Origin of the sequence: Pseudomonas sp. IT-P4 (assembly GCF_949767755.1) — a bacterium.
In the GTDB taxonomy this organism is placed as follows: domain Bacteria; phylum Pseudomonadota; class Gammaproteobacteria; order Pseudomonadales; family Pseudomonadaceae; genus Aquipseudomonas; species Aquipseudomonas monachiensis.
Window position 1 is genome coordinate 114,598 of record NZ_CATKPX010000089.1, and the last position, 55,505, is coordinate 170,102.

General features: G+C 59.7%; 55 protein-coding genes, 1 other RNA gene and 1 riboswitch (2 of these 57 only partly in view). Of the genes, 17 read left to right on the forward strand and 39 right to left on the reverse strand.

Going from position 1 to position 55,505, the window contains the following annotated elements:
• The 7 genes from ACM6IT_RS26370 to rsmI all read right to left on the reverse strand — a co-directional run.
• Nucleotides 1-1,041, reverse strand: partial view of a UDP-N-acetylmuramoyl-L-alanyl-D-glutamate--2,6-diaminopimelate ligase gene (locus tag ACM6IT_RS26370; RefSeq protein ID WP_056726223.1) — the 5' portion only. The gene continues 423 nt to the left of window position 1, outside the view; only the first 1,041 of its 1,464 coding nucleotides appear in the window; its start codon is at nt 1,039-1,041; its stop codon lies off the left edge, out of view.
• Nucleotides 1,041-2,780 (reverse strand): peptidoglycan D,D-transpeptidase FtsI family protein, encoded by a 1,740-nt coding sequence (locus tag ACM6IT_RS26375; RefSeq protein ID WP_173900782.1) that lies wholly within the window; start codon nt 2,778-2,780, stop codon nt 1,041-1,043. Before ACM6IT_RS26375 ends, ACM6IT_RS26370 begins: the two co-directional genes overlap by 1 nt.
• A complete protein-coding gene (gene ftsL, locus ACM6IT_RS26380) occupies nt 2,780-3,073 on the reverse strand; it encodes a cell division protein FtsL (protein ID WP_056726225.1) in 294 nt (97 codons plus the stop codon). The genes ACM6IT_RS26375 and ftsL overlap by 1 nt, the downstream gene beginning before the upstream one ends.
• The gene (rsmH, locus tag ACM6IT_RS26385; protein ID WP_414918992.1) at nt 3,070-4,017 is read right to left on the reverse strand and encodes a 16S rRNA (cytosine(1402)-N(4))-methyltransferase RsmH; all 948 of its coding nucleotides are present in this window, start codon (nt 4,015-4,017) and stop codon (nt 3,070-3,072) included. The genes ftsL and rsmH overlap by 4 nt, the downstream gene beginning before the upstream one ends.
• The gene (mraZ, locus tag ACM6IT_RS26390) at nt 4,014-4,469 is read right to left on the reverse strand and encodes a division/cell wall cluster transcriptional repressor MraZ (RefSeq protein WP_007917012.1); all 456 of its coding nucleotides are present in this window, start codon (nt 4,467-4,469) and stop codon (nt 4,014-4,016) included. The genes rsmH and mraZ overlap by 4 nt, the downstream gene beginning before the upstream one ends.
• Nucleotides 4,470-4,825: 356 nt before the next feature.
• Nucleotides 4,826-5,179, reverse strand: an RNA gene (rnpB, locus tag ACM6IT_RS26395) — RNase P RNA component class A.
• A 75-nt stretch (nt 5,180-5,254) separates the two neighbouring features.
• Complete coding sequence (gene rsmI, locus ACM6IT_RS26400) at nt 5,255-6,160, reverse strand: 16S rRNA (cytidine(1402)-2'-O)-methyltransferase (RefSeq protein ID WP_177336479.1); 906 nt, start codon at nt 6,158-6,160, stop codon at nt 5,255-5,257.
• A gap of 176 nt (nt 6,161-6,336) precedes the next feature.
• On the opposite strand from rsmI, the gene ACM6IT_RS26405 reads away from it, so the two are divergent.
• From ACM6IT_RS26405 to ACM6IT_RS26420, 4 genes are all read left to right on the forward strand, one after another.
• The gene (locus tag ACM6IT_RS26405; protein WP_056726228.1) at nt 6,337-8,148 is read left to right on the forward strand and encodes a penicillin-binding protein activator; all 1,812 of its coding nucleotides are present in this window, start codon (nt 6,337-6,339) and stop codon (nt 8,146-8,148) included.
• The gene (locus tag ACM6IT_RS26410; protein ID WP_008045939.1) at nt 8,148-8,510 is read left to right on the forward strand and encodes a YraN family protein; all 363 of its coding nucleotides are present in this window, start codon (nt 8,148-8,150) and stop codon (nt 8,508-8,510) included. Before ACM6IT_RS26405 ends, ACM6IT_RS26410 begins: the two co-directional genes overlap by 1 nt.
• 104 nt (nt 8,511-8,614) lie before the next feature.
• Nucleotides 8,615-9,208, forward strand: a complete 594-nt coding sequence (locus ACM6IT_RS26415) for a phosphoheptose isomerase (protein ID WP_007972584.1) — start codon at nt 8,615-8,617, stop codon at nt 9,206-9,208.
• Nucleotides 9,205-9,783: a BON domain-containing protein gene (locus ACM6IT_RS26420; protein WP_056726229.1), complete on the forward strand. Its 579-nt coding sequence runs from the start codon at nt 9,205-9,207 to the stop codon at nt 9,781-9,783. The genes ACM6IT_RS26415 and ACM6IT_RS26420 overlap by 4 nt, the downstream gene beginning before the upstream one ends.
• A 51-nt stretch (nt 9,784-9,834) precedes the next feature.
• Here the strand turns inward: ACM6IT_RS26420 and ACM6IT_RS26425 are convergent, their stop codons facing one another.
• The 7 genes from ACM6IT_RS26425 to rplM all read right to left on the reverse strand — a co-directional run bounded on the left by ACM6IT_RS26425 (nt 9,835) and on the right by rplM (nt 14,723).
• Nucleotides 9,835-10,248, reverse strand: coding sequence for a ClpXP protease specificity-enhancing factor (locus tag ACM6IT_RS26425; RefSeq protein WP_007998247.1), 414 nt, complete (start codon nt 10,246-10,248; stop codon nt 9,835-9,837).
• A 16-nt stretch (nt 10,249-10,264) separates the two neighbouring features.
• Nucleotides 10,265-10,882, reverse strand: coding sequence for a glutathione S-transferase N-terminal domain-containing protein (locus ACM6IT_RS26430; RefSeq protein ID WP_007972581.1), 618 nt, complete (start codon nt 10,880-10,882; stop codon nt 10,265-10,267).
• A gap of 150 nt (nt 10,883-11,032) precedes the next feature.
• Nucleotides 11,033-11,815, reverse strand: coding sequence for a cytochrome c1 (locus ACM6IT_RS26435; protein ID WP_056726230.1), 783 nt, complete (start codon nt 11,813-11,815; stop codon nt 11,033-11,035).
• The gene (locus ACM6IT_RS26440) at nt 11,815-13,026 is read right to left on the reverse strand and encodes a cytochrome b (RefSeq protein ID WP_008045954.1); all 1,212 of its coding nucleotides are present in this window, start codon (nt 13,024-13,026) and stop codon (nt 11,815-11,817) included. Before ACM6IT_RS26440 ends, ACM6IT_RS26435 begins: the two co-directional genes overlap by 1 nt.
• Nucleotides 13,026-13,619 carry a ubiquinol-cytochrome c reductase iron-sulfur subunit gene (gene petA / locus ACM6IT_RS26445; RefSeq protein ID WP_046041913.1) on the reverse strand — a complete coding sequence of 198 codons (594 nt, stop codon included), beginning with the start codon at nt 13,617-13,619 and terminating at the stop codon, nt 13,026-13,028. The genes ACM6IT_RS26440 and petA overlap by 1 nt, the downstream gene beginning before the upstream one ends.
• A gap of 268 nt (nt 13,620-13,887) precedes the next feature.
• Complete coding sequence (rpsI, locus tag ACM6IT_RS26450) at nt 13,888-14,280, reverse strand: 30S ribosomal protein S9 (protein ID WP_003228056.1); 393 nt, start codon at nt 14,278-14,280, stop codon at nt 13,888-13,890.
• Nucleotides 14,281-14,294: 14 nt separating this feature from the next.
• Nucleotides 14,295-14,723 (reverse strand): 50S ribosomal protein L13, encoded by a 429-nt coding sequence (gene rplM, locus ACM6IT_RS26455; protein ID WP_007917032.1) that lies wholly within the window; start codon nt 14,721-14,723, stop codon nt 14,295-14,297.
• A gap of 245 nt (nt 14,724-14,968) precedes the next feature.
• On the opposite strand from rplM, the gene ACM6IT_RS26460 reads away from it, so the two are divergent.
• A complete protein-coding gene (locus ACM6IT_RS26460; RefSeq protein ID WP_414918993.1) occupies nt 14,969-16,009 on the forward strand; it encodes an NADP(H)-dependent aldo-keto reductase in 1,041 nt (346 codons plus the stop codon).
• A 125-nt stretch (nt 16,010-16,134) separates the two neighbouring features.
• Here the strand turns inward: ACM6IT_RS26460 and ACM6IT_RS26465 are convergent, their stop codons facing one another.
• A complete protein-coding gene (locus ACM6IT_RS26465; RefSeq protein WP_046041911.1) occupies nt 16,135-17,271 on the reverse strand; it encodes an acyl-CoA dehydrogenase family protein in 1,137 nt (378 codons plus the stop codon).
• A gap of 221 nt (nt 17,272-17,492) precedes the next feature.
• Between ACM6IT_RS26465 and ACM6IT_RS26470 the strand changes: the two genes are divergently transcribed.
• Nucleotides 17,493-18,413: a GlxA family transcriptional regulator gene (locus tag ACM6IT_RS26470; RefSeq protein WP_177336483.1), complete on the forward strand. Its 921-nt coding sequence runs from the start codon at nt 17,493-17,495 to the stop codon at nt 18,411-18,413.
• Between the two features lie 171 nt (nt 18,414-18,584).
• On the opposite strand, the gene zapE is transcribed toward ACM6IT_RS26470, so the two are convergent.
• The 3 genes from zapE to ACM6IT_RS26485 form a co-directional block, all read right to left on the reverse strand.
• Nucleotides 18,585-19,679, reverse strand: a complete 1,095-nt coding sequence (zapE, locus tag ACM6IT_RS26475; protein WP_414918994.1) for a cell division protein ZapE — start codon at nt 19,677-19,679, stop codon at nt 18,585-18,587.
• A gap of 90 nt (nt 19,680-19,769) precedes the next feature.
• Complete coding sequence (locus ACM6IT_RS26480; protein WP_056726237.1) at nt 19,770-21,125, reverse strand: tryptophan--tRNA ligase; 1,356 nt, start codon at nt 21,123-21,125, stop codon at nt 19,770-19,772.
• A 24-nt stretch (nt 21,126-21,149) separates the two neighbouring features.
• A complete protein-coding gene (locus ACM6IT_RS26485) occupies nt 21,150-21,779 on the reverse strand; it encodes an alpha/beta hydrolase (RefSeq protein WP_414918995.1) in 630 nt (209 codons plus the stop codon).
• A 144-nt stretch (nt 21,780-21,923) separates the two neighbouring features.
• Between ACM6IT_RS26485 and ACM6IT_RS26490 the strand changes: the two genes are divergently transcribed.
• Nucleotides 21,924-22,358, forward strand: coding sequence for a YhcB family protein (locus ACM6IT_RS26490; protein WP_056726239.1), 435 nt, complete (start codon nt 21,924-21,926; stop codon nt 22,356-22,358).
• A gap of 186 nt (nt 22,359-22,544) precedes the next feature.
• Here the strand turns inward: ACM6IT_RS26490 and ACM6IT_RS26495 are convergent, their stop codons facing one another.
• The 8 genes from ACM6IT_RS26495 to ACM6IT_RS26530 all read right to left on the reverse strand — a co-directional run bounded on the left by ACM6IT_RS26495 (nt 22,545) and on the right by ACM6IT_RS26530 (nt 31,931).
• On the reverse strand, nt 22,545-23,930 hold the full coding sequence (locus ACM6IT_RS26495) for an aspartate aminotransferase family protein (RefSeq protein WP_414914562.1): 1,386 nt from the start codon (nt 23,928-23,930) through the stop codon (nt 22,545-22,547).
• Between the two features lie 11 nt (nt 23,931-23,941).
• The gene (locus ACM6IT_RS26500) at nt 23,942-25,414 is read right to left on the reverse strand and encodes an NAD-dependent succinate-semialdehyde dehydrogenase (RefSeq protein ID WP_414914561.1); all 1,473 of its coding nucleotides are present in this window, start codon (nt 25,412-25,414) and stop codon (nt 23,942-23,944) included.
• Between the two features lie 228 nt (nt 25,415-25,642).
• Nucleotides 25,643-26,122 (reverse strand): Lrp/AsnC family transcriptional regulator, encoded by a 480-nt coding sequence (locus ACM6IT_RS26505; RefSeq protein WP_095059942.1) that lies wholly within the window; start codon nt 26,120-26,122, stop codon nt 25,643-25,645.
• Between the two features lie 70 nt (nt 26,123-26,192).
• A complete protein-coding gene (gene doeB, locus ACM6IT_RS26510) occupies nt 26,193-27,194 on the reverse strand; it encodes a N(2)-acetyl-L-2,4-diaminobutanoate deacetylase DoeB (protein WP_414918996.1) in 1,002 nt (333 codons plus the stop codon).
• Nucleotides 27,195-27,197: 3 nt separating this feature from the next.
• A complete protein-coding gene (gene doeA, locus ACM6IT_RS26515; protein ID WP_414914559.1) occupies nt 27,198-28,388 on the reverse strand; it encodes an ectoine hydrolase DoeA in 1,191 nt (396 codons plus the stop codon).
• Between the two features lie 42 nt (nt 28,389-28,430).
• Entirely contained in the window at nt 28,431-29,423 is a 993-nt protein-coding gene (gene eutC, locus ACM6IT_RS26520) for an ectoine utilization protein EutC (RefSeq protein WP_414914558.1), read from the reverse strand.
• Between the two features lie 34 nt (nt 29,424-29,457).
• Nucleotides 29,458-30,429, reverse strand: coding sequence for a hydroxyectoine utilization dehydratase EutB (gene eutB / locus ACM6IT_RS26525; RefSeq protein ID WP_414914557.1), 972 nt, complete (start codon nt 30,427-30,429; stop codon nt 29,458-29,460).
• 107 nt (nt 30,430-30,536) lie between these two features.
• Nucleotides 30,537-31,931 carry a PLP-dependent aminotransferase family protein gene (locus tag ACM6IT_RS26530; RefSeq protein WP_414914556.1) on the reverse strand — a complete coding sequence of 465 codons (1,395 nt, stop codon included), beginning with the start codon at nt 31,929-31,931 and terminating at the stop codon, nt 30,537-30,539.
• Nucleotides 31,932-32,223: 292 nt separating this feature from the next.
• On the opposite strand from ACM6IT_RS26530, the gene ehuB reads away from it, so the two are divergent.
• From ehuB to ehuA, 4 genes are all read left to right on the forward strand, one after another.
• Nucleotides 32,224-33,078, forward strand: a complete 855-nt coding sequence (gene ehuB / locus ACM6IT_RS26535; protein WP_414918997.1) for an ectoine/hydroxyectoine ABC transporter substrate-binding protein EhuB — start codon at nt 32,224-32,226, stop codon at nt 33,076-33,078.
• 77 nt (nt 33,079-33,155) lie between these two features.
• On the forward strand, nt 33,156-33,815 hold the full coding sequence (gene ehuC / locus ACM6IT_RS26540; RefSeq protein WP_414914554.1) for an ectoine/hydroxyectoine ABC transporter permease subunit EhuC: 660 nt from the start codon (nt 33,156-33,158) through the stop codon (nt 33,813-33,815).
• The gene (gene ehuD, locus ACM6IT_RS26545) at nt 33,812-34,468 is read left to right on the forward strand and encodes an ectoine/hydroxyectoine ABC transporter permease subunit EhuD (protein WP_414914553.1); all 657 of its coding nucleotides are present in this window, start codon (nt 33,812-33,814) and stop codon (nt 34,466-34,468) included. The genes ehuC and ehuD overlap by 4 nt, the downstream gene beginning before the upstream one ends.
• Before the next feature lie 80 nt (nt 34,469-34,548).
• The gene (gene ehuA, locus ACM6IT_RS26550; RefSeq protein ID WP_414914653.1) at nt 34,549-35,343 is read left to right on the forward strand and encodes an ectoine/hydroxyectoine ABC transporter ATP-binding protein EhuA; all 795 of its coding nucleotides are present in this window, start codon (nt 34,549-34,551) and stop codon (nt 35,341-35,343) included.
• A 50-nt stretch (nt 35,344-35,393) separates the two neighbouring features.
• Here the strand turns inward: ehuA and ACM6IT_RS26555 are convergent, their stop codons facing one another.
• Nucleotides 35,394-36,137: an OmpA family protein gene (locus ACM6IT_RS26555; protein ID WP_414914552.1), complete on the reverse strand. Its 744-nt coding sequence runs from the start codon at nt 36,135-36,137 to the stop codon at nt 35,394-35,396.
• Between the two features lie 104 nt (nt 36,138-36,241).
• Nucleotides 36,242-36,886: an MBL fold metallo-hydrolase gene (locus ACM6IT_RS26560; RefSeq protein WP_414914551.1), complete on the reverse strand. Its 645-nt coding sequence runs from the start codon at nt 36,884-36,886 to the stop codon at nt 36,242-36,244.
• Nucleotides 36,887-37,500: 614 nt separating this feature from the next.
• Between ACM6IT_RS26560 and ACM6IT_RS26565 the strand changes: the two genes are divergently transcribed.
• Complete coding sequence (locus ACM6IT_RS26565; RefSeq protein ID WP_414918998.1) at nt 37,501-38,145, forward strand: polymorphic toxin type 44 domain-containing protein; 645 nt, start codon at nt 37,501-37,503, stop codon at nt 38,143-38,145.
• A 483-nt stretch (nt 38,146-38,628) separates the two neighbouring features.
• Here ACM6IT_RS26565 and ACM6IT_RS26570 read toward each other — a convergent pair whose 3' ends face one another.
• The 5 genes from ACM6IT_RS26570 to ACM6IT_RS26590 all read right to left on the reverse strand — a co-directional run bounded on the left by ACM6IT_RS26570 (nt 38,629) and on the right by ACM6IT_RS26590 (nt 47,737).
• Nucleotides 38,629-41,367 carry a LuxR C-terminal-related transcriptional regulator gene (locus ACM6IT_RS26570; RefSeq protein WP_223540967.1) on the reverse strand — a complete coding sequence of 913 codons (2,739 nt, stop codon included), beginning with the start codon at nt 41,365-41,367 and terminating at the stop codon, nt 38,629-38,631.
• 176 nt (nt 41,368-41,543) lie between these two features.
• Nucleotides 41,544-42,908, reverse strand: coding sequence for a DUF1329 domain-containing protein (locus tag ACM6IT_RS26575; protein ID WP_056726243.1), 1,365 nt, complete (start codon nt 42,906-42,908; stop codon nt 41,544-41,546).
• A gap of 28 nt (nt 42,909-42,936) precedes the next feature.
• Nucleotides 42,937-44,838, reverse strand: coding sequence for a DUF1302 domain-containing protein (locus ACM6IT_RS26580; RefSeq protein WP_414918999.1), 1,902 nt, complete (start codon nt 44,836-44,838; stop codon nt 42,937-42,939).
• A 338-nt stretch (nt 44,839-45,176) separates the two neighbouring features.
• Nucleotides 45,177-46,859, reverse strand: a complete 1,683-nt coding sequence (locus tag ACM6IT_RS26585; RefSeq protein ID WP_056726245.1) for a fatty acid--CoA ligase — start codon at nt 46,857-46,859, stop codon at nt 45,177-45,179.
• Between the two features lie 248 nt (nt 46,860-47,107).
• Entirely contained in the window at nt 47,108-47,737 is a 630-nt protein-coding gene (locus tag ACM6IT_RS26590) for a LysE family translocator (RefSeq protein WP_056726246.1), read from the reverse strand.
• 91 nt (nt 47,738-47,828) lie between these two features.
• Here ACM6IT_RS26590 and ACM6IT_RS26595 point away from each other — a divergent pair, with 91 nt between their 5' ends.
• The 3 genes from ACM6IT_RS26595 (at nt 47,829) to ACM6IT_RS26605 (ending at nt 50,675) form a co-directional block, all read left to right on the forward strand.
• Nucleotides 47,829-48,797: a 2-hydroxyacid dehydrogenase gene (locus tag ACM6IT_RS26595; RefSeq protein WP_414919000.1), complete on the forward strand. Its 969-nt coding sequence runs from the start codon at nt 47,829-47,831 to the stop codon at nt 48,795-48,797.
• A 30-nt stretch (nt 48,798-48,827) separates the two neighbouring features.
• Nucleotides 48,828-49,826 (forward strand): class I SAM-dependent methyltransferase, encoded by a 999-nt coding sequence (locus ACM6IT_RS26600; RefSeq protein ID WP_056726248.1) that lies wholly within the window; start codon nt 48,828-48,830, stop codon nt 49,824-49,826.
• A gap of 51 nt (nt 49,827-49,877) precedes the next feature.
• Nucleotides 49,878-50,000: riboswitch (yybP-ykoY riboswitch) on the forward strand.
• A gap of 90 nt (nt 50,001-50,090) precedes the next feature.
• Nucleotides 50,091-50,675 (forward strand): TMEM165/GDT1 family protein, encoded by a 585-nt coding sequence (locus tag ACM6IT_RS26605; RefSeq protein ID WP_008016665.1) that lies wholly within the window; start codon nt 50,091-50,093, stop codon nt 50,673-50,675.
• A gap of 166 nt (nt 50,676-50,841) precedes the next feature.
• Here the strand turns inward: ACM6IT_RS26605 and ACM6IT_RS26610 are convergent, their stop codons facing one another.
• The 4 genes from ACM6IT_RS26610 to ACM6IT_RS26625 form a co-directional block, all read right to left on the reverse strand.
• Complete coding sequence (locus ACM6IT_RS26610) at nt 50,842-51,660, reverse strand: M48 family metallopeptidase (RefSeq protein ID WP_056726249.1); 819 nt, start codon at nt 51,658-51,660, stop codon at nt 50,842-50,844.
• Between the two features lie 308 nt (nt 51,661-51,968).
• Nucleotides 51,969-52,592 carry an SOS response-associated peptidase gene (locus ACM6IT_RS26615; RefSeq protein WP_414919001.1) on the reverse strand — a complete coding sequence of 208 codons (624 nt, stop codon included), beginning with the start codon at nt 52,590-52,592 and terminating at the stop codon, nt 51,969-51,971.
• A gap of 35 nt (nt 52,593-52,627) precedes the next feature.
• Nucleotides 52,628-52,888, reverse strand: coding sequence for a putative signal transducing protein (locus ACM6IT_RS26620; protein WP_056726251.1), 261 nt, complete (start codon nt 52,886-52,888; stop codon nt 52,628-52,630).
• A gap of 9 nt (nt 52,889-52,897) precedes the next feature.
• Complete coding sequence (locus ACM6IT_RS26625; protein ID WP_056726252.1) at nt 52,898-53,080, reverse strand: CPXCG motif-containing cysteine-rich protein; 183 nt, start codon at nt 53,078-53,080, stop codon at nt 52,898-52,900.
• A 139-nt stretch (nt 53,081-53,219) separates the two neighbouring features.
• Between ACM6IT_RS26625 and ACM6IT_RS26630 the strand changes: the two genes are divergently transcribed.
• Nucleotides 53,220-54,386: a 1-acyl-sn-glycerol-3-phosphate acyltransferase gene (locus tag ACM6IT_RS26630; protein WP_056726253.1), complete on the forward strand. Its 1,167-nt coding sequence runs from the start codon at nt 53,220-53,222 to the stop codon at nt 54,384-54,386.
• Nucleotides 54,387-54,461: 75 nt separating this feature from the next.
• Here the strand turns inward: ACM6IT_RS26630 and ACM6IT_RS26635 are convergent, their stop codons facing one another.
• Complete coding sequence (locus tag ACM6IT_RS26635; RefSeq protein ID WP_056726254.1) at nt 54,462-54,740, reverse strand: hypothetical protein; 279 nt, start codon at nt 54,738-54,740, stop codon at nt 54,462-54,464.
• Between the two features lie 190 nt (nt 54,741-54,930).
• On the opposite strand from ACM6IT_RS26635, the gene ACM6IT_RS26640 reads away from it, so the two are divergent.
• Nucleotides 54,931-55,137 (forward strand): hypothetical protein, encoded by a 207-nt coding sequence (locus ACM6IT_RS26640; RefSeq protein ID WP_033052291.1) that lies wholly within the window; start codon nt 54,931-54,933, stop codon nt 55,135-55,137.
• A gap of 121 nt (nt 55,138-55,258) precedes the next feature.
• On the opposite strand, the gene ACM6IT_RS26645 is transcribed toward ACM6IT_RS26640, so the two are convergent.
• On the reverse strand, nt 55,259-55,505 hold the 3' portion of the coding sequence (locus ACM6IT_RS26645; protein WP_056726255.1) for a YajG family lipoprotein. The gene runs 338 nt beyond the window's last position; the window shows 247 of its 585 coding nt (coding positions 339-585); its start codon lies beyond the right edge, outside the window; the stop codon is at nt 55,259-55,261.

The window sequence follows — 55,505 nt, forward strand, 5'->3', positions numbered from 1 at the left end:
GGCGTAATCGACCACCACCAGCGGCTGCGAACCACCGCCCAGACGCTGCATGCGACCGGCAGGGCCTTCAAGCTTCGGCAGGACCGTGAGGATTTCGTCCAGGGCGTAATCCAGACCGAGCAACGCGCCGACCGCGGCCAGGACATTGCTCAGGTTGAAGCGACCGAGCAAGGTGCTGCGCAAGTGGTGCTCGCCCTGTGGCGTGACCAGCGTGGCGCGCACGCCTTCGTCGTCGAATTGCGCCTGACGGCAATACAGGTAGGCACTGGAATCTTCCAGGCTGTAGGTGATCACCCGCGACTCGCGCTTGTCGGCGGCCAGTTGCCGACCGAACTCGTCGTCGAGGTTGACCACGCGGCATTTCAAGTCATTCCAGTCAAATAGCCGGGCCTTGGCTTCGCCATAAGCCTGCATGGTGCCGTGATAATCCAGGTGATCGCGAGACAAGTTGGTCATCACAGCCACATCGAACGCCAGTGCAGTCACACGGCCCTGGTCCAGGCCATGGGAAGAAACCTCCATCGCCACGGCTTTGGCGCCGGCCTTTTTCAGGTCCGCCAGGGTCGCTTGCACAGCAATCGGGTTTGGCGTGGTGTGCAGGCCGCTTTCCAGCGCGCCGTAGAAACCCGAACCGAGCGTGCCGACCAGACCGCAGTGCTGACCGAGCAGATCCAGCGCCTGGGCAACCAATTGCGTCACGCTGGTCTTGCCGTTGGTGCCGGTCACGCCCACCAGGTTCAGGTGATGGCTCGGCTCGCCATAAAAGCGCCCGGCGATGTCCGACAGCTGAGCCGCCAGACCTTTGACCGGAATCAGCGGCACTTCAGTGATCGGCAGGACCGTGGCGCCTTCTACTTCATAGGCCACCGCGGCTGCACCGCGCTGCAAGGCGTCGGCAATATGCGCGCGCCCATCGAACTTCCCGCCTGGCACGGCGAGGAACAGATCGCCCGCGCGCACATTGCGGCTGTCCAGGGCGAGTTCGCGAATCAGCAAATCGTGGCCGGCATGAGGGAAAATCTTGTTCAGGCTCAGAGACATCAGCCGCGCCCTCCATTGGCTTTCAGCGGAACGACCGGTGTTGCGTTCGCTTGTTGAGTTGGTGGCAGGTTGTCCGGCGTGATGTTCATCAGGCGCAGGGTGCCCGACATCACGCGACTGAACACCGGCGCGGAAACCAGGCCACCGAAGTAACCGGCCTTGGTCGGCTCGTCGATTACGACCACTATGGCGTAACGCGGATCGCTCATCGGACCGAAGCCGGCGAACAGCGAACGGTAGGAGTTCTCGGCGTAACCCTTGGTGCCGACCGAGGTTTTGCGTGCAGTACCCGACTTGCCGCCCACGTGATACGCCGGTACCTGCGCACGGAACACACCGCGCGGGGCTTCGATCACTTGTTGCAGCATGCCTTGCATGGTTTTCGCGACCGCCTCCGGCAACACCTGGGTGGTTTGCGGCGCCTTGTCGGTCTTGATCAGGGTCAGCGGTGCGAGGCGACCATTGTTGGCCAGGGCCGAGAAGGCATGGACCAGCTGGATCGCTGTCACGGAAACACCGTAGCCATAGGACAGCGTCGCGGTCTCGGCCTTACGCCACTCGCGGTAGTTCGGCAGGTTGCCGACACGCTCACCCGGGAAGCCCAGGCCGGTGTCCTGGCCGAGCCCGACTTTCTGCGCCAGACGGAAAATGGTTTCGCCGCCGATATCGAACGCGACCTTGCTCATGCCGACGTTACTGGAATTGATCAGAATGCCGGTCAGGTCGAGCACCGGGCCTTCGGTCTTGGATACGTCCTTGATGGTGTACTTGCCAATCTGCAGGGAGCCCGGATACACCTCGACGGTGTCGCTCGGCTTCCAGCGGCCGGTTTCGATGGCAGCGCTCATCGAGATCGCTTTCATGGTCGAGCCTGGCTCGAACACGTCGATCATGGCGCGGTTACGCATCATCGCCGGCTGCAGGTTGCGGCGATTGTTCGGGTTGTAGGTCGGCTGGTTGACCATCGCGAGAATCTCGCCGGTCTTCACGTCCATGATCACCAGGCTGCCGGCCTTGGCGCCGTTCTCGATGATCGCGTTACGCAACTCGCGGTTGGCCAGGTATTGCAGGCGCAGGTCAATGGACAACGCCAAGGGCTTTCCGGCCTTGGCGTTTTTGGTGACCTGGACATCCTTGATCAACCGGCCGCGCCGGTCCTTGATGACTTGTCGTTTACCCGGCACCCCGGCCAGCCATTCGTCATAGGCCAGTTCGATACCTTCCTTTCCATGGTCATCGATGTCGGTAAAGCCGACCATATGCGCGGTCACTTCACCGGCCGGATAGAAACGGCGGAACTCTTCGATGCCATAGACGCCTGGCACTTTCAGATCGAGCACGGCCTGGCCCTGCTCAGGCGTCAGCCCGCGCACCAGGTAAATGAATTCTTTATTGGCTTGCGCTTCAAGGCGCTCGGCCAAGGCTTTAGGGTCTTGCCCCAGCGCAGCGGCCAATGCTGGCCACTTCTCTTTGGCCGTTTGCATCTCCTTGGCATTGGCCCAAAGGGTGGTGACAGGAGTACTCACGGCCAATGGCTCGCCGTTACGGTCGGTGATCAGACCACGGTGAGCCGGAATCGGAATATGACGAACACTGCGGGCATCGCCCTGACCTTTAAGGAAGGCACGGTCGACCACTTGCAAATCGATGATGCGCCAGGCAATCGCGGCCACCATTATTCCTAGCAAACCCAGCACCACGCGGAACCGCCAAGGAAAGAGTGCACCTTCGAGTTTCATCATGGCGCCACCATCTTCACGTCAGCGGCACCGGGGATGTGCATTTTCAATTGTTCGGTGGCCAGCACTTCGATACGGCTGTGGGCGGTCCAGGTGCTCTGCTCCAGAATCAACCGGCCCCACTCCGCCTGCGCCTTGTCGCGCACGCTCAGTTCGTTGTACAGCGAATTCAATAGCTGACGGTTCCAGTGCGCGCTGTAGGACACGCCGATGGCCGACACGAGCACGCCGACAAACAGCAGCAGCATGAAGAAGCTTCCGCCGGGCAATGGCTTGGCGAAAAGCCTGCTCACCGCAGCTTCTCCGCCACACGCATGACAGCGCTACGGGAACGTGGGTTGGCTTTGAGTTCGGCGTCGGAGGCCGTCTGCGCTTTGCCATGGACTTTGATTTTCGGTTCGAAGGCGACATGCCGAACCGGCAGGTTGCGCGGCAGGTTGTCGGCTTCGCCTTTGACCAGCTTGCGCATGAACAGTTTGACGATACGGTCTTCAAGGGAGTGGAAGCTGATCACCACCAGGCGACCACCCACTTCCAGGCATTCCAGAGCGGCTTCGAGGCCGGTTTCCAGATCACCCAGTTCGTTGTTGACGTGAATACGCAATCCCTGGAACGCGCGGGTTGCAGGGTTCTTGCCCTTTTCCCACGCCGGGTTGGCGACCTTCAGGACTTCTGCCAGGTCACCGGTACGTTCGAATGGCTTGATGTCGCGGCGCTCGGCCACGGCACGGGCCATGCGACCGGAGAAACGCTCTTCGCCGTATTCCTTGAACACCCGGGCGATTTCCTCCACGGGCGCGGTGTTGACGAATTCGGCGGCGCTGATGCCACGGGACGGATCCATGCGCATGTCCAGCGGGCCGTCATTGAGGAAGCTGAAGCCGCGTTCAGGATCATCGAGCTGTGGCGAAGACACCCCCAGATCCAGCAGCACGCCGCTGACCTTGCCGGCCAGACCGCGTTCGGCGACTTCCGAACCGAGCTCGGCAAAGCTGCGCTGCACAACGACAAAGCGGCCGTCTTCGGCCGCTAGCGCTTGCCCGGTGGCAATCGCTTGTGGATCCTTATCGAATCCGAGCAACCGACCATCGGGTCCGAGCTGGCTGAGGATCAACCGGCTGTGTCCGCCGCGCCCGAACGTACCGTCCAGATAGCAGCCATCAGGACGTACGGCGAGAGCCTCGACGGCCTCGTCAAGCAGTACGGTGATGTGGTTAAAGCCGCTATCAATAGTCACAGGATCAAATCACGCAGTTCATCAGGCATCGCGCCCGGTTGTTGAATGGCAGCCAGGTCAGCGGCAGAAACCGCGTTCCAGGCATCCTCGTCCCACAATTGGAACTTGTTCAGTTGGCCTACCAACATCGCGCGCTTATCCAACTTGGCATATTCACGAAGACGCGGTGGAACCAGAAAACGACCACTGCCATCGAGCTCGAGGTCGACGGCATTACCAATCAGTAAACGTTGCAGGCGACGGTTCTCTTCGCGAAGCGAAGGCAATGCGCGCAGTTTGGTTTCAATAATTTCCCACTCATCGAGGGGGTAAACACACAAACAAGGATCAACGGCATCAATTGTCACGATCAATTGACCGGAGCTACGCGAATCGAGCTCGTCACGGTACCGGCTCGGCATAGCGAGACGGCCCTTTGCATCGAGACTGATAGCGTTGGCTCCGCGAAACACGTCAGCGTTTCTCCAAATTCTAGCGTTTTGAGTTCAAAAAACCCACTTCATGCCACTTTCCGCCACTTGCGCACACTATAGGAATGCGCCCACCACACCGTCAAGGCGCGGAGTAAAGGAAAACCCTTACAGAACTGAGATTTAGGAGCATTAACGGAGAGGTAACGAGAATCCGGCAGATGAAACTGACCAATAACTTGAATCAGCACAGAAGGCTGCGTTCGAAAGTTAAAGTAATTTATTAAGAGTAAGATTTTTTTGGTATTACAAAAGAGGTTCTGCGGATGATTGTGTAAGGAGGGAAATTGCTATCACTTGCCCCCCTGCCTGATGATTCAAGCAGAGGAAAGAAAAAGGTGGAGAGTCGATCTGTAAGCCGGGTTCTGTCTTGAACAGTCATTCGTCTACGATGGCCATCACTGGACATCTTTAGCAACCTACCCGGTCCCAGCGCGGGCCACGCCTTGGGACCCTATTTGGTCTTGCTCCAAGTGGGGTTTACCTAGCCACGAACTGTTGCCAGACGTGCGGTGCGCTCTTACCGCACCTTTTCACCCTTACCGGCGCCGAAGCGCTTAGGCGGTTATTTTCTGTGGCACTTTCCGTAGGCTCACGCCTCCCAGGCATTACCTGGCACTTCGCCCTATGGAGCCCGGACTTTCCTCCCCCCCCTAATTTTCATAGGGGGCAGCGACTGTCCGATCGACTCTCCGCCGCGAAGGTTACCGGCAGAGCGCCTGAAGAACAAGCACCAAGCGCCATAGAGCACACCTGTGCGTCGGGTTTTACTCGCCCTTCTGCTGATCCAGCGCGATCTGGTACAGCACATTCTTTCGCTCGCCGGTGATTTGCGCCGCCAAAGCCGCCGCACGCTTGAGCGGCATTTCTTCGAGCAACAGGTTGAGGATGCGCATCGCCTCGCTGCTGACGGTGCCTTCCTCCTCGGGCGCGGACCAGCCCGCCACCAGCACCACGCACTCGCCACGCTGCTGATTGCTGTCCGACTCGACAAACTCGCGCAGCTCAGCCAACGGCAGCCCCTTGAGAGTCTCAAACGTCTTGGTCAGCTCACGGGCAAGCAGCGCCGGGCGCTCGGGACCGAACACCAACTCCATGTCCTGAAGGCATTCCAGGATGCGATGCGGGGCCTCATAAAAGATCAATGTACGAGGCTCTTCCTTTACCTGCTCGAGACGCGCACGCCGCCCCACCGCCTTGGCCGGCAGAAAACCTTCGAAAATGAATCGGTCGGAAGGCAGCCCGGCCGCCGACAACGCCGCAATCAATGCGCAAGCACCCGGAACCGGCACCACACTGATGCCCGCTGCCCTGGCCTGCCGCACCAGGTGATAACCCGGATCGGAAATCAGCGGCGTCCCGGCATCCGAGATCAACGCCACGCTGTCACCGGCAAGCAGGCGCGTGATAAAGCGGCTACCTTCATCACGCTCGTTGTGCTCATGGCAGGCCGCCAATGGCGTCGAGATGCCGAAATGTTGCATCAAGCGCTGGGAGTGACGGGTGTCTTCCGCGGCAATCAAGGCCACTTCGCGCAGAATCTTCAGCGCCCGCGCACTGATGTCATCCAGGTTGCCGATGGGCGTCGCCACCACATAAAGCGAGCCAGCAGCGGAATTCAAAGCACCTGGAGCAGTCAAAGCGCACACCTCATGATCGGTAAAAGTCGCCATTGTAGCGCGTAGCGAGACTCTCGAACCCGTAAGCAAACAAGGTATCGGTGACCGTTTGTGCGCTGGCGCAACATTTACACCAGCTAAATTGATCGATTCACGCCAGTAACATCGCGCCCCGGCCAGTGCTTGGGTACAATTCCACGCTAATTTGATCGAGTATCAGGAACGCTTACATGATCGCTTGCCTGCGGCTGTTATCTGCCCTCTGCCTCGCTGCCTTGCTGGCGGCTTGCGCCAGCTCGCCCTCGTCCAGCCTTGGCGAACTACCACGGACACCGGATGCCAGTATCGAGCAGCTGCTTGAGAAGGCCTCCCAAAGCAAATCACCGGAAGATGCTGCCTTGCTGCGCTTGAGCGCTGCCGACCTGGCCTATCGCCAGGGCAATGCCGGCCAGTCCGCGCAAATCCTGCAACAGGTTCCTGTCGAACAGCTCAAGCCGGCCCCACAGGTTTTCGCCAACACCCTGGCGGCTGAACTGGCCATGACCCGCAATCAGCCCAAGGCCGCGCTGGCCGCCTTGAGCCATCCGAGCCTGCAGTACTTGAGCGAACTGCCCGACGAACAACAGGTCCGCACCGGCACCGTTCACGCCCGCGCCCTTGAAGCCGATGGCCAGACCCTCGCCGCCGCTCGCCAGCGCATTTTCATCGCCCCGATGCTCGAAGGTGAAGCCGCAAGCAAAAACCATGAAGCCATCTGGACCCTGATCGCTTCGCTGCCGACCGATCAGCTGCAGCCAAACACCACCGACGATCTCGGTGGCTGGATGGCCTTGGCACTGGCCGTGAAATCCGCCGGCACCCTGGAGCAGCAACAGGCCGCCATCGACAACTGGCGCGCGCAGAATCCGAAGCACCCGGCAGCCAAACAATTGCCGCAGCCACTGACCCAACTCAAGGAGCTGGCCAGCCAGCCCCTGAACAAGATTGCCCTGCTGCTGCCTCAGGACGGCCAACTGGCCTCGGTTGGCAAAGCGCTGCGCGACGGTTTCATGGCCGCTCACTACCAGGCCCAGCAGGCCGGGCAGAAACCACCCGCCATCGAGTTCTATGACAGCTCGCGCCTGACGTCCATGGACGAGTTCTACCGCAAGGCCCAGGCCGATGGTGTGCAACTGGTCGTCGGCCCGCTGGAGAAGCCGCTGGTCAAACAGCTGAGCACTCGTCCGCAGTTACCGATCACCACCCTGGCGCTCAATTACAGCGAGGGCGATCAAGGCCCGGCGCAGTTGTTCCAGTTCGGTCTTGCCGCTGAAGACGAAGCCCGCGAAGTGTCGCGCCGCGCTCGCGCCGACGGCCTGCATCGCGCAGCCATCATGGTGCCAAAAGGTGAATGGGGCGACCGCGTGCTCAAGGCGTTCAGCCAGGATTGGCAAGCCAATGGCGGCACCATCGTCGCCACCGAACGCGTCGACCAGCCGGTCCAGTTGGCCCAGCAGATTGCCGACATGTTCCAGCTGCGTCAGAGCGAAGGTCGCGCCAAGAGCCTGCAAAGCACCGTTGGCTCGCAAGTGGCCGCCCAGCCATCGCGCCGCCAGGACATCGAGTTCATTTTCCTCGCCGCAACGCCGCAACAGGCCCAGCAGATCAAACCGACCCTGAACTTCCAGTACGCAGGTGATGTTCCGGTCTACGCCACCTCCCACGTATTCAGCGCCAGCGGTGACGTCAACCAGTACAACGACATGAATGGCATTCGCTTCTGCGAGACGCCATGGTTGCTGGACGCCAACGATCCACTGCGCCGCCAGGTCACTGCCCAGTGGCCACAAGCCGCCGGCAGCCTGGGGCGCCTGTATGCCATGGGTGTGGACGCCTATCGCCTGGCACCACGCCTGGGCCAGCTCAAGTCACTGCCGGACAGCCGCATCGACGGTGAGTCGGGCAGCCTTGGCATGTCTCAGAGCCAGCGGGTCGTGCGCCAGTTGCCATGGGCCGAGTTCGTCAATGGCCAGGTTCAGCGCCTGCCGGACACCGCTCGCTGATGCCCGACAGGTCACGCCAGCAAAGCGGCAAGGATGCCGAGCGCCATGCGCTCGAGCATCTTCAACAACAGGGTCTGCGCCTGCTGGCGCAGAACTGGTTGTGTAAACGCGGCGAGCTTGATCTGGTCATGCTAGATGGCGATACAGTAGTATTCGTTGAAGTCCGCTACAGAAAAAACACTCAATGGGGTGGCGCGCTCGATAGCATCGATGAGCGCAAACGGCAAAAACTGATTTTCGCCGCGCAATATTTTCTTCAGCGCGAGCCGCGCTGGGCCAATTCCCCTTGCCGCTTCGACGTGATTGCCATCGACAGCAACCTCGATCAGTTGAATTGGCTACAGAATGCCTTCGACGGCTGATCGCCGGCATTGCGAACCGGACACTATCACCCAACATTTTTGCTCTTTGCTTTGCGGGCTGCACATTCACGTGCCGAACAGCCGCGCTACTTAAGGTCACACAGATGGACATGCAATCGCGAATTCGCCAGCTTTTTCAGGCCAGTATCGACACCAAGCAACAGGCGATGGAAGTACTTGCACCGCACATCGAGCAAGCCAGCCAGGTCATGGTCAACGCCCTGCTCAACGAAGGCAAAATGCTTTCCTGCGGCAACGGCGGCTCTGCCGGCGATGCCCAGCACTTCTCGTCCGAACTGCTCAATCGCTTTGAGCGCGAACGCCCGAGCCTGCCGGCCATCGCCCTGACGACCGACAGCTCGACGATCACCTCGATCGCCAACGACTACAGCTACAACGAAATCTTCTCCAAGCAGATCCGTGCACTCGGCCAACCGGGCGATGTGTTGCTGGCTATCTCCACCAGCGGCAACTCGGCCAACATAATTCAAGCGATCCAGGCCGCACATGATCGCGAAATGATTGTCGTAGCATTGACGGGGCGTGATGGCGGCGGCATGGCGTCGCTCCTGTTGCCCGAGGACGTCGAGATTCGCGTGCCGGCCAACGTCACCGCTCGTATTCAAGAAGTCCACCTGCTGGCGATCCACTGCCTTTGCGACTTGATCGACAGCCAATTGTTCGGGAGTGAAGAATGACCCCTAATCGCCTTGGCCTACTGGCCTTGACCCTGTGCCTCGGCATCAGCGGCTGCACCTCGGTGGTGACTGCCAGCCGCGAAGCACCGATTGAAGATGACCGTGGCACTCGCACACTGGGCAGCAAGATCGACGATTCCCTGATCGACACCAAGGTTGGTGTGAACGTCGCCAAGGCCGACCCGGCCCTGGATAAGGATTCGCACATCGTCGTCACCAGCTTCAACGGTGTCGTGCTGCTCGCCGGGCAAACGCCACGCGCGGACCTCAAGGCCAAGGCCGAACAGGCCGCCGCCGCCGTCCAGCGCGTGAAACAGGTACACAACGAACTGCAAGTCCTGCCACCGTCCTCGTTGCTGGCACGCCAGAACGACATCTGGCTGACCACCAAGATCAAGACCCAGATGCTCGCCGATGCGAACATCCCCGGCTCGCGCATCAAGGTTGTCACTGAAAACGGCATCGTCTACTTGCTGGGCCTGCTGACCAAGCAGGAAGCTGCGCAGGCGACCAACCTGGTACAAGGCGTATCCGGCGTGCAGAAGATTGTGAAGCTGTTCGAGTACATCGACTGACCTGCAAATCCCACGCATAAAAAAGGCGATCCATCTGGATCGCCTTTTTTATTACTTCACCACTTTCAGACTGGGGCGACCGCTTGGACGCGGCGGCTCACTGTCGGGTGGCGGTAGATCGTCATCCGGTTCGATCTCGTCGTCCTCGCCCATGGGCGACTCCAGATCGAACACCATCCCCTGGCCATTCTCCCGGGCGTAGATGCCCAGGATCGAAGCAATCGGCACGTACAAGGTGTGCGGTACGCCACCAAAGCGCCCTTCGAAACTGACCGCTTCGTTATCCATGTGCAAATGACGCACGGCTTGTGGCGATACGTTCAGGACGATCTGTCCGTCACTGGCAAACCCCTGAGGCACCTGCACCGACGGGTACTCGGAATTGACCAGCATGTGCGGGGTGCAATCGTTGTCCACAATCCACTCATAGAGCGCACGGACCAGATAAGGTCGACTGGAGTTCATAACGGCTCCTTAAGCCTTAGCGCATGTCGCGTTCGACACCAGACAGACTCGCCTGGAAAGCCTCACGCGCAAACTGGCGCTCCATATAATCAAGCAGCGGCTTGGCCGGCCGCGGCAGTTCTATACCCAGAATCGGCAATCGCCAGAGTATTGGCAATAGGCAGCAATCCACCAGACTTTGTTCCTCACTGAGGAAAAACGGTTTGTCGGCAAACAGTGGCGACACACCCGTCAGGCTTTCGCGCAACTCTTTTCGAGCCACGGCACGGGCCGCTTCCTTGGTCCGCGAATCCAGAATCAGGTCCACCAGACCACACCAGTCGCGCTGAATGCGGTGTATCAGCAGGCGACTGTTGGCACGCGCCACGGGATAAACCGGCAGTAGCGGCGGATGCGGGTAACGCTCATCCAGGTATTCCATCACCACAGTCGACTCCCACAACGCCAGGTCACGATCGACCAGTGTGGGCAGACTGCCATAAGGGTTCACCTCAATCAGTTTAGGCGGCTGGCGACCAGCCTCCACGTAAATGATCTCGGCGCTGACACCCTTCTCTGCCAGTACGATGCGCACTCGGTGGGAATAGTGGTCGGCGGGGTCGGAGTAACAGGCCAACCGATTGGTCACGCCCATGGCGATCCTCCTCGCTTGTAGAAATTATCGAAAGCTCAAAAACGAGCGCGCCCAGAGGGCGCCTCCCGTAACGACTGGATCACCAGTTTCGCTACATCTTCAGAGGCGCCCTTGGGCGCGCGCGATTAACAGCAATAGCTTGAAGCTTTATCAGTGCACGTCTTTCCAGTATTCGCGCTTGAGCAGGTAAGCGAAGACGAAGAAGAACGCCAGGTACAACAATACGTATGTACCGATGCGCTGATGTTGCAGCTTAACCGGGTTAGCCGAGTAAGCCAGGAAGGTTACCAGATTCTTGACCTTCTCATCGAACTGCTCTGCAGTCAGGGCACCGCTTTTCGGCACGATGGTCAACTGATCGCACGCTTCATGAGTCAGCGCCGTACCGGTCAGAGGATCATATTGCTTCTTGCCGCCCTCGACGATCTGAACCTGTTTGCAGCCAACCACCTGGCGACCTTGCAGGCCGGCCAGGACGTTAGGCATGCCCACGTTCGGGAAGACCTTGTTGTTCACGCCCCATGGACGCGCAGGGTCTTCGTAGAACGACCTCAGGTAACCGTAGAGCCAGTCGGTGCCGCGAACACGGGCAACCAGGGTCAGGTCCGGCGGCGCTGCGCCAAACCAGGCCTTGGCGTCCGCCGGCTGCATGCCGATACTCATGTGGTCGCCGATCTTGGCGCCAGTGAACACCAGCTTCTCGAGCATCAACTCGTGGGGAATGCCCAGGTCGTCGGCAACACGCTCATAGCGTTGGAACTTGGCACTGTGGCAACCCATGCAGTAGTTGGCGAACGTACGCGCGCCGTCCTGCATGGCCGCTTTATCGGAAACGTCGATATCGACCTTTTCCAGCTCGGGGCCACCGTGCTCAGCCGCGAAAGCAAACACTGGCAGCGCAGCAAGCATCAATACAGCAAATAGTTTTTTCATCAGCCAGTCACCCTTTCCGGAACCGGTTTGGTCTTCTCGAGCCTGGTGTAGAACGGCATCAGAATGAAGTAGGCGAAGTACAGGAAGGTGCATACCTGCGACAACAGCGTGCGCTCAGGGGTTGGGGCCAATACGCCCAGCACGCCCAGGATCACGAACGAGATGCAGAACACCCAGAGCCAGATCTTGCTCAGCCAGCCCTTGTAGCGCATCGACTTGACCGGGCTACGGTCCAGCCATGGCAGGACGAACAGCACAGCGATGGCCGCACCCATGGCGATCACACCCAGGAGCTTGTCCGGAATCGCACGCAAGATGGCGTAGAACGGGGTGAAGTACCAGACCGGAGCGATGTGCTCAGGGGTCTTGAAGGCGTTCGCCACTTCAAAGTTCGGCTTCTCGAGGAAGTAGCCGCCCATTTCCGGGAAGAAAAACACGATCGAGCAGAAGATGAACAGGAACACCACCACACCGACGATATCTTTCACGGTGTAGTACGGGTGGAAGGCAATGCCGTCCAGCGGGATGCCGTTTTCGTCCTTGTGCTTCTTGATGTCGACGCCGTCCGGGTTGTTCGAACCGACTTCGTGCAACGCCAGGATGTGCAGCACCACCAGACCCAGGATAACGATTGGCAGGGCAACCACGTGAAGGGCGAAGAAGCGGTTCAGGGTAATACCGGAAATCAGGTAGTCACCACGAATCCACTGGGTCAGGTCGTTGCCGATGACCGGGATCGCACCGAACAGCGAGATGATCACCTGGGCACCCCAGTAGGACATCTGGCCCCATGGCAGCAGGTAGCCCATGAAGGCTTCGGCCATCAGCGCCAGGTAGATCAGCATGCCGAAGACCCACACCAGCTCACGAGGCTTCTGGTACGAACCGTAGAGCAGGCCACGGAACATGTGCAGATAGACCACGATGAAGAACGCCGAAGCGCCGGTGGAGTGCAACAGACGCAGGATCGAGCCGTACTCGACGTCACGCATGATGTATTCGACGGAGGCGAACGCCTCTTCCGCCGACGGGTTGTAGCTCATGGTCAGCCAGACACCGGTGACGATCTGGTTGACCAGAACGAGCAGCGCCAGGGAGCCAAAGAAGTAGAAGAAGTTGAAGTTCTTCGGTGCGTAATACTTGCTGAGATGGTCTTCCCACATTTTGGTGGCGGGAAAGCGCGCATCAACCCAATCCATGAACTTGCTCATCACGCTTTCTCCGTATCGACGCCAATGATAATAATTTCATCGGTCTCATAGGAATGCGGGGGAACTGGCAGGTTCAAAGGCGCAGGCTGCGACTTGTAGACGCGACCAGCCAGATCGTAGTGGGAGCCGTGGCAAGGGCAGAAATAGCCGCCTACCCAGTCTTTACCCAGATCCGCAGGTGCCACTTCGGGACGGAAGGTCGGCGAGCAACCCAGGTGCGTGCAGATACCGATCAGCAGCAGGACCTCGGGTTTGATCGAACGGGTTTCCGGATCAACGTAAGTCGGTTGTGTCGAGTTCTTGGAGGTCGGGTCAGCGAGCTGGCCCTCGATCTTCTTCAGATTCCCCAGGATTTCCTGTGTACGGCGGACGATGAACACCGGCTGGCCGCGCCACTCAGCAATCATCTGCTGGCCTGGCTCGATCTTGCTGACATTCACTTTCACCGGTGCACCTGCGGCTTTCGCCTTGGCACTGGGAAACCATGACCCCACGAACGGGACCGCAGCCCCCACCGCTCCTGCAGCACCCACCACGGATGTGGCTGCTACCAAGAAGCGACGCCGGCCTGCATTCACGCCGTCATTGCTCATTCAGTCCTCTCCCATCAGCTTTGTGGCCTGTTAAATCAGGCGTCTACTAAGTAAAACTATGTACTTATAAAAATTTTGCCGAATGGTAATGAAAAGCCCCAATTCTGACAAGGTAATTACCGGAACCCATCACCCCCAAGCCTTGTAGTATAGGGCGTCTGCGGATGTGGCAAGTTGTCACAGCGCAATTCTTTGATAAATCGCAGACATAAAAAAACGCCCAGCTCCGTGAGGAAACTGGGCGTTCTTTTTTGAACGTGAAAGCGAATTAACGCTTCGAGTACTGCGGACGCTTACGCGCTTTACGCAGACCGACTTTCTTACGTTCAACTTCACGAGCATCGCGGGTTACGAAGCCGGCTTTACGCAGGGCGCTGCGCAGAGTCTCGTCGTAGTCCATCAGGGCACGAGTGATGCCGTGGCGGATTGCGCCAGCCTGACCACTCACACCACCGCCGATCACGGTGACGTAGATGTCGAACTTCTCGACAGTCTCAGTCAGCTCCAGCGGCTGACGAACTACCATGCGGGCAGTTTCGCGGCCGAAGAAGTTATCCAGCGAACGGTTGTTGATGGAGATGTTACCAGTACCCGGACGCAGGAAAACGCGTGCGGTTGCGGTCTTGCGACGGCCAGTGCCGTAATTTTGAGTCGCCGACATAATGTACTATTCCGTTAAAACTTCAGTTCTTGGGGCTGCTGAGCAGTATGTGGGTGTGCAGCGCCCGCATAGACTTTCAGCTTACGGTACATGTCGCGACCCAGTGGGTTTTTAGGCAGCATGCCTTTAACCGCGGTCTCGATCACGCGCTCAGGGGCCTTGGCGATCAGCTTTTCAAAGTTGATCGACTTGATGCCGCCCGGGAAACCGGAGTGGGAGTAGTACATTTTGTCAGTGGTTTTAGCACCGGTAACACGGATCTGCTCAGCGTTGATTACGACGATGTAGTCGCCGGTGTCAACGTGAGGAGTGTACTCAGGCTTGTGCTTGCCACGCAGACGGCTCGCGATTTCGGTGGCCAGACGACCCAGGGTCTGACCAGCAGCGTCGACGACAAACCAGTCGCGCTTTACTGTTTCTGGTTTAGCAGTAAAAGTTTTCATTCTTTATAGCCTCAGGGGCCGCCCTGTAAATTAGACGGCGGATCTTACTGAATAGTGCGTACTTTGACAAGTCAAAGGCAGCCGGATACAGACGCTTTCGGGGGCTCGGGTCGGCGCGTCCGTTCAACGGCAAGATTCTTCGGCGGCGGCGCATCACTTCCACTGCAGAAAGAGGTGCGCAATTATGCAGATTGCGAAAAATAATTCAACCTGCTTTTATGATTGTTTTGCCCAAGGAGCACCCGATGGACTATCGCCAGCTAGGCCGAACCAATCTGAACGTGAGTGCCCTCTGCCTCGGAACCATGACCTGGGGCGAGCAAAACAGCGAGGCAGAGGCCTTCGCCCAGATTGAGCGGGCCAAGCGTGCCGGGATCAACTTCATCGACACCGCCGAGATGTACCCGGTGCCACCCAAGGCCGAAACCTACGCCACCACCGAACGCTACATCGGCAACTACTTCAAAAGCCGCGGCGACCGCGGCGACTGGATCCTGGCCAGCAAGATCGCCGGCCCCGGCAACACCATCGACTACATTCGCGATAAAAACCTGCGCCACAACCGCCAGCACATCACCGAAGCGGTGGATGCCAGCCTCCAGCGCCTGCAGACTGACTACATCGACCTGTACCAACTGCACTGGCCGGAACGCAGCACCAACTTTTTCGGACAACTGGGCTACAAGCACAAGATCGAAGCCAACCTGACCCCACTGGAGGATACCCTCGAAGCGCTGGACGAGCAGGTCCGCGCCGGCAAGATCCGCCACATCGGCCTGTCCAACGAGACACCATGGGGCACCATGCGCTTCCTGGCCCTGGCCGAAGCCCGAGGCTGGCCGCGAGCGGTGTCGATCCAGAACCCGTACAACCTGCTCAACCGCAGCTTTGAAGTCGGCCTGGCGGAAATCGCCATCCGCGAACAGTGCGGCCTGCTGGCCTATTCACCGCTGGCGTTCGGCTTCCTGTCAGGCAAGTACGAAGGTGGCGCCCGCCCACCAAAAGGTCGCCTGAGCCTCTACAGCCGCTTCAGCCGCTATTTCAATCCGCAGTCGGAAGCCGCCTGCAGCCGTTACGTGGCCCTGGCTCGCGAGCACGGCCTGGACCCGGCGCAAATGGCCCTGGCGTTCGTCACGCAGCAGCCGTTCGTGACCAGCAACATCATTGGCGCGACGACGATGGAGCAACTGGAGAGCAACATCGCCAGCTTTGATCTGAAATTGTCGGAAGAGGTACTGGAAGGTATCGAGGCGATTCACAGGGATCATCCGAATCCGGCGCCTTGATCGATAGATAAACAGCATTCGCGAGCAAGCCCGCCCCCACATTTTCGACCGTATTCCCCTGGGAGAACTCGATTGAATGTGGGAGCGGGCTTGCTCGCGAAAGCGTCCGCCCAATCACTGCAAATTCAAAGCGACCGAGCAATAATCTCCTTCATGATTTCATTGGTGCCGGCATAGATCCGCTGCACCCGCGCATCCGCCCATGCCCGGGCAATCGGGTACTCCCACATGAACCCATAGCCACCGTGCAACTGCACACACTCGTCGAGCACCTTGCACTGCAGGTCGGTGCCCCAGTACTTGGCCATCGCCGCCGTCGGCACGTCGAGTTTTCCTTGCAGGTGCAGTTCCAGGCAGCGGTCGACAAAGACGCGGCCGATCTGGATTTCCGTGGCCATCTCCGCCAGCTTGAACCGGGTATTCTGGAAATCCGCGATCGACTTGCCGAACGCCTTGCGCTCGCGGGTGTAGTCCAGCGTCCATTGCAGCGCCGCTTCGGCTGAAGCCAGCCCGCCAATGGCCACGGTAAGGCGCTCCTGGGGCAATTCCTGCATCAGGTAGGCAAAGCCCATCCCGGCCTGGCCCAGCAGGTTTTCCTTGGGTACACGCACGTCCTGGAAGAACAGCTCCGAGGTGTCCTGGGCTTTCATCCCGACTTTTTCCAGGCGCTTTCCCTTGTCGAAGCCCGGCGTATTGGCTTCCACCAGAAACAGACTGGTGCCCTTCGCGCCCGCCTTCGGATCGGTCTTGGCGACGACGATCACCAGATCGGCCAGGTAGCCATTGGTGATAAAGGTCTTGGAGCCGTTGATCACGTACTCATCGCCATCGAGCACGGCCGTGGTTTTCACCCCTTGCAGATCGGAACCGGCGCCCGGTTCGGTCATGGCGATCGCGGTAACCATCTCGCCGGACACCAGTTTCGGCAGGTATTTATGCTTCAGCGCCTCACTGCCGTAATGCAGGATGTAGGGCGCCACGATGTCCGAGTGCAGGGAAAAACCGATGCCGGTCAGGCCCAGTCGCCCCACTTCTTCGATCACCACCGCACTGTAGAGAAAGTCCGCTCCCAGGCCGCCGTACTCTTCCGGCAAGTGCGAGCAAAGCATCCCCGCCTCCCCCGCCTTGTTCCACAGTTTGCGGTCGATATAGCCCTGTTTTTCCCATTGCCCATGGAACGGCACCGCCTCTTTTTCGAGGAACGTCCGCACGCTGTCGCGGAAAAGCTCGTGCTCGGAACTGAACAGGGTTCTGGGGATCATGCGGCACCTTTTCTTTGTTTTTAGAATGAGTTGACGTTCAGAGACTAAGCCTCGCTTCCGATACAGGACACTGGACACATCCGACAAAAAATAAGACGATCCAGCCGTCTGGTGACCACTTCCCCCTATAAAAATAAAGTTGAATTATGTCTAACCAAGCCTCCACGCCCCTGCGGCGCGTCAGCATCCTGGCCATCGACCGGGTTTTCGCTTCCACCCTCATGCAAGCCAAGGATTTCTTCCACCTCGCCAGCCTGCGCTACGGCAAACAGCTGGGCCAGGGCCTGACACCGGCGTTCGAAACCCGTCTGGTCAGCCCCGACGGCAAACCGGTCAACACTTTCAGTGATGTGATGATTCCGGTGGACGGCGGGCTGGAAAACGCCGACATCATCGTTCTTCCGGCGTTCTGGGATGATTTCGACAGCCTCTGCAAGCGTTACCCGCAAGTCCTGCCCTGGCTGCGCCAGCAACATGCGCGCGGCGCCGTACTGTGCGGCGAAGCCACCGGTGTTTTCTGGCTGGCCGAAGCCGGGTTGCTCAATGGCAAGGAAGCGACCACCTACTGGCGGTTCTTCAATGCCTTCGCCGAACGTTTCCCCCAGGTCCAGCTCAATCAGGACAAGCACCTGACCGACGCCGACAACCTGTACTGCGCCGGCGGCACCACCTCGGCCTGCGATTTGTACATTTACCTGATCGAGCGCTTCTGCGGCGCCAACGTGTCCCAGGCCGTGGCCCGGGACATCCTCTACGAAGTGCAGCGCAGTTATTCACCGGGACGGATTGGATTCGGCGGGCAGAAGCTGCACCAGGACGTGATCATCCTGCAGATCCAGCACTGGCTCGAAGATCACTTCGCCGACAAGTTCCGTTTCGAGGACGTCGCCCGCGAACACGGCATGAGCATCCGCAACTTCATGCGCCGCTTCCAGACCGCCACCGGCGACAAGCCACTGCATTACCTGCAGCGCCTGCGCATCGAAACCGCCAAGGGCTTGCTGTCCGGCAGCCGCAAGAGCATCAAGACCATCAGCTATGAAGTCGGCTATGACGATGCGAGCTTCTTCGCCCGGTTGTTCCGCCAGCACACGGAGTTGTCGCCGAATCAGTATCGGCAGCAGTTTCAGCAGGCTGCGTAGGCCTCAAGCCTAAAAAAATCCCATGTAGGAGCGAGCCTGCTCGCGATGACTTTGGCACATCCAGCATTAATGTGACTGACTCACCGCCTTCGCGAGCAGGCTCGCGCCTACAGGGATTTACAGCACAAAAAAGGCCTGCAATCGCAGGCCTTTTTTATTTTCCGAATCGTCCTACGGCTTGTGCGCCCGGGCCAGGAATTCGTGGGATTGCATTTCCAGCAGTCGGCTCAAGGTACGCTGGAACTCGAAGTTCAGGCGACCACCTGTGTACAGGTCTTTAAGCTCGACTTCGGCGGAAATGATCAGCTTCACGTTACGGTCGTAGAACTCGTCGACCATGTTGATGAAGCGTCGGGCGATGTCGTCGGTGGTAACGCTCATTTGCTCGACATCGCTGAGCAGCACGGCGTGGAAGATCTTGCCCAACTCGATGTAGTCGTTCTGGCTGCGCGGGCCATCGCACAGTTCACGGAAGTTGAACCAGGCCACGTCATCGCAGGTGCGCACGGCACGAATTTCACGGTTCTCGATCATCAGCACATCATTTTCGACCGCCGCCGTGCATTCCGGTGTCAGCGCACGGAAGCTCTTGCGCAGGCTTTCGTTGGCGGCTTCGTCGAGCGGATAGTGGAACAGCTCGGCTTGTTCGAGGTGACGCAGACGATAGTCGACGCCGCTGTCGACGTTGACGATCTCGGTATTCTGCTTGATCAGCGCAATGGCCGGCAGGAAGCGCGCGCGTTGCAGGCCGTCCTTGTAGAGGCCGTCCGGCACGATGTTCGACGTCGCGACCAGGGTCACGCCGTTCTTGAACAGTTCTTCCATCAGGGTGCCAAGGATCATGGCGTCGGTGATGTCGGAAACGAAAAATTCATCGAAGCAGATGACCCGGGCTTCGGTGGCAAAACGCCTGGCGATGATGGTCAGCGGGTTTTTCTCGCCACCCAGGGTTTTCATCTCTTCGTGCACGCGCTTCATGAAGCGGTGGAAGTGCGTACGGGACTTTTCCTTGAAGGGCAGCGCTTCAAAGAAGGTATCCACCAGGTAAGTCTTGCCGCGACCTACGCCGCCCCAGAAATACAGGCCCTTGACCGGGGTCTGATCCTTCTTGCCAAACAACTTGCCCAGCAGGCCCGGCTTGTTTTGCTCGGCCGCGACCAGGTCGTCGTACAGGCGCTGCAAATGACGCACGGCAGTTTCCTGTGCGGCGTCATGGAAGAATTCCGGGCGTTTCAGATCAGCTTGATATCGTTCTAGGGGCGTCATAATTCGTTAGCAAGGCAACAAAAACGGGCCGACACTGTAGCGACGGCCCCGAGGAATGGCAATCGGCCCTTGGTCGGGCCGAACCGTTGTTTATTCCTGAACAGGCGTCAGGGCGATGCGCAAAGCCTCGACGGCAGCGTCACGGGCGGCGCTGTCGGCAAACGCCGGGCTGTCGGCAACGCACTCGCCTTCCAGCCAGACGCTGAAGCTCAGGTCTTCACTGCGCACGTCCAGATCCTGGCCCGACTGCAGTTGCTTGGTCACCTGCCCTGCGGTTTTACCGTCGGCGAAGTTGCGCGACAGCAGCAGTTGTTCGCCATCGGCCGCCAGCAGACGGAAGCGGAAACTGCCGTCGTCTTCACGGAAGCTGACAAAACGTGCAGCCTTCACGGCTTTCTTCTTGGTGGTCGCCGCCACTTGGGTCTGGGCAACGAACGAGCGCAGGCCCACCGCCTCACGCAGTTCGTTGAGGAATGGCGTCGCCACCGCACGGGCTTTTTTCGCGCCGTGTTGCAGGATGTCTTCCAGATCCGCCGGGCGCTCGATCAGCTGGTTATAACGCTCGCGGGATTCGCCCAGTTCGTTGTCGAGCAACTGGAACAGACGATTCTTCGCCTCGCCCCAACCCAGGCCCTGCAACAGTTCGCTACGGAACTCGTCGGCCTGCGCCGCAGTGGCGAACGCCTGGAACAAGGTGAACAGGTGCGAATTGTCCGGATCCTTGGCTTCGCCCGGCGCGCGGGAGTCGGTGACGATCCGCGAAATCGCGTCCTTCATCTCTTTGGCGCTGGAGAACAGCGGGATGGTGTTGTCGTAGCTCTTCGACATCTTGCGGCCATCCAGGCCCGGCAACGTGGCGACGCTCTCTTCGATCAACGCCTCGGGCATGGTGAAGAACTCCTTGCCCTGGCCAAACAGGTGGTTGAAGCGTTGGCCGATGTCCCGCGCCATTTCCACGTGCTGGATCTGGTCACGACCGACCGGCACCTTGTGCGCGTTGAACATCAGGATGTCCGCGGCCATCAGCACCGGGTAGCTGTACAGGCCCATGGTGATGCCGGCGTCCGGGTCTTCACCGGTCTCGACGTTCTTGTCCACCGAAGCCTTGTAGGCGTGGGCGCGATTGAGCAGGCCCTTGGCGGCAACGCAGGTCAGCAGCCAGGTCAGTTCGGGGATTTCCGGGATGTCGGACTGGCGATAGAAGGTCACGCGGTCCACATCCAGGCCACCGGCCAGCCAGGTCGCGGCGATTTCCAGTCGCGAGCGCTGGATGCGCAGCGGGTCATCGCACTTGATCAGGGCGTGGTAGTCGGCCAGGAAGTAGAACGAATCGGCATTGCTGTCACGGCTGGCGACGATCGCCGGGCGGATGGCGCCGGCGTAGTTGCCCAGGTGCGGCGTGCCGGTGGTGGTGATGCCGGTGAGGATACGGGTACGAGTCGTCATGGGTAATCGCTTGTCAGACTGCAATCAATTCGAGAGACGCGGCAGGATCAGATCCTTGAGATCGGTCAGCTTGCCATGAAAAAAGTGTCCGCATTCTGCCACTTTCAGCAGCTCATGGGGGCGTTCGAGCTTGTCGGACCATTCGTAAACCAGCTGCGGATCGATCACTTCGTCGGTTTCCGGCTGGATCAGGGTCAGTTCGCCCTGTTGCGGCAGCTGATCCTGATCGCCGAGGCGCATGACCGCCGGCGCGACCATGAACAGGTGCTTGAGCTGTTCGCCCTTCGCTTCCAGACGTCCACCGAGACTTGCTGCAACAAATCCGCCGAAGGAGAAACCGAACAGGGTCAGTGGCAACTCCGGGTGTTTGGCCCTGAACCAATCAGCCACAGCCTGGGCATCATCGACTTCGCCGGTGCCCATGTCGTGGGTGCCTTCGCTGGCGCCGACACCACGGTAGTTGAAACGCAGGGTGATCAAACCGGCATCACGCGCAGTGCGCTGCAGGGTCGAGACCACTTTGTTGAGCATGGTGCCGCCCTGCACCGGGTTCGGATGGCAGATCAGTGCCAGGCCGCGAGGCTGCTCGTTGCCCAGGTACAGTGCTTCCAGTTGACCCACCGGGCCATCAATCACTACAGGGGTTTCACGCATAAGCAAGGAAGGAACTCCGTGACCTCGGATCAGGTCGACTCGTCTAGCAAATTGTCTGTGGCTGTCTATTGCGAGTGAATCGCGGTATACAGCGCAGGTTCGAGCCGTTAACGTAAAGCAAAGCCGTTTATAGAGGAAGGACTCGTGGAACACTCGCTCTTAGTTTGGTTGTTACCGACTCTTGCCCTGGTTGTGGGTGTCGCCATTGGGTTCCTGATCGCTCGCGTTGCACCGAACGCCGCGCCCAGCCGCACGCAGCGTCAGCTGGACGATATTCAGGAACGTTTCGACAGTTATCAGAACGAGGTGGTGACCCACTTCAACAGCACCGCGACACTGGTCAAGAAACTGACTCAGAGCTATCAGGAAGTGCAGGACCATCTCGCCGAGGGCGCCAACCGCCTGGCCCTGGACGAACAGACCCGCCAACGCCTGCTGGCCTCCCTGCACGCCGATGCGACGCAGGCACCCCGTGAGCGCCTGACGCCACCGCGCGATCAGGAGCCGCCGCGCGACTACGCACCGAAAGCCCCGAACTCGCCGGGCATGCTTGATGAGCATTATGGCCTGAAGAAGTAAGCAGGTTTCGCGCGATACAAAAAGCCCCCGGACGTGATTGCCCGGGGGCTTTTTTGTTTTTGACGACTCAATTGAGGCAGGTAGGAGCTGTCGAGTGCAACGAGGCTGCGATCCTTTGATTCTAAGAAGCAAGATCAAAAGATCGCAGCCTGCGGCAGCTCCTACAGGTGACCGTTATGGCGGGGGTTAGCCAAGCACCTCACTGGCCACCTGATCAATCGCATCCTTGGTGATACCAACAATCAGCTCCGCTTCAGCCTCCGTCAGTACCAGCGGCGGGGCAAAGCCGAGAATATCGCCATGGGGCATCGCCCGGGCGATCATGCCGCGTTCCAGGCAGGCCGCCGAGACTTTCGGGCCGACCTTCAGTGCCGCATCGAACGGTGTGCGTTGTTCGCGATCAGCCATGAACTCAACCGCTGCGAGCATCCCGTCGCCGCGCACCTCGCCCACCAGTGGATGCCCTTCCAGGGTTTCACGCAGCCGACGATTGAGATAGCCGCCGACCTTCTCGGCATTGGCCGTGAGGTTTTCCCGCTCCAGGATATCGAGGTTGGCCAGCGCCGCAGCAGCACAGATCGGGTGTCCGGAATAAGTCCAGCCATGGCCCATGGCACCTTGGGATTCGGAGGCCTTTTCGATGACATCCCAAACCTTTTCGCCGACGATCACTGCCGACAATGGTGCATAGGCACTGGTCAGGCCTTTGGCGGTGGTAATCAGGTCCGGGCGCATGCCGTAGCGTTGGCTGCCCATCTTCGAGCCGAGGCGACCAAAAGCGCAGACCACTTCGTCGGCGATCAGCAACACATCGTATTTATTCAGCACGGCTTGAATCGCAGCCCAGTAACCCGCTGGCGGCACGATGATGCCGCCCGTCCCCATCAACGGCTCGCCAATAAACGCCGCCACGGTGTCGGGGCCTTCGGCGAGGATCATTTTCTCCAACTCGTCGGCGCAGTAGCGCACGAACGCGGCCTCATCCATGCCGGTCGGCGCCTTGCGGTACCAGTGGGGGCACACAGTGTGCTTGATGCCTTCGGCCGGCAGGTCGAAATGTTGATGGAAACTTGGCAGGCCGGTCAGGCTACCGGTCATGATGCCCGAGCCGTGATAACCGCGATCGCGGGAGATGATTTTCTTTTTCTGTGGACGACCCAGTACGTTGTTGTAGTAGCGAACCAGTTTGATCTGGGTTTCGTTGGCGTCGGAGCCTGAGAGGCCGTAGTAGACCTTCTTCATGCCTTGCGGCGCCCAGTCGATTATGCGGCTCGATAGCTCGATGATCGCTTCGGTCGAATGCCCCATGTAGGTATGGTAATAAGCCAGTTCCTTGGCCTGCTTATAGATGGCATCGGCGACTTCGGTGCGTCCATAGCCGATGTTCACGCAGTACAGGCCAGCGAAGGCGTCGATGAATTCGCGGCCTTCGTGGTCGCGAATGCGGATGCCCGATGCGCCCTTGATGATGCGCCCCTTGAGTGCCCCGCTGGCGTGGTCATGGGCATGGGTCGAAGGGTGCATGAAATGCGCACGGTCTTGCTCGAACAGGGTATCGAATTCTTGGCTCATGGTAGATCTCCTCAGAACTGGCCTTGATGGTGCAGGCAGAAGTATTTGGTTTCGACAAAGGCTTCGAAGCCCTCGGTGCCGCCTTCACGGCCCAGCCCCGAGGCCTTCATGCCACCGAACGGGATCGGATGGCCGGTGAACTTGACGCCGTTGACCGCGACCATCGCGTGGTCGAGACGACGAATCAGCGGGTAGATCAGGTCCAGGCGATTGGAACAAATGTAGGCGGCCAGACCGTATTCGGTGTCGTTGGCCATTTCGACGGCATGATCGAGGCTGTCGAACGGCATCACCCCGGCAATCGGCGCGAAGTTCTCTTCGCGGTAGATGCGCATTTGCGGCGTGACGTCGGCCAGCACCGTCGGCTGATAGAACAGACCGCCGAGCGCATGGGCTTCGCCCCCCACCAGTCGTTGCGCCCCTTGTTGCAAGGCATCGGCCACACGCTCGGCGGTGACATCGAAGGCGGCCTGATGCATCAACGGGCCGATATCGACGTTCTGCTCACGATCGCCCAGCATTGCCGGGCCGACCCGCAGTTCACGCACCGCCGAAGCAAAACCCTTGAGAAATTCCGGGTAGATCGAACGGTCGACCATGATGCGGTTGGCCGCGCAGCAATCCTGGCCGGAGGTCTGAAACTTGGCGGCGACCGCGACCTTTACCGCCAGCCCGAGATCGGCATCGGCGCAGACAATGAACGGTGCGTTGCCACCCAGTTCCAGCGAGACCTTCTTCACATCCGCAGCCGCCGCTTGCAGCACCAACTTACCCACGCGGGTCGAGCCGGTGAAACTCACCGAGCGCACGCGACTGTCCTGCACCAGGGTTTGCATGGCCATTTGCGGCTCGCCCAGCACCACGTTGAACACGCCGGCCGGGAAACCCGCTTCCTCCGCCAGTTGCGCCAGGGCAAACGCCGAGTACGGTGTTTCATGGGCGGGCTTGATCACCACGGTACAACCGGCCGCCAAGGCGGCCGCCGCTTTGCGGGTGATCATGGCCGAGGGGAAATTCCACGGGGTCAGCAGCGCACAGACACCCACCGGTTCCTTGAGCGTGCCCAGGTGCGCACCGGGTATGTGGCTGGGAATGTTCTGCCCGTAAAGGCGCCGCGCCTCCTCGGCGAACCAGGGAATGAAGCTGGCCGCATAGGCGATTTCACCGCGGGACTCGGCCAGGGACTTGCCCTGCTCCAGGCTGAGAATCCTCGCCAGGTCTTCCTGATGCTCAAGAATCAGTGCCGCCCAGCGTCGCAGAATCAACCCGCGTGCCTCCAGGCTTTGTTCGCGCCAGCCGGTAAACGCGCGGTGGGCGGCATCGATGGCCGCGACAATTTGCGGCTGATCGAGCATCGGCACATGGCCGATGAGTTTTTGATCGGCCGGGTTATGCACGGCGATACTGTGACCGCTGTCGCTGTGGACCCAATGGCCATCAACGTAGCAAAGTGCCTTGAACAGCAGTGGATGTTTGTAGGTCATGGCGTTCACTCCAATCCGTGTGCGTGGAACCATGCTAGGGCAGCAAGACCTCGGGGATTTGGCGTTTGAACGGGGTGCGGCAGGTGGTTTTTTCTGATTGAGCGGGGGTAAATCGGGGATTTTTGCCGTGTGAATACTGCTCACGATGGTGGGACATCAGTCAGTGCAGGGTTGAATGCAAGGATGCTATCGCGAGCAGGCTCGCTCCCACAGGGAATAGCGGTGTTTTCAAAGCTCCTGCGCCACTTCAGCGGGCAAGGCGCCGCCGGTCTTGATGGTCTTGGTGACGATGTAGGTGAAGTAGCGTTCGATGCCCAGGTCGTCGAGCAACAACTGGTCGATGAAGCGCTGGTAATGGTCAATGTCCGGTGCCTGGATCATCGCCATGTAATCGACGCCACCACCGGTGGCGTAACAGAAAGCCACTTCGGCAGCCTCGTTCATGCGCTGTTCGAAACGCCGCATGTCCTGCGCGGTGTGTCGGGCCAAGGTGATTTCCACCAGCACCTGTTGGCTTTTGAACACCGCGTTCCAGTCGATCTGTGCCCGGTAGCCCTTGATCAAGCCCAGGCTTTCGAGTTTGCGCACCCGCTCCCACGCAGGTGTTACCGACAGGTTGATCGCCTCGGCCAGGCTCGATTTGGTGATACGCCCGTCTTCAGCGAGGATTCTCAGGATTTTCAGGTCATAGCGATCGAGTTTGTGCATGGGTGACGATCTCGTGAATATTTAGGAGACCCTGTGGGAGCGGACTTGCTCGCGCCCACAGGGATTGATGTCAGGTCAACACATCCGCGATCACTGCCACAGTGTCACCACACCGCACCAGTCCCGGAAAATGCCGCGCCGCCAGCAGACCGCTGCGAGCCGCACGGTATTCCATCGGGGCAACGCCGCTGCGGGTGACATCGTAGACACGGGCAATCACTTCACCTTGCTCCACGCTGTCCCCCAGATCACGGCACATTTCCAGCAGACCGTCGTGCTCGCTGGCGATGAAGCAATCGCCGTCGGGCATGTCGAGCATGATCGACGGTGCGAGCCGCACCTCACCGTCAAGGATCCCGGCATGCACCAGCAGATTGCGCACCCCACGCTCGGCAATCGCCACGCTGCGCGCCGTGGAAGAGCCACCGCCGCCCAGTTCGGTGGTGACGAAGACTTTGCCCTGGCGTTCAGCGGCGGTGTCGTACATCGCCCCGGCGTCGAGTTCCAGCATGCGCATGCTGTACGGCGCATTGAAGGCACGCATCCCGGCCTCGCATTGCGCCTGCTGCTGTTTATCCGGCAGCACATGACAAGCAGCGAACGGCAGGAAATCCAGGGTGCGACCGCCGGAGTGAATATCCAGCACGATGTCGGCCAATGGCAGCAAGGTACCCGTGAAGTAATCGGCGATTTTCTCAGTCACCGTGCCGTCCGGTTTGCCGGGAAAACTGCGATTGAGATTGCCCTTGTCGATCGGAGACGTGCGCCGTCCGGCATGGAACGCCGGGGTGTTCATGAACGGTACGATGATTACCCGCCCACTGACCTCGTCGGCACTCAGCCCCTGGGCCAGTTTGCTCAGCGCTACCGGCCCTTCGTATTCGTCGCCATGGTTGCCACCGGTGAGCAGCGCGGTCGGCCCCTCACCGCGTTGAATCACCGTAAGCGGAATCATCACCGCCCCCCAGGCCGAGTCGTCCCGGGAATACGGCAGTTTGAGAAAACCGTGCTGCACGCCTTCACGGGTGAAATCCACCGTGGCGCTGATCGGGTTGTCCGGCAATTCGCTCATGGTTCAATCCTTCACGAACAGTTGGCGTGGCACGTTGCACAGGGTTTCGACGCCGGTTTCGGTGATCAGAATGCTCTCGGTGATCTCCAGCCCCCAATCGTCCATCCACAGGCCCGGCATGAAGTGGAAGGTCATGCCCGGTTGCAACACGCTGGTGTCGCCGGGACGCAGGCTCATGGTGCGCTCGCCCCAATCCGGTGGATAACTGATGCCGATCGGGTAGCCGCAACGGCTGTCCTTGTGGATGCCGAATTTCTCCAGCACCTTGAAGAACGCCACCGCGATGTCGCCGGTGGTGTTGCCCGGTTTGGCCGCTTCAAGCCCGGCGGCGATGCCTTCGACCACGGCTTTTTCACCGTCGAGAAAATGCTGCGGCGGCTTGCCCAGGTAAATGGTGCGCGACAACGGGCAGTGGTAACGCTTGTAGCAACCGGCGATTTCAAAGAAGGTGCCGGCGCCCTTTTCGAACGGCGTATCGTCCCAGGTCAGGTGCGGCGCGCTGGCATCGGCACCGGTCGGCAACAGAGGCACGATGGCCGGGTAATCACCGCCATGACCGTCGGCGCCGAGGATGCCGCTGCTATAGATCTCGGCCACCAATTCATTCTTGCGCATGCCCGGTTCGATCCGTTCGAGGATGCGCCCGTGCATCTTTTCGACGATGCGCGCGGCGATGCGCATGTAGGCGATTTCCTGGGGCGACTTGATCGCCCGCTGCCAGTTCACCAGGCCGACCGCGTCCACCAAAGTGGCGTTCGGCAGGTTGTTTTTCAGCGACAGGTAAGCGGCGGCGCTGAAGTAATAGTTGTCCATTTCCACGCCGATGATCAGCGCGTCCCAACCGCGGGCGCTGATGACTTCCCGCGACAGGTAATCCATCGGGTGACGTTCCCGGGACTGCACGTAGATGTCCGGATAACCGACGATATTTTCCTGCTGCATGAACACCGTGCGCCTGGCGCCGTTGGCATCCTGCCCGCGACCGAACCACACGGGCTCGCCGTCGAGCGCCAGCAGCACGCATTGATGGACGTAAAACGACCAACCGTCATAGCCGGTCAGCCAGGCCATGTTCGACGGATCGGTGACCAGCAACAGCTCGATGCCCTGCGTCTGCATGGCCGCTCGAACCTTGGCCAGACGTTGGGCATATTCCCCCCGTTCGAACGGGAGATTGACGACTATCTGAGACATGCACCTGCCCTCTGATAAATGACACGCGGATGAAAAAACCGGTTAACTGCCGAACTGAAACCCCTTGCCTGCCGAACGCGCGCGCTCGAATGCCAGGTTGGCCATGGCCGTGTCCTGGGCACCGGTGCCGGTGAGGTCGCACAGGGTGATTTGCTTTTCATCTGTGCGACCGGGACGCTGCCCGGCCAGCACCTGCCCCAACTCTGCGAAGTCGGTCTCATCGCTGACGACGCCAGCTACAAGGGCGTGATGCAATTCGCCGAGGATGCGGGTCTGGCTCAAGCGATCCGCCACGTAGCAATGGACCTGTGCCAGCGCACTGGGGGCAATTTCGTTTTTGTGCTCGGCATCCGAACCCATGGCCGTGATGTGCAGGCCGGGCTGCAAATGCCGCGCGTCAATCAACGGCTCACGGCTCGGCGTGCAGGTGATGGCGATGTCCACGCCATCCATGGCCTCGTCGATACTTGCGCACGGCCTGACCGCCAGCCCGCTGTCACGCGCCAGCTCGACACTGAAGGCTTCGGCCTTGGCATAGTCCCGGGCCCAAACCCGTACGCTGTCGACCGGCCGTACCAGCCGCAAGGCCTGAAGTTGCAACGCCGCCTGCTCGCCGGCGCCGATCAGCGCCACACTGCGGCTGTCGACCCGCGACAATGCTCGCGCGGCCACCGCACCGGCCGCGGCCGTGCGCACGGCCGTCAGGTAGCCGTTATCCAGCAGCAAGGCATCGAGCAAACCGGTGCGTGCCGACAGCAGCATCATCATGCCGTTGAGGCTTGGCAGGCCCAGTTTCGGGTTGTCGAAAAATCCCGGGCTGACCTTGATCGCGAAGCGCTCCAATCCGGGCAGATACGCCGTCTTCACGTCCACTTCGCCATTATGCTCGGGGATGTCCAGACGCAGGATCGGCGGCATGGCCACGGCGGCGGTGGCCAGCAGCACGAAGGCTTGCTCGATGGCTTCGATACTCGGCAGATCAAGGGCCACGCAGGCTCGCAGATCCGCTTCGCTCAACAGGGTGATTTCACTCATCAACGCGGCACTCCAGTCTGATTTTTGATTGAGTTCACGCATCCGCACCAGCCAGCACACGCAGATGCTGATCGACGTCGACATTGCGACCGCTGACCACCACCACGATCGGTCCACGCGGTTCGATCAAGCCATCAAGCAAAGCGCCAATCCCCACCGCCGCCGCGCCTTCGAGCACCAGGCGCTCTTCGCGATAGGCATGGCGCAAGGCATGGGCAATGGAGGCTTCGCTGAGCAGATGCAGGTGGTCACAGGTGTCGCGGGTCATGTTGAAGGTGTAACGGTTATCCAGGCCGATGCCGCCGCCGAGGGAATCGGCGAGGGTCGGCAGCTCTTCGACTTCCACTGGACGTCCGGCGGCCAGGCTGGCATGCATGGCCGCACCGCGCTGCATGCTGATGCCATGAGTGACGATCTGCGCATTGGCGCTTTTGAGTGCCAGCGCCACGCCGGCAAACAGACCGCCGCCGGACAACGGCACCAGCACTTGGGCGACATCCGGCAGTTGTTCAAGGATCTCCAGCCCCAGCGTGCCCTGCCCGGCGATGATCGCCGGATGATCGAACGGCGGCAGCAGCATCGCGCCATGTTCATAGGCAATCCGCTCGGCCTCACGCTGGGCATCATCCTGGGACTGGCCGACGATGCGGACTTCGGCGCCAAGATCGCGAATGGCCTGCACCTTGTTGCCCGGCACCAGATGCGACAGGCAAATCGTCGCCTTCACGCCTTGCCGGGACGCGGCATGGGCCAGCGCCCGCCCATGATTGCCGGTCGACGCGGCGACGACGCCACACGCCTTTTGCTCGGCATTGAGTTGTGCCACGGCATTGCTCGCGCCGCGCAACTTGAAGCTGCCGGTGATTTGCTGGGATTCGAGCTTGAGGTAAACCGGTACGCCCAATTGCCGGGACAGGCTGGGCGAATGCTCCATGGGCGTGCACCGGACCAGCGATTGAATACGTTGGCGGGCGAGGTAGATATCGTTTAGCAGCAGCACTGACATGACCGCGTCCCAAGTGAGGTGTTGGGCGCAGTCTAAAAGGGCTGGATTGTCGCAATGAATGTACTAGGGCAATTTAATCGACAAACTTTCTGGCACCGATCGCCCGCTCAAAAATCATGGATCTGCGGGTACTGACCGAAGATTTCACGCATGCCCATCAGCGCATCGCGCATTTCCTCGTCGCTGCATTCGGCACCGACACACACCCGGACTGCCCGGGGCCTGGGCGTGCCACGCACCGTAAACGGGTCGGGCGAAGTGACCGCAATGTGCTTGTGGCGCAGCGCCCGCACCAGGCTGTCGACTTCCCAATGAGGGGGAATGCCGATCCAGGCATTCAATGCATAGGGATGCTGGCCGAGCAGGTACTCGTCCAGGTACTCGCTGACCATCGCCTGCCGACCGGACAAGAGTCTGCGTTGCAAATCCACCAGGGTGTCGGCGCGCCCATCGCGAATCCAGCGCGTGGCAATCTCCGCGACCATGGGCGTTGCCATCCAGCTGTTGACCCGCAAAATACTTTCGGTACGCAACGCCAGCCGCTTTGGCATCACCAGATATCCGACGCGCAAACCGGTGAGCACCGATTTGGTCATGCTGGTGCAATAGAACGACAATTCCGGCAAATAGTGGCTGATCGGCGGCGCCCGGCGCTCGTCCAGCAGAGGGCCGTACACATCGTCTTCGATAATGTGCACGCCAAAACGCCTGGCGATCTCGGCAATTTCCCGTCGACGGCTGTCCGGCATCAGGCTGGTGGTCGGGTTGTTCAGGTTTGGCGTACAGACCAGCGCGGTGATGCGCTCGTTGCTGCACATGTCCTCGAAATGCTCGGGGTCGATGCCATGCCGGTCCATCTCCAGACCCTTGAGGGTAAACCCGAGCACCTGGGAATTACCGATGACGCCGTGGTCGGTCAACCCTTCGCAAAGCACCACATCATCCGGGCCGGCAAGGGATGCCAAGGCCAGAAAAATGGCGTGGGCAGCACCGTTGGTGATCAGGATGTCGTCGCGCTCGACCCGCAGGCCTTGCCGCGCGATCCAGTGCATCGCCGCCTCACGGTGCGACTCGAAACCGGCAATCGGGCGAAACGCATGAATCCAGGGCTGATCCTCTTCGGTGCTGAGTTCGCGACAGGTTTCGCGCCAGAACTGGTCATGCTCACGGGTGTGCATGATCCGTGTGATGGAAAAATCCACCAGCGCCCGTTCGGGGCTGTCGAGAATATAAGTGGCTACCCGATCGCTCATTCTTCGCGAGACAAAGCTGCCGCGCCCGACCTCGCACCGCACCAGGCCCTGGCGCTCGAGCTCCTTGTAGGCATTGGTGACGGTTTGCACACTGATGCCCATGGCATCGGCGACATTACGTTGCGGTGGCAACCGCTGATCATTGGCCAGCACACCCTGCTCGATATCGTCGGCAATCGCCTGGACCAGGATCTTGTATTTCGACTCGCCGCTGCGGGCGATTTCCAGTGCTGCCTTCCACTTGTCCATCGGCGCCGAACCCACGTGTTTGCCAGTGCCGACAGCATCCCGCGAGAATCCATGCAAAGCAATTGTCCTAGTGCAATGCAATCCTGCGCAGTGCTTTTGTATGCTCGGTACAAGGTCGATGCCCAGGCTGCTGAACCAGCCACCAACAACAATCAATCGATCTGTACCGGAACTGTCTCCCCACGCTTCGGCTCAACAGGTGGACCAGCCCTCGTACGCTTTGCTCTTGTCACACTGCCTCCTACCACAGAGCCGTCAAAGACGGGTCCACAAGAAACAGGAGATTTTATCGATGAGCAATTCCATTTCCCGCACTCCCCATGTCTTGCGCCACCTGTTCGTCGCTTGCGCGATATTCGGCCTGGCCACCAGCGCCTACGCCACAACGCTGGAAACCATCACCAAGAACAGCAGCATCCGCATCGGTTATGCGAACGAAACCCCGTTCGCCTTCACTGAAACCGACGGCAGGGTCACCGGTGAATCACCGGAAATCGCCAAGGTCATCTTCGAAAAAATGGGCATCAAGCAAGTCGACGGTGTGCTGACCGAATGGGGCTCGTTGATCCCCGGCCTGCGCGCCGGACGTTTCGACGTGATTGCCGCGGGCATGTACATCACCCCCGAGCGCTGCAAGCAGGTCATCTTCACCGACCCGCAGTACCAGTTGCCCGACGCACTCCTGACCGCCAAAGGCAATCCGAAGAGTCTGCACAGCTATAAAGACATCGCCAAAAACCCGGATGTGAAACTGGCGATCATGGCCGGCACGGTCAACCTGAAATACGCGCGGGATTCTGGCGTGAAGGATGCGCAGATCCTCCAGGTACCGGACACCACCGCGCAGTTGCAAGCCGTGCGCGCCGGGCGTGCCGATGCGGCCGTCGGCACCCAGCTGACCATGAAAGGCCTGGCCAGCAAAGGTGGTGACAAGGTCGAAGCGGTCACCGAGTTCAAGGATGACCCTTCGCACACCGGTTATGGCGCCCTCGCCTTCCGCCCGGAAGACAAGGACCTGCGTGACGCCGTCAATGCCGAACTGAAAAAGTGGCTGGGCTCCGAAGAACATCTCAAGACGGTTGCCCCTTTCGGCTTCGACAAATCCAACGTGACAAGCAAAACGGCTGCCGAGCTCTGCGCTCAATAGTCGAAACGGGCATGGCGCCCTGGCGCGATGCCTATTTCCCTGCTGACTCCGGATGTTGAACCACGCAGGTGTGAACAATGGGTGAATTACTTCCGCTTTTGATACAAGGCGCCTGGGTGACGCTCCAGGTGACCTTCTTCGGCTCGCTGCTGGCGATCGTCGCCGCCATTCTGGCAGCACTCGGGCGCATGTCGCCGTGGCGAGCGGTGAGTTGGTTTTCCGTCGCCTACATTGAAGTGTTCCGCGGCACGTCGTTGCTGGTGCAATTGTTCTGGCTGTTTTTCGTCTTGCCGCTGCCACCGTTCAATCTCGAACTGAGCCCCTACAGCGTGGCCATTGTCGGCCTCGGCTTGCACATCGGTGCTTACGGCGCGGAGGTGATGCGTGGTGCGATCAGCTCCGTTGCCAAAGGGCAGTACGAAGCGGCGACTGCATTGAACTTCAGCGGCTACAAGCGCTTTCGGCGAATCATTTTGCCCCAGGCGTTGCTGGCGGCCATTCCACCGGGCACCAACCTGTTGATCGAATTGCTGAAAAATACTTCGCTGGTCTCGCTGATCACCCTGTCGGACCTCAGCTTCCGGGCCCGGCAACTGGATCAGGCCACTTTCCAGACCCTGGAAATATTCAGCCTGGCGCTGGTGATGTACTTCGTTCTGGCTCAAGCGATCAACCTCGGCATGCGCAGCGTTGAGCGACGCTTGGCTCGCGGCCGGATGCGTGGAGGTCTGTCATGACCCTGTTCGACTGGACATATGCCTGGCAGATCCTGCCCGATTTGCTCCGGGCATCGCTGAACACCGTGGGCATTACCCTGCTCGGTTTCCTGATCGCCATTGTGCTGGGATTGTTTCTGGCCATCGGCCGACGCAGTCGCCTGCTCTGGTTATCGTGGCCGACCGCCGGGGTGATCGAATTCATTCGCAGCACGCCGCTGCTGATCCAGGTGTATTTCCTCTACTACGTGCTGCCCAATTACGGCGTGAGCATGACGGCCATGCAGGTGGGGGTGATCGGCATCGGCGTGCATTATGCCTGCTACATCGCCGAGGTTTACCGCGGTGGCCTCGACGCCGTGCCACGGGCGCAGTGGGAGGCCGTTACGGCGCTGAACATCGCGCCGTACAGCGCCTACCGCAACATCATCCTGCCCCAGGCCCTGCGGCCGATCCTGCCGCCACTGGGCAACTACCTGGTGGCCATGCTCAAGGACACGCCGGTGCTGTCGGCCATCACCGTGGTCGAGATCATGCAGCAAGCCAAGAACATTGGTTCCGAGAACTTCCGTTATCTGGAGCCGATCACCATGGTCGGTCTGTTTTTCCTCGCCCTGAGCATCGCCTTGGCTTATCTGGTACGGCGCCTTGAACTGCGTCTGGAGCTACGCTAATGACTTCTCCCATCTCGACCTCCAACGACCTTTCCCGGTGCGGCAACCTGACATCGCTGCGTCCGCAAGAGACCCATGCCATGCCTGAATCGAAACCGCTCAAGCCGATTGTCAGCTTTCAGGACGTCACCAAGAGCTACGGCAACTTCACCGTGCTCGACCACTTGAACCTGGATGTCACTCCAGGCGAAAAAGTCGCGATCATCGGCCCCAGCGGCTCGGGGAAATCCACGCTGCTGAGGGTGTTGATGACGCTTGAGGGCATTGATGACGGACTGATCCGCATCGAGGATGATTTGTTGACGCACATGCCCAATCGCAACGGCGTGCTGGTGCCTGCCAACGACAGGCATATCCGTCGCGTTCGCGGCAAGATCGGCATGGTGTTCCAGAGCTTCAACCTGTTTCCGCACATGACGGCCTTGCAAAACGTCATTGAGGCGCCAGTGCAAGTGCTGGGCATGAAGCCGGCCGAAGCACGCGAACGAGCAGCGGACCTTTTGGAACTGGTGGGTCTGGGCAGCAAGCTGGGGCATTACCCTTCGCAGCTGTCCGGTGGGCAGCAACAACGGGTTGCCATTGCCCGGGCGTTGGCCATGCGCCCCAAAGTCATGCTCTTTGACGAAGTGACCTCTGCGCTCGATCCGGAACTGTGCGGCGAAGTGCTCAACGTCATCCGCAAGCTCGGCGCCGAACACAACCTGACCATGCTGATGGTCACGCACCAGATGGGGTTTGCCCGGGAGTTCGCCGATCGTGTGTGTTTTTTCTACAAGGGTCAGATTCACGAGCAGGGCACACCGGCGCAGATTTTCGAACATCCACAGCAGGAACGGACCTGCGCGTTTCTCAGCGCAGTGAAAGAAGCCAACTAAAAAACAATGTGGGAGCGGCACCGCCGCTCCCACAGTTTTGTTTTGCGGTGTTATGGGTATTGCTGAACGGTACCCTGCTGTTGCTGACCACCATACTGCTGGCCTGGAATCGCCTTGAGGTTGACCTCTACACGGCGGTTCTGTGCACGGCCATTGACGTCAGCGTTGCTCGCAACCGGACTATCCGGGCCGGCGCCGCGAGCGCTCAGGTTGGCACCGCTGACACCTTGCGAGGTCAGGTAGGTTGCCACGCTCTGGGCACGACGCTGGGACAGGTCCATGTTGTGCTGGCGGCTGCCAGTGCTGTCGGTATAGCCGACGATCTCGATCTGGTTCTGGTTGAACTCTTTCAGTGAGCCCGCCAGATTGTTCAGCGGCTGATAGAAGCCTGGAGCAATGTTCGCCGAATCGGTTGCGAACGTGATGTTGCCCGGCATGATCAGCTTGATCTGGTCGCCCTGGCGCTGCACTTCAACACCGGTGTTGGCCATGCTGGCGCGCAGCTTTTTCTCTTGCTGATCGGCGTAGTAGCCGTAGCCGGCGGCGGAAGCACCAACCACCGCAGCACCGATCAGTGCACCCTTGCCACGGTTATCGTGGTTGATCGCAGCACCGGCCAGCGCGCCGGCCAGAGCACCGAGGCCACCGTATTTCGCAGTCTTGCTCATGCCTTCGGAGCCGCTATCCGTCTGGCCCTGAGCCTGGCCCTGACCGCCGTATGGGTTAGGCGAGGCACAACCGGACAAAACGGCCACAGCCGTAGCGAGAATAATCAAACGACGCGTGGTGAACATGTAAAGCTCCTACTTTTTTTGCATTCTGTGGTGCAACGGACCAAGGCATCAGCCTTTGCGGGCGTTGGATCACTTCCTGGAATAAAAATTCCGCTCGTTACAAATCAGGCCCGTACAAACGGGTTTTCGCGCATTTCATCGCCCAGACGGGTATCCGGACCATGCCCGGCCACCACTATCGCCTCCTCGTCGAGGGTGTACAAACGCTGCTTGATCGAACGCACGATGGTGGCCTGGTCGCCGCCCCACAAATCCGTGCGCCCTACCCCACGCTTGAACAACGTATCACCGGCAATCAGCAGCTTGGCCTCGGAAAACCAGAAGCTCATGGAGCCCGGCGTATGACCTGGCGTGTGCAGCGCCACGCCACAACCGCAGGCCAGTTCTTCATCATCGGCCAGCCAGCGATCCGGGGACGGCACCGGGGTATAAGGAACGCCGAACATCTGGCACTGCATTTCCAGGTTGTCCCACAGAAACTGGTCTTCCTTGTGCAGATGCAGGGTCGCGCCGGTTTTCTCCTTGAGTTGGCCGGAAGCCAGGAAATGATCGAGGTGTGCATGGGTGTGAATAATGCTGACCACTTTCAGCCCCAGGGCATCGAGGCGCGCCAGGATCAGTTCATGATTGCCACCCGGATCGACGACGATGGCCTTTTTCGTTACCGGATCGCCGATGATCGTGCAGTTGCACTGCAAAGGCCCGACGGGGAAGGTTTCGCGGATGAGCGCAGGTTTGACAGCGTCCATGGGTGTTCCTGAAAAAAATGGATGGCCTATTTTGGCACAGCCCGCCGACATCGCCGATGCCGTCCGCCGCTTATCACCTGCCTGATTGCAGAATCCACCTACATCATTGAAGGAAACGTCTGATTTAACTCCCGTACCGCCTAGCCTAGCGTCCTCGCCCCTGCAATCAACACAAGGGCTGAATCATGGGAAGAGGAACAGCTAACGGGTTAGGTCAAGGATTGCACGGCGACCTGACCACAACAGGAGCCATGTGTATCAGTAGCTTGCCCTGTGCGACGCATGGAGGGCGCGCTGTGCTAAGACTCGGGGACAAGACCACTGCGTGTAAGAAACGCGGAAAAGACGGCGTTATTGTTGACAGCCTACCCGCTATGAAATGGCATGGGGTTCCAACTGTACTCGACGGTGCAGAAGTTCACTGCGGCTGCCCACCAGGTACCAATCGACTGATTGCTCCTGCACCTTCGACTCGCACTACACGCACCGGACACGTTCAAGGTATTGCTCATCCTACAAGGCATTCAGACCAGCCATCGACGACAGAATCTCTACAAAGTGATCAGATACTAGCTAAGAGGAAAACACGACCTGTCGTTTGCAACGACCCTGACATGATGGAAGAGGTAGCGAGCTACATTGCCGAGGAAATGAACCGCAATATTACTCATCCGTCCGTGGTGAAGATGAAGAGCCTCAACAATTTTGACGCTGATGCTGAACAAAAGAGGTTCAGAAAACTACCTTGGTACGCACGCCTTTCCCCACCCAACTTCAAAGCAATTGAGTCAGGAAACAAGGTGGCGGCTATGGCTCTTTGGGCAGAGCGTGTAGGTCAGAACAGACCCTGGGATCACAAGGTCACGATAGGGCTACAGTTTGGCGGACCTTGGCAGAAGCAAGGCATGTTCGACTACTTCTACGACATATGGTCAAACGTGCACTATGGGTACGTAGGGATGGCGGGAGGACTTTCCGAAAGTCTCCTTTTGGATGGAGCTGGAGTCGAACAAATTGCCTCAGATTCCATCCGTAAAATACAAAAATGGGATAAAAGACCGGGTCCACGTCGGTCGGAGGACATCGAAGGGATGCGAGCGTGGGACGACATCGGAGACAGGGTATCTATCAGCATTGGCATCAAACTTTACAGACTTCAACCGAACGGCGGGATAACCGTGAAGATGCTGATGGATGAAATCTTAGGCTTACCACGCAGAAGCTGGGGGGATGGTATTCGTGAGCATACCTGTAAGTAAGCCCCATTCCAGGAATACAAGGTGCGGCTTGGTCATTCTACTGCTCGCACCCATCCTCTTTTGGTACTTCGCCGCACCTCAGGTGAACTTCTACTTTTCTGAAAAAGGCCAAGGGCGCCTAGGCTACATACTGAATGTTCAGCACGAGATCTCAAAGGGTGAACTTTACCCCGGTGAAGTGACTGGAGGCCCTGGTCATATCTTCCCTGACGCGAAATTTTTTATGGAATTTTACTGGAGAAACGGAGGTAAATCACACTGCATACGGATCAAACCGAAATGGCCAAACACAGATATCTACATTGGGCCAGACGGAGAAATTGAGAGTCGCACCGAGAGTGGCCGCATTGAACAGTGCGGGGCGCTCCCGGGCTGATTGCAGCCAATGTTTTCAAACCTGGCCCGTTTTTTTTTCACAACTCCCCTCCTGCAACACAGAACCACTGATACCAGCCCCCCCCACAATAGAAGATCTGCAGCACGTTACACCAACACCCCCAATTCCTTGGCCCGTGCCACGGCCTGTGTACGCCGCTCGACCCCGAGCTTGCTGTTGATGTGACTGGCGTGGGTCTTGACCGTGTGCAGGGAAATAAACAGTTGATCGCTGATTTCCTGATTCGAACAGCCCTGGGCGATCAATCGCAGGACCGCCATTTCCCGGGTGCTGAGTTGTTCCGCGGTCGCGCAGGATTCCGGCCCGGAACGGGCAGCCAATGCCGGCAGCTTCTCACTGAGGCTCAGGGAAACGGGGGTTTGTGGACAGTTTTGAAGCTGCCCACGCAGCCAGTCCGGGTGCTCGGCCAACAAGCCCTCAAAGGGTTGCAGCCCCCCTCCGCCGGCAGCGTCCAGCGCCTGGGCCAGCGCCCTGCGTGCTTCCGGTTCCCGGCCGCTGCCCAGCAACAACGCCACTTTCTGGGTGAGCGCCATGGCACTGAGCATCTGACGACCGCTTTGCTGGCCATGTTCAAGCAGCGCATTCAAACGCCCTTCGGCCAGCATCGGCTGGCCCTGGATGACGTCGAGCAAGGCTTGTTGCAATTCGATATGCAACGGCAGTTGCGGGTGGAACTCCGGTGGTGCCGCCCCGTTTTCGCCGTTATAGGTCTGCCCCAGGCGCGCTAGCCAGGCTTCGGCCAGATCGGTGCGCCCCTGGGCCAGCCAGAGTTCACATTTGACCAGGGTGATCATGGCCAGGTAGTAGATCGGTGGTACGTCCCAGATGTGCATGAGGCGTTCGGCTTCGGCAAGTTCGGCAAAGGCCTTGGCGAACTCGCCGCTGCTGCCTTCCAGCCTGGCAATCACGCAGTGACCGATCAGCACGCTGATATCACGGCAGGCCCGCGCCTCGCTCAAACCGGCCTGCAATCGCAAGCGCGCCACTTGCGGCTGCATGCGCAGTGCCAGTAAAAAGCCTTCGTACAAGGTCAGCCGGGCGCGAACCGCATACAGCCGTTGCGCAGGCAAGCTCTGCAGGCGCTGCATTCCCTGACGGACCTCCTCCAGCGCCCGACAGATTTCCCCGCGCGCTTGCAGCACCCGGGCGCGGTCGTAGTGCGCCAGTGCTTCGAACAGGGGGTTGCCGACCCGTTGCGCCAGCTCCAGCGATTCGCGGTTAAGCCCTCGTGCCCGCCACAAATCACCGTCGGCAATGGCCAGGTTGGACAGGGTCGAGAGGCACATCAGGCGCTGACCGTAACGCTTGGGTGGAAGGCTTTCCAACGCTTCGCCGCAGTACCGCAGCGTCAGTTCGCGGTTGCCGCGCCCACGGGCAATAATGCCGCTCAATGCCAGCCATTGGGCCAGCATGGACTTCTGGGCGGTGGCCGACGGAGCGGGCAGGAAGCGGCTCAAATGGCTGGCCAGTTCTTCCGCGGCATCCAGTTGGCATGCCATCCCCAGCGCCCAGCTATAGAGCACAATCAGTCGCGGCGTGCTGATCAGCAAGCTGTCAGGCAAGTCCATTTTCCAGCGCAGCAACATGCCGACATTCTGCTCGGCCAGCAGTTGCTCTTCGGAGAGGTTCTGTACCAGGTTCGCCGCGACGTCCAGGTGACCGGCGCGCAAGGCCTGCTCCACGGCCTCATCGAGCAGCCCCTGGGCATTGAACCAGCGGCAGGCACGCAGGTGCAGGCTGGCGGCCGGCACCATCGACTGGGAAGTCGGGCGCGTGCGCAACAGATCGGAAAACAGGTGGTGGTAACGATACCAGTGGCCGTGCTCGTCCAGCGGCACCAGGAACACTTGGTGGGCGAGCAGGAAACGCAGGATCTCTGCGCTGTCATGTGCGTCGCGAACGGCGTCGCACAGTTCGCTGCAAAAACGCTCCTGGGGCGCCGTGTCATAGAGGAACGACTGGACCTCGGCGGGCAGGCAATCGATGACCTCTTCGAGCAGGTAATCGCGGATCAGTCCTTCCCCGCCGTGCAGCGATTGCGGCAACGCGCCATCGGTGCCCGCCTCCGAGGCGGCCAGCAGCCAGAAACGCAACCCCGCGACCCAACCTTCACTGCGCTCGATCAGGTTCTCCAGTGCCTCACCGCGCAGGGAACTGCTGTGCCGGTCGAGCAGGCTCAAGGCCTCGTCGTGGGTCAGGCGCAGATCCTGTTCATGCAACTCAAGCAGTTGCCGCGATAGCCGCAGCCGCGCCAGATGCCAGTCGGGACGCTGACGACTGGTGACCATCACCAGCAAACCATCGGGTAGATGATTGAGGAAAAATTGCAGGCAACGGTCGAGTACCGGCCCTTGGGCCAGATGGTAATCATCCAGCACCAACAGCAATGGCGTCGCGGTGGACAGGTGCTCGGCCAATTCGTCGAGCAGGCCGTCCAGCCATTCTTCGAATGCGAAAGGCTGATGGCGCTGGCGCATTTTCAACAACCCGAGCGATTGCCTGCCCAGGTGCGGGAAGTAGTCCTGGAGACCTTCCAGCAGGCGCTCGAGAAAACGCCCCGGGTCACTGTCTCGCGGGCTCAAGCCCAGCCAGAGACTTTGCCAGTGCGCCGGCAACCCCTGACAAAACTCCACCGCCAACGAACTCTTGCCGAACCCTGCCGGTGCGCTGACGAGCAATAACCTGCCACCGAGCCCGGCACTCAGGCGCTCGCACAAGCGTGGACGCAGCACATGACCGTCGGGCAACGGCGGGCGGAAGAAGCGCCCGTCGAGTGTCGCGACAGCAACGTTTGCAGAACCTGGGAGTGTAGACAAATCAGTCATAGCCGGCTCTTGTTTGAATTGCGGGTGGCGGCGTTGCAGATGTCCGCAGACTAGCCGTAAACGGATAGGGAATGAAGGTAATTGCTACAAATGGCTACAAAAAGTCTGCACGCAAAAAAAAAACGCCCCGAACCAGTCGGGGCGTTTCAGAGGGTGCGGCCTCTACTCAGTTCACCTTAGCGAACACCATCCTGGCGCAAGGCGGCCGGGGTGAAATCGCTGGTGGTGGCAGTGAAGCCGAAGTCATAAGCCGACTTCTCTTCGTTTTTCATGCCCAGCGCCAGGTAACGACCCGATTGCAGGTCGTACAGGGCTTCAAGGGCATACCACGGCACTTGCTTGTCGTAGTAGTTCTCGGCATGGGCCTCACCTACACGCCACAGCTGGCCACGACCGTCGTAATGGTCGATCACCGCTGCTTGCCAGGTATCTTCGTCGATGTAGAAATCACGCTTGGCGTAGATGTGACGCTGACCTTCCTTCAGGGTTGCAACCACATGCCACACACGACGCAACTCGTAACGCGCCAGGTCCTGGTTGATGTGACCGGCCTTGATGATGTCGGTGTACTTGAGCTTCGGATCGTCGAGCTTGTAGGCATCGGAGCCGATGTACATCTCTTTCTTGCCTTCAAGCTTCCAGTCGTAACGATCCGGTGCACCGTTGAACATGTCCAGGTTGTCGGAAGTACGCAGGCCGTCGGCCGCAGTACCCGGGCCGTCATAGGACACTTGCGGCGCACGGCGCACACGACGCTGACCGGCGTTGTAGACCCACGCCGAGCGCGGTTCCTTCACCTGGTCGAGGGTCTCGTGCACCAGCAGCACACCACCGGCCAGTCGTGCCGGGGCAGTCACTTTCTGTTTGAAGTAGAACAGGATGTTGCCCGGGTTCGCCGGATCGTAGTCCTTCATCTTGTCGCGGAACACGAACTGGTCCTGGAAGTACACCAGGCTGAACGAGCCGTTCGGTTGTGGCGTGGCCTGGGTTACCAGGCGGGTCACGCTACCACCGCGATAACGGGTGATGTGGTTCCAGATGACTTCAACGCCGCTTTTCGGAATCGGGAACGGAATGGCGGTTTCAAAGTTCTCCAGGCCGTTGCCGCCGGACACCAGTTTGGTGTTGGTGGCGTTCTTCTTGATGGCGGCGAACACCTCATCCGGCACGGTGGCACCGCGATGGGACGGATAGACCGGCATCTTGAAGGTTTCCGGGTAGCGCTTGAACATCGCGTACTGGCCCGGGGCGAGCTTGTCCTTGTACTGGTCGACGTTCTGCGCCGTGATGGTGAACAGCGGTTTTTCGCTGGCGAACGGATTGGACAGGAAACCTTTGCTGTCGACCGTACCGGCGTTCTTCGCCATCGGCTTCCAGGCCGGGATCGAACCGTCGGCGTTACCCGCCATTTCGGCACCCATCGGGGTCAGGCTCTTGCCCAGTTTGTCGGCCTCGGCCTGGGGAACCGCTGCGATGACGCTGGTCGCCAGCAGCGAAAGACCCAGAACACCGGCGTGGAACAGACTTTTTGTTATTTTCATTTATGCGTTCGTCCTGAAAATACTGTGCTTAGAAGTTCACGCCGAGGCTGAGCGCAACGAAGTCGCGGTCATCCACGGTGGTGTACCTGCCGTCGAAGAAGTTGGTGTAAGCCAGGCTCGCGGTGTAGGTGTTCTGGTACTCGGCATCGACACCCAGGCTCACCGCCTTGCGGCCTTCCTCGAAGTTGCCGCCAGGGCCAGGGGAGTAACCGCTCACGTCATGGGACCAGGCAACGTTCGGCTTGAGGTTCACACCGGCAAACACGTCGTTGTATTCCCAGATGGCACGACCGCGATAGCCCCACGAAGTCGCCGTGGTGAAGCCTTCGTCGGTGCAGTTGCGGCTGCGGTTGTTGGTCGGCGTACCCGGGCCGGCACCGTTGATGGTGCTGGTGTTGAGCGCCACGCAGGTATCAAGCGCGCCAGAGGCAGGCAACTCACCCGGACCGTAGACCGGATCGCGGCCATAACGAACGTCGGAAGTGCTTTCCAGGCCGCCAACGTGGGTCACGCCCACTTCGCCCACCAGGGTCAGACGGCTGGCGCCCATGACCTGGTCGAAGAAGTGCGTCAGGGTGGTCTGGAACTGGGTGATTTCCTTGCGACGATACCCGTGCAGGTCCTGACCTGGCACGCCGGTAAGCAGCGATGCATTGGTCAACGGGTTGTTCGGGTTGTTATTGCCTATAGGACGGACACCGGAGAACAGGATGTCGGTGGAGTTGAGCTGCACCGGAGCGTTCGGACGGTAGCTGATCTCACCGCTCCACGCCGTACCGGTAGGCAGGGTGGTGGAGAAGCTCAGGCCATACAGGCGAATGTCTTCCGGGTATTCGATGAAGTACTGCGAATTACCCGCTACCAACAATGGCGCCAGCGCGGCGAACGGGCCCGGGAGCCCCGCTGCCGTGTTGTAGACCGACTGCGGCGCACCGGTGGCGCTGAAGATCGGCGCACGGCTGTGGTAGTTCATGAAGTAGGCGCCGAACTCGGTGTCCAGCGGGTCGAACATGTATTTGAAGGACGCGCCCCACTGACCGCTGTCACGGGCATCGCGATCAGGGCCACGACGCACCAGAACACCCTCGTTGTTGACGTCGACGCCGTTGGCGGCCAACGGCCCCAAGGCAATGGCTGGAATTTGCGAGCGCTTGGCCAGTACGCGCAGGTTGTCGTTACAGCCGTCGGCAACGATGTCCGGCTGAGAGAAGAACGTGCCGCAGTTGTCGACGACGGTCTGGTCCCATTCAATTTGGTAGAACGCTTCGGCCGAGAGGTTTTCGGTCAGGCTCTGGGACACATAGAACATGTTGACCGGGATCAGGCCTTCCTTGATCTCGGCACCCGGACGACGGAACGCGGAAACGTCGATCGGGTTGATCGAGTTGATGCCACCGCCGATGAAGGTACTTTCACCCCAGCTCACGACCTGCTTGCCCAGACGCACGGAGCCTGGTTGATCGGCAATGGCGTAGTTGTGGTAGACGAAGGCGTCGAGGATCTGGCCGCCGGCAGACTTGGCGCCTTCCTTGCGGCCCTCGTCGCTGATGTCCTTGAACGGACGGCTTTCGTCCTTCAGTTCAAAGTCGTACCAGTATTTGCCACGGACGAAAACACCGGTATCGCCGTATTTCAGTTCAAGGTCATGGATGCCCTTGAAGATCTTCGAGAAGGTTTCCCCGCTCTTGAAGTTCAGGTGACCGTCATCAGAAGTCTGGGACAGACCCTTGCCGCCATTGTTGACACCGATGAGGTTCTTGTTGGCACTTTCGGTAGACCAACTGGCACCGATCGACAGGGATGAGTCGAATTGACCTTCGATTTCACCGACGTTGAAACTGACGCCGAATGCTGGCCCGGCGAGCGTAGAGGCAAGACTGACAGCCAGGGGCAGTTTCGCCCGGCGCCAGAACTGGTTAACTGATGTCATCGACGCTACTCCATGTGCATTTTATTTTTATGGCAAGAGCACTTCTAAAAACGTTGTGGATAACCGGGAGCCATGGCATCCCAAAGTCATTCCAAAGTTGCATCGCCCCTGTTCGTGCGGTTGCCCCGTTCTTAAAAATCCTTGAGCGGACTATAGCCAGCAGGTAGTAGCGCTTGATCCCTCTAAAGTGTGATTTGCAGTTGCCAGCCACTCTGGAACAGTCCTTTCGCCAGTCCGACACCCGTCGGCACGGCAAGGATGGCTGAAAATTTCGATTTGACAAGCCAAGCGCTTGCTTGGTGGGGCTGGCGTGCCCTTTCGGGCACGCCGGGAGACGCTTAAAGCGTCGAGAGGAAGGTGCTGTTGGTGGCCTGCCATTCGCTGATATCGACGCGAATGCGCTTCTTGTCGAGTTTGCCGACGCTGGTCTTGGGAATTTCAGTAACAAGGGCGATCTGGCTCGGAATCGCCCACTTGCTCAAGTGTCCCAGCTCCACAAACGGCTTGAGGTGTTCCTTGAGTTCCCGTGCCCCGATTGCATGCCCTTCACGCAGCACCAGCAGGGCAAACGGCCGCTCGCCCCACTGCGGATCGGGGATCCCCACCACTGCTACTTCACGTACCGCCGCATGACGACTGATCAGGTCTTCCAGGTCCAGGGAGGAGACCCATTCGCCACCGGTCTTGATCACGTCCTTGATCCGGTCACGAATGTCGATCACACCCATGCTGTCCAGGGTCGCCACGTCACCTGTGTGCAGCCAGCCTCCGGCCCAGAGCTCGGCGCCCTTCTGCGGCTCATTGAAATAACCCTCGGTCAGCCATGGCGCGCGTAGTACCAGTTCGCCCTGGGTCTCGCCATCTGCGGGCAGGAAGTTGCCCTCGGTGTCGACGATCGCCGCCTCCACCAGTGGCCCCGGCACGCCGGCCTTGATCCGGTAAGTGGTGCGTTCGTCTTCGGTACCGGCCATCAATTCGTCGTTGAGGTGCGCGCACGACACCAGCGGCCCGGTTTCCGACATGCCATAGGCGGCGGTCAACTGAATGCCTTTGGCCTTGGCAGCCTCGTACAAGGTGCGGTTCAGGGCGCTGCCGCCGATGACGATTTTCCATCCGCCGAAGTCGACGTCCTGCGCGGCCTTGGCATTGAGGACCATCTGCAAAATGGTCGGTACGCAATGGGAGAACGTGACTTTCTCCTTGCGCCACAACTCCACCAGGTATTCCGGGTCATAGCGGCCGGGATACACCTGCTTGAGCCCGAGCATGGTCGCCACATACGGCAAGCCCCAGGCGTGCACGTGGAACATCGGGGTGATCGGCATGTACACGTCGTTGGTGCCCAACAGGCGCACGCTATCGATCGCGCCCATGATGGTTGACACGCCCATGGTGTGCAGCACCAGTTGCCGGTGGGTGAAGTACACGCCCTTGGGATTGCCGGTGGTACCAGTGGTATAGAACGTGGTCGCGACCGAGTTTTCGTCGAAATCCTGGAAGTCGTACTGCGGGCTCGCCGCGGCCAGCAGCTGTTCGTATTCGCCGACGAGGTTCGGCAGGTCTGCGGTTTTTTCCGGCAGGTCAGTCAGCAGCAGGGTTTTGTCGACCGTGGTCAGTTGCCCCTCGATGGCCTTGTAGAGGCCGACGAACTCGCTGTTGACCAGCACAAAGCGGTCCTCGGCGTGGTTCATGGTGTAGAGGATCTGTTCCGGCGACAGGCGCACGTTGATGGTGTGGATCACCGCACCGATCATCGGGATGGCGAACATGCATTCCAGGTAGCGATGGCTGTCCCAGTCCATCACACCCACGGCATCCCCGGGCTTGACCCCGGCCGCTGTCAGCACGTTGGCCAGGCGGGCCACCCGTTCGATCAGGGTCGGGTAGCTATAGCGCAACTTGTCGCGGTAAATGATCTCGCGGGTTTTCTCATAACGGGCACCGGACATCAGCAGCCGTTTGATCAACAGCGGGTACTGGTAAGCGCCTTCGGCCGGGGGGATAACGCGAGTCTGCAACATAATAATCCCTTTAATCTGACTGCACGGTCGTGACTGAAAGTACGCACTGTAGTGCCCTTGAAGGTCAGCCAAATCAGCCAAAGGAATGATTTGCAGAACCGCATGAATACTGGCGTTGCGCCAGCTCTCACAGAAGTTTGGTGATTGCAGTTGGATCCGGTGTAGGAGCTGCCGCAGGCTGCGATCTTTAGGCGATTCCAATAATGCTGAAGATCAAAAGATCGCAGCCTGCGGCAGCTCCTACGGAATCAATGCATCTCGGTAAAAGCCAGCTTCACGCCAATTGCAATCAGCACCGCGCCCATGGTCCGGTCAAACCAGTGACCCATGCGGGCGAAACCGGCGCGTACGCGCTGCTGGCTGAACAGCATCGCCACCAGGCAGAACCAGATCGCTGTCGCCACCGCCAGGTAAACCCCGTAACCGGCCTGCACGGCCAGTGGCGTTTGCGGATTGATGACCACAGTGAACAGCGACAGGAAGAACAGGGTGGCTTTCGGGTTGAGACCATTGGTGACGAAACCCGAAGTGAAGGCACCACGGGCGGTGCGCTCCCCGGCTTCCTTGTGCAGATCGTCCGCCACAGGCTTGGCCGGCTGCGCGCGCAACGCCTTGTAACCGATGTACAGCAGGTAAGCGGCGGCCGCCCATTTCAAGGCATTGAACAGCACGATCGACTGGGACACGATCAGGCCGATCCCCAACAGTGAGTAACCCACGTGCAGGAAAATCGCCGTCCCCACACCCAGCGCGGTCCAGGTGCCAGCGCGGCGACCGTGGGTAACACTTTCGCGCACCACCACGGCAAAGTCCGGGCCGGGGCTGGCCACGGCCAGCAGGTGAATCAGGGCAACGGTCAAGAACTCGGTCCAGTACATGGGGGCTCCTTCAGGCCAAGCGTAACTATTTATTTCATCTGGTAGGCTCGGCAGATTACGCCTTCAGTTCAATGCACAAAAGGTACAGTTGATGACGAACACTCGCCGCGCCGTTTTCCTCGACCACCCGTCCCTGGACCTTGGCGACCTTGACCTCAACCCACTGCGCAGTTGTTTCAGCGAATTGCAGCTGTTCGCCCAGACCTTGCCCGATCAAGTCATCGAACACCTCAAGGGCGCCACCGTCGCCATCAGCAACAAGATCCTGATCGATGCCGCCGCCATGGCGGCCAGCCCTGATCTCAAGCTGATCCTGATCACCGCCACCGGCACCAACAATGTCGACCTCGCCGCCGCCCGCTCTCACGGGATCACCGTGTGCAACTGCCAGGGTTACGGCACGCCATCGGTGGCGCAGCACACGATCATGCTGCTGCTCAACCTGGCCACGCGCCTGGCCGATTATCAAAAAGCCGTCGGCGAAGGCCGCTGGCAGCAGGCCAGACAGTTCTGTTTGCTGGATTACCCGATCGTCGAACTCGAAGGCAAAACCCTTGGCCTGCTGGGTCATGGCGAATTGGGCGGCGCGGTCGCACGACTGGCTGAAGCCTTCGGCATGCGCGTTCTGCTGGGGCAAATTCCCGGACGCCCTGCCCGGCCGGACCGCTTGCCACTGGATGAACTGTTACCGCAAATCGACGCACTTACTCTGCACTGCCCGCTCAACGAGCACACCCGCCACTTCATCGGCGCCCGCGAACTGGCCTCAATGAAAGCCGGCGCGTTCGTGGTCAACACCGCACGCGGCGGATTGATTGATGAACAGGCGCTGGCCGACGCCTTGCGCAACGGCCATCTGGGGGGCGCCGCCACTGACGTGCTGAGCGTGGAGCCTCCCGTCAATGGCAATCCACTGCTGGCCCATGACATCCCGCGCCTGATCGTCACTCCTCACAACGCCTGGGGCAGCCGCGAAGCGCGCCAGAGAATCGTTGGTCAAGTCACCGAAAACGCACTGGGATACTTCAGCGGTAAGGCGCTGCGGGTCGTCAGTTGGTAAACTGCGGCACTTTTTTCCACGGGAGCAGTTATGGATCCGCGCAGTGAAGTACTGCTTCGTCAGGCCGAGTTATTCCAGGGTTCGGTGTTGTTGGCCGGGTTGCCCGCCGACGACTTGCTGGGCCGTCTGCCCAAAGCGCATGGCTGGTGCTGGCACGCCGGCGATCAGGCCGCGCTGGACGCCCGCTTCGCCGAGCGCAGCCATTTTGGCGTGAATGCACCCGAGCGCGAGTTCGATACAGCGGTGGTGTTTCTGCCCAAGGCCAAGGACTTGACCGACTACATCCTCAACGCCCTCGCCTCGCGGCTGGCCGGCCGCGAGCTGTACCTGGTCGGCGAGAAAAAAAGCGGCATCGAAGGTGCCGCCAAACAACTCAACCCGTTCGGCAAGCCACGTAAACTCGACAGCGCGCGCCACTGCCAGCTCTGGCTGGTCACCGTGGCCAACGCGCCTGAAGCCAAACCGTTGGAAAGCCTGGCGCAGACCTACGAACTGCCGCTGGCCGAAGGCCCGTTGAAAGTCATCAGCCTGCCGGGGGTGTTCAGCCATGGTCGCCTCGATCGCGGCAGCGCGCTGCTGCTGGAGCATCTGGACAAACTGCCCGGCGGTCACTTGCTCGATTTCGGTTGCGGCGCAGGAGTCTTGGGCGCGGCGGTGAAGCGTCGTTACCCGCATAACCAGGTCACGTTGCTGGACGTGGATGCCTTTGCCGCTGCCAGCAGTCGCTTGACCCTGGCTGCCAATGGTCTGGAAGCCGAAGTGATTACCGGCGACGGAATCGATGCCGCACCGATGGGGTTGAGTGCGATCCTGAGCAATCCGCCGTTCCATGTCGGCGTGCACACCGATTATTTCGCAACGGAAAACCTGCTGCGAAAAGCAGCCAAACATCTGAAAAACGGCGGCGAACTACGCTTGGTGGCGAACAGTTTCCTGAAGTATCAACCGCTGATCGAAGAGCATCTTGGCGTGTGTGCGATCAAGGCCGAAGGACAGGGCTTCCGGATCTATCGAGCCAAACGCGGTTGAAATTCTTTTGATAAAGAAGGCTTGCCGAATGGTTTTTGCCTAGGCAGAATCCGCTCCGTCCTAGGGGAGTAGTCTCCCACGAGCGCCACGCTCGTCCGGCATGCGTCAACATACTTGGTCCTCAGACCATGGCGCATGCGACCCAAGCATCCACTTCAGATGGATTGCAGGGTTTGACAAGACCTATGACACGAACACCTTACCCGGGGCGGGAAGGCTGTACGTGTCATAGCCGTGTCGACCCGCCCCTTAGGAAAACCCCTGATGCTGGATTCACTACTCGTACCTACCGCAATCGTTGCCTTGGCCGAAATCGGCGACAAGACGCAACTGCTCGCGCTCATTCTCGCTGCCCGTTTCCGCAAGCCCTGGCCGATCATTGCCGGTATCGTCGCCGCGACCCTGGCCAACCACGCGGCCGCCGGTGCCGTAGGCGCCTGGGTCGGCAGTTTCTTCTCGGATACGATGCTGCACTGGATCCTCGCCGCGAGCTTCGCCGCCACGGCGCTATGGACCCTGGTTCCGGACAAGATGGATGACGACGAGGCCAGCACCGCCCGCAAGTTCGGGCCGTTCCTGACCACGCTGATCGCGTTCTTCCTGGCGGAAATCGGCGACAAGACGCAGATCGCGACCGTGATGCTGGCTGCGCAATATCCGGAGTTGTGGCTGGTGATCATCGGCACCACCCTTGGCATGCTGATTGCCAACGTGCCCGTGGTATTGGCCGGTAACTTTGCCGCTGACAAGCTGCCATTGACCCTGATCCGTCGACTGGCGGCGTCGGCGTTCTTCATCCTGGCGATTGTCGCGGTGTACAAGGCGATGCAGAGCAGCGGGTGGGTTTGACGCGATAGAGTCTATAGACCGCGTTATCGTTCTTCGTCGGAACGCTGCCCGGAGCAAGCCCGCTCCCACATTGGGTCTCCAGTGCACACAAAGTTTGCAGTCAATGGAGGTTTATTGTGGGAGCGGGCTTGCTCGCGAAGAGGCCAGCAGCCTCACCACATGACTATCAGGACTTCCTGGCTTGCTCGTAAAGCGGCATGACCTTCGGAATCGCCGCCTGCAACGCCGCAATACGGCTCGACGATGCCGGGTGAGTGCTCATGAACTCAGGTGGCGAACCTTCCGAGACTTTGCTCATCTTGTTCCACAGGGTGATCGCGGCATTCGGGTTGTAACCGGCGCGGGCGGCCAGCTCCAGGCCGATCAGGTCCGCCTCGTTTTCATTGGCGCGGCTGTTGGGCAGGGTCATGCCGTAGTTGGCCACGGTATCGGCCAGGGCCAGGCTGTCCTGCCCCAATCCCAACAAGGCACCGGCGCCCTGCTTGGCCATTTCCATGCCGTACGCCTTGGACATCGCTTCACGACCGTGCTCGCGCAGGGCGTGGGCGATTTCATGGCCCATGATCGCGGCGATTTCATCGTCGGTCAGTTTCAGTTTATCGATCAGGCCGGTGTAAAAGATGATCTTGCCGCCAGGACCGCAGTTGGCGTTGAGTTCATCGCTCTTGATCAGGTTGACTTCCCACTTCCACTGGGCCGCGTCCGGACGGAAGTTCGGCGCCTGGGCAATCAGCCGGTCGGCAATCGCCTGAACCCGCCGGGCTTCATTGCTGGTCTTGTCCAGCACACCTTTGCTGGACGCCTCGCCCACTGTCTTCTGATAGGACTGGGCGTACATCTGGTCGACTTCTTGCGCAGACAACATGCTGAACATGTACTGCTTGCGCTCCACCCCCACGGCACCGCCACTGGTGGTATTGACCGACTGGCAACCGCTGAGCAAAAGCGCTGCGCCCAGTGCACTGACAACCAAAATCTTGTTCATCAAAAAACTCCCTGAAAACATGCCGAGTATCCTAGGCGTGGAAATGTATCGACGCCAGATACAATGGACGTAAGACGCGCAATTCGGACAAAGCTCTCATCGCCGTAGAAAAAATTCACATACGGCGACAACCCGCAGCCCATCACGCCACGCCTTGATTCAATTAAGACATCCAGCACGCAAAAACAGTCATTTCAACTGCCCACGCTCATACCCGCCCGCTCAAGCAGGTGGCCGAGATCGATCAGGTGGCCAATGAAGTGGGCGGTGATGCGGATGAGTCGAGCGCGGCCGGTAGCGGCGCCTGACTAACCGGGAGTGAGGCACTCCGGCCCATTGAGCTTCGGATCATTCACCATGTTGGCCAGCACCCGCTCGCGCAATGCGGCGGGTTCACTGGCCAGCAAGGCTTGCAGTGCATGCAACGGCGTCTCGGGATCCAGCCACGCAGCCTGCCCCGCCTCATCAAGAATCAACGGTCGCCGCTGGCTTGCCGCCGGCTGGGTAATCACGGCGGTACTCAGCCACACCTGCTCCTGTACCGGATACGCCTCCCAGATTGCCGCAAAAAATAATGACGAGCCCTCCCCCGGTGTCAGCCAGTACGGGCGCTTTCGCGTTGTGCCGCGCCATTCGTAAAAACCATTGGCCGGCAACAGGCAGCGGCGCTCGCGCAAGGCATGGCGAAACATGGGCTGTTCGGCAACCGTTTCGGCACGGGCGTGGGCCGGGGTGCGGGACAGATCGGTCAACCAGGGTGGCGTCAGGCCCCAGCGGGCGCGGGCCAGCGAGCGCTGGCCGTCAGGCTCGGCCCGCAGCATCAACACCGAATCATTGGGGGAAATGTTCCACTGCGCCTGCTGGTCGGCGGGAAAACCGGGCAGTGCCGCGAAGGCAGGGTTCCAGCGAAACAGGGCATAACGTCCACACATGGGGCAACACGACTCTTGATCAAACGAACGCCAGCCTAACAGACCAGCGTGCCGGGAAAGCTGTCCGGTTCATCGCCAGACAGCGGCAGCGCGGCATTGTACGCGGTGATCAGCTCGCGGGCGTATTCGGCCTGGTCGTTCTCGACCGACAGCCCGAGCAGGCCATAGATCGGCAACTCGCCGCTGCCCCCGAGCAAATCACGGCCCATCAGATGCGCTTCGATGCCCTCGCTGGCGAGCATGCCTTGCAGCAATTCGCCTTCCATCAGGTTTTCCGGGTCGTAGATGCGCTGCATACACGCTCCTCACTCGTTTTCGCTGAAGACTTCGAGATGCCATTCCCCTTCATGAACCTGCAACACGAAGGTTATCGGCCGGCAGCACACCTGACAGTCTTCAATATAGGTCTGATCACCACCGGACAAGTCCAGCGTCGTCTCGACTTCCTCACCACAATACGGACATTCATATCGCGTAGTTTCCAGCATCGCGGTCTCCCAGGTGACTTGTGCGTATAATCGCCGGTCTATTTGCAGGGCTATTTTTGTCTGGCTACTTTTTCAGACCGTACCCCGCCGGTTTTCGATCAAAACCTTTACTTACCCTAGCCGTTTCTAACAAGAGAGCATGATGGGCGAATTCGATGCCATCCGACCTTACGACGACAGCGAAGTCCCGGCAGTGCTGGCACGACTGCTAGGCGACAAGGCGTTTCTAGATATCCTCACCCACTTCCGCTTCCCGCGTTTCGCCGGCGCTTTAGGCTGGGCACTCAAACCTCTTATAGCCCATCGGCTGCGCCGTGAGTTTGCCGGCATAACCTCCGTGGCCACGTTACAGGACAAAGTCGAGCATTACGTCGACCATACCATCGAGCGCGCCACCGACGGTGTTACCTATACCGGGGTGGAGCAATTCAAGTCCGGCAGCGCCTACCTGTTCATCGCCAACCACCGCGACATCGTGATGGACCCGGCCTTCGTCAACTACGCCGTGTACCATGCCGGCCTGCCGACCCCGCGCATCGCCATTGGCGACAACCTGCTGCAAAAGCCTTTCGTCAGCGACCTGATGCGTCTGAACAAGAGCTTCATCGTGCACCGCTCGATCAGCGGACGCCGGGAGAAAATGGCGGCTTATCAACTGTTGTCGGCATACATCAACCATTCGATCCGCAACGATTGCGCCTCGATCTGGATTGCCCAGGCCGAAGGCCGCGCCAAGGACGGTGACGACCGTACCGAATCGGCGATCCTCAAGATGTTCCACATGAGCCGCAAGGACGAGCCGTTCGGTGAAGTCATCCAGTCGCTGAACCTGACCCCGGTGTCGATCAGCTACGAGTACGACCCGTGCGACCAGGCCAAGGCCCGCGAGCTTTTCATCCGCGCCAGCACCGGCAGCTACACCAAGGTGCCGGGCGAGGATGACGTGAGCATCGCCAAGGGCATCACCGGCTACAAGGGCCGGGTGCATGTGAACTTTGCCGCGCCGATCACCGAACTGTTCGAAGACACCAAGCAATTGGCGGTCGAGATGGACAGGCAAATCCTCAGCGGATACCGCTTGTTCCCGGTGCACTACCTGGCTTATGCACAGTGGAAGGACGCCGATCCGCAGTTGCAGGTACCGAAAGCCGCTGAAGTGTTCCCGACCGAGGAACTGACCAAGGCCCAGGAAGAATGGCAACGCCGCCTGGACGCCTGCCCTGAAGAGCATCGTCCATTCCTGGTGCTTCAATATGCAATGCCGGTACGCAATCAGTACCGGGTGAAGGCCGGATTGCCGCTGTAAGCGGTATCGGCTGGATGTGAAAACGGCGCCCTCGAGGCGCCGCTTTTGTATCTGTTACCACAGTTTTGCGGTTACTCAAACCTGAGTGCTGATCCACGACACCAGCAGCGCCATCCCCATGCAGGCAAAACCGAAGATGTAGAAAAACCGGTTCATGCGCAAGGTCGCCCAGTCCAGCGTGGGCTCTGCGTTGGGACTGCTCTGGCGCTGCGCCTGCAAACTGGCCATCGCACGCAGTTCGCGACGACGGGTGGCGTGCAGCAACCAGCCACCCGGGAAGGCAAAGAGCAAGGCCAGCAGATTGATCAATTTGGCGGGATGGGCGGTAAACAGCGTCATCAAGTGCAGCGACATCACGAACCTCAAGTAAAACAGGTGGCAGGTGCCGGGCCGGCGACCGCGGCGCGGATTCTACCGAAAGCCTGCGCACCTGCCCTCGTTTTCCGACAAATAACGAAGCTTTTGATCAATGGCTGTCCTGAGTCACGGCTTCGTCATCTGTATCGGCGAACATGCGCACCTCGAAACCGACACGGATCACGTCATGCTCCACGCCGAAAACCAGGATCGTCTTTACCTCATCACCCCCAGCGAAGAACAGCAAGCCCTCGTCGGCAGCCTCGCCTTCAATGTTCAAGACCGCCATTGGCTGGTGTATTGCGCACTCGGTGGCCACCAGCATGCCGATTTACCGGAGGCGGATTTGCTGACGGGCGTGAGCGTGCTGGACTTTTACTCGCAAGCGGCCTGACGATCTCTTCCTGTAGGAGCTGCCGCAGGCTGCGATCTTTTGATTTTGATCTTCGGCGGCTCCAAACCTTAAAAACAAGATCAAAAGATCGCAGCCTGCGGCAGCTCCTACATGGCTCGCATTACTCGCCGAGAACCTGACCCACGGTCGGGTCCTTGAACAGGCGGGTCAACGCATCACTGAGCACATCGCTGACCAGCTTGGTGTTGGTTTCCTGGTTAGGCGCCATACCGAAGCGCTGGTCCAGGGACGCACCGTAACGGCCGCTGTAGCGACGGTTGGCGTTTTGCACATCGGAGCGGAAAGTCGCGCCGATGGTCGCTTCGGTCACGTACATGCCTTCTTTAGGCGACTGATACTTCAGCTCG

Bases quoted from the DNA above. Each gene is read 5' to 3' on its own strand.
- ACM6IT_RS26375 (WP_173900782.1), bottom strand. From the start codon at position 2,780: ATGAAACTCGAAGGTGCACTCTTTCCTTGGCGGTTCCGCGTGGTGCTG.
- rsmI (WP_177336479.1), bottom strand. From the start codon at position 6,160: ATGGCGACTTTTACCGATCATGAGGTGTGCGCTTTGACTGCTCCAGGT.
- ACM6IT_RS26405 (WP_056726228.1), top strand. From the start codon at position 6,337: ATGATCGCTTGCCTGCGGCTGTTATCTGCCCTCTGCCTCGCTGCCTTG.
- ACM6IT_RS26410 (WP_008045939.1), top strand. From the start codon at position 8,148: ATGCCCGACAGGTCACGCCAGCAAAGCGGCAAGGATGCCGAGCGCCAT.
- ACM6IT_RS26415 (WP_007972584.1), top strand. From the start codon at position 8,615: ATGGACATGCAATCGCGAATTCGCCAGCTTTTTCAGGCCAGTATCGAC.
- ACM6IT_RS26420 (WP_056726229.1), top strand. From the start codon at position 9,205: ATGACCCCTAATCGCCTTGGCCTACTGGCCTTGACCCTGTGCCTCGGC.
- ACM6IT_RS26425 (WP_007998247.1), bottom strand. From the start codon at position 10,248: ATGAACTCCAGTCGACCTTATCTGGTCCGTGCGCTCTATGAGTGGATT.
- ACM6IT_RS26430 (WP_007972581.1), bottom strand. From the start codon at position 10,882: ATGGGCGTGACCAATCGGTTGGCCTGTTACTCCGACCCCGCCGACCAC.
- ACM6IT_RS26435 (WP_056726230.1), bottom strand. From the start codon at position 11,815: ATGAAAAAACTATTTGCTGTATTGATGCTTGCTGCGCTGCCAGTGTTT.
- ACM6IT_RS26440 (WP_008045954.1), bottom strand. From the start codon at position 13,026: ATGAGCAAGTTCATGGATTGGGTTGATGCGCGCTTTCCCGCCACCAAA.
- petA (WP_046041913.1), bottom strand. From the start codon at position 13,619: ATGAGCAATGACGGCGTGAATGCAGGCCGGCGTCGCTTCTTGGTAGCA.
- rpsI (WP_003228056.1), bottom strand. From the start codon at position 14,280: ATGTCGGCGACTCAAAATTACGGCACTGGCCGTCGCAAGACCGCAACC.
- rplM (WP_007917032.1), bottom strand. From the start codon at position 14,723: ATGAAAACTTTTACTGCTAAACCAGAAACAGTAAAGCGCGACTGGTTT.
- ACM6IT_RS26460 (WP_414918993.1), top strand. From the start codon at position 14,969: ATGGACTATCGCCAGCTAGGCCGAACCAATCTGAACGTGAGTGCCCTC.
- ACM6IT_RS26465 (WP_046041911.1), bottom strand. From the start codon at position 17,271: ATGATCCCCAGAACCCTGTTCAGTTCCGAGCACGAGCTTTTCCGCGAC.
- ACM6IT_RS26470 (WP_177336483.1), top strand. From the start codon at position 17,493: ATGCAAGCCAAGGATTTCTTCCACCTCGCCAGCCTGCGCTACGGCAAA.
- zapE (WP_414918994.1), bottom strand. From the start codon at position 19,679: ATGACGCCCCTAGAACGATATCAAGCTGATCTGAAACGCCCGGAATTC.
- ACM6IT_RS26480 (WP_056726237.1), bottom strand. From the start codon at position 21,125: ATGACGACTCGTACCCGTATCCTCACCGGCATCACCACCACCGGCACG.
- ACM6IT_RS26485 (WP_414918995.1), bottom strand. From the start codon at position 21,779: ATGCGTGAAACCCCTGTAGTGATTGATGGCCCGGTGGGTCAACTGGAA.
- ACM6IT_RS26495 (WP_414914562.1), bottom strand. From the start codon at position 23,930: ATGAGCCAAGAATTCGATACCCTGTTCGAGCAAGACCGTGCGCATTTC.
- ACM6IT_RS26500 (WP_414914561.1), bottom strand. From the start codon at position 25,414: ATGACCTACAAACATCCACTGCTGTTCAAGGCACTTTGCTACGTTGAT.
- ACM6IT_RS26505 (WP_095059942.1), bottom strand. From the start codon at position 26,122: ATGCACAAACTCGATCGCTATGACCTGAAAATCCTGAGAATCCTCGCT.
- doeB (WP_414918996.1), bottom strand. From the start codon at position 27,194: ATGAGCGAATTGCCGGACAACCCGATCAGCGCCACGGTGGATTTCACC.
- doeA (WP_414914559.1), bottom strand. From the start codon at position 28,388: ATGTCTCAGATAGTCGTCAATCTCCCGTTCGAACGGGGGGAATATGCC.
- eutC (WP_414914558.1), bottom strand. From the start codon at position 29,423: ATGAGTGAAATCACCCTGTTGAGCGAAGCGGATCTGCGAGCCTGCGTG.
- eutB (WP_414914557.1), bottom strand. From the start codon at position 30,429: ATGTCAGTGCTGCTGCTAAACGATATCTACCTCGCCCGCCAACGTATT.
- ACM6IT_RS26530 (WP_414914556.1), bottom strand. From the start codon at position 31,931: ATGGACAAGTGGAAGGCAGCACTGGAAATCGCCCGCAGCGGCGAGTCG.
- ehuB (WP_414918997.1), top strand. From the start codon at position 32,224: ATGAGCAATTCCATTTCCCGCACTCCCCATGTCTTGCGCCACCTGTTC.
- ehuC (WP_414914554.1), top strand. From the start codon at position 33,156: ATGGGTGAATTACTTCCGCTTTTGATACAAGGCGCCTGGGTGACGCTC.
- ehuD (WP_414914553.1), top strand. From the start codon at position 33,812: ATGACCCTGTTCGACTGGACATATGCCTGGCAGATCCTGCCCGATTTG.
- ehuA (WP_414914653.1), top strand. From the start codon at position 34,549: ATGCCTGAATCGAAACCGCTCAAGCCGATTGTCAGCTTTCAGGACGTC.
- ACM6IT_RS26555 (WP_414914552.1), bottom strand. From the start codon at position 36,137: ATGTTCACCACGCGTCGTTTGATTATTCTCGCTACGGCTGTGGCCGTT.
- ACM6IT_RS26560 (WP_414914551.1), bottom strand. From the start codon at position 36,886: ATGGACGCTGTCAAACCTGCGCTCATCCGCGAAACCTTCCCCGTCGGG.
- ACM6IT_RS26565 (WP_414918998.1), top strand. From the start codon at position 37,501: ATGATGGAAGAGGTAGCGAGCTACATTGCCGAGGAAATGAACCGCAAT.
- ACM6IT_RS26570 (WP_223540967.1), bottom strand. From the start codon at position 41,367: ATGACTGATTTGTCTACACTCCCAGGTTCTGCAAACGTTGCTGTCGCG.
- ACM6IT_RS26575 (WP_056726243.1), bottom strand. From the start codon at position 42,908: ATGAAAATAACAAAAAGTCTGTTCCACGCCGGTGTTCTGGGTCTTTCG.
- ACM6IT_RS26580 (WP_414918999.1), bottom strand. From the start codon at position 44,838: ATGACATCAGTTAACCAGTTCTGGCGCCGGGCGAAACTGCCCCTGGCT.
- ACM6IT_RS26585 (WP_056726245.1), bottom strand. From the start codon at position 46,859: ATGTTGCAGACTCGCGTTATCCCCCCGGCCGAAGGCGCTTACCAGTAC.
- ACM6IT_RS26590 (WP_056726246.1), bottom strand. From the start codon at position 47,737: ATGTACTGGACCGAGTTCTTGACCGTTGCCCTGATTCACCTGCTGGCC.
- ACM6IT_RS26595 (WP_414919000.1), top strand. From the start codon at position 47,829: ATGACGAACACTCGCCGCGCCGTTTTCCTCGACCACCCGTCCCTGGAC.
- ACM6IT_RS26600 (WP_056726248.1), top strand. From the start codon at position 48,828: ATGGATCCGCGCAGTGAAGTACTGCTTCGTCAGGCCGAGTTATTCCAG.
- ACM6IT_RS26605 (WP_008016665.1), top strand. From the start codon at position 50,091: ATGCTGGATTCACTACTCGTACCTACCGCAATCGTTGCCTTGGCCGAA.
- ACM6IT_RS26610 (WP_056726249.1), bottom strand. From the start codon at position 51,660: ATGAACAAGATTTTGGTTGTCAGTGCACTGGGCGCAGCGCTTTTGCTC.
- ACM6IT_RS26615 (WP_414919001.1), bottom strand. From the start codon at position 52,592: ATGTGTGGACGTTATGCCCTGTTTCGCTGGAACCCTGCCTTCGCGGCA.
- ACM6IT_RS26620 (WP_056726251.1), bottom strand. From the start codon at position 52,888: ATGCAGCGCATCTACGACCCGGAAAACCTGATGGAAGGCGAATTGCTG.
- ACM6IT_RS26625 (WP_056726252.1), bottom strand. From the start codon at position 53,080: ATGCTGGAAACTACGCGATATGAATGTCCGTATTGTGGTGAGGAAGTC.
- ACM6IT_RS26630 (WP_056726253.1), top strand. From the start codon at position 53,220: ATGATGGGCGAATTCGATGCCATCCGACCTTACGACGACAGCGAAGTC.
- ACM6IT_RS26635 (WP_056726254.1), bottom strand. From the start codon at position 54,740: ATGTCGCTGCACTTGATGACGCTGTTTACCGCCCATCCCGCCAAATTG.
- ACM6IT_RS26640 (WP_033052291.1), top strand. From the start codon at position 54,931: ATGCTCCACGCCGAAAACCAGGATCGTCTTTACCTCATCACCCCCAGC.